We start from the raw sequence: 57,671 nt of genomic DNA, 5'->3' as shown, positions 1-57,671 counted from the left end.
GCTCGGCGATGCCGACGTCGTAGACCCGCTCGGGGAACGCCTTGGCGAACCGGTCGAGGCCGACGGGTTGGAGCATCGCGGCCGTGATGGCGACGATGTCCTCGCGCTCCTTGCCGAGCTTGACCATCTCCTCGCCGAATACCGAGGTCCAGTCGAGGCCGGAGCTCGAGATGGGCAGCCCCGTGTCGGGGTGGATCTTGCCGACGGCGTGGAAGCGGTCCGCCTCGTCCGCCAGGGCGGGCTGGTAGCCGCGGCCCTTCTCGGTGAGGCAGTGCACGATGACGGGGCCGCCGAAGCGCTTCGCGCGGGCGAGGGCGGACTCGAGTGCCTCGATGTCGTGGCCGTCGATGGGGCCGACGTACTTGAGGCCGAGGTCCTCGAACATGCCCTGCGGGGCGATGAAGTCCTTGAGGCCCTTCTTGGCGCCGTGCAGCGTGCCGTAAAGCGGCTTGCCGACGACGGGGGTGCGCTCGAGGAGGTCCTTGCCACGGGCGAGGAAGCGCTCGTAGCCGTCGGTGGTGCGCAGGGTCGCCAGGTGGTTGGCGAGGCCGCCGATGGTCGGCGCGTACGAGCGCTCGTTGTCGTTGACGACGATGACCAGCGGGCGGTCCTTGGCGGCGGCGATGTTGTTCAGCGCCTCCCACGCCATGCCTCCCGTGAGGGCGCCGTCACCGATGACGGCCACGACGTGGTCGTCCTTCTTCAGGACCTCGTTGGCCTTGGCCAGGCCGTCGGCCCAGCCGAGCACGGTGGAGGCGTGCGAATTCTCGATGACATCGTGCTCGGACTCCCCCTGCGAGGGGTAGCCCGACAGTCCGCCCTTCATCTTGAGCCTGGAGAAGTCCTGGCGGCCGGTCAGCAGCTTGTGGACATAGCTCTGGTGCCCTGTGTCCCAGAGGACCTTGTCCTTGGGGGACTCGAAGACACGGTGGAGGGCGATGGTCAGCTCGACCACGCCGAGGTTGGGTCCGAGGTGCCCACCGGTCTTGGAGACGGCGTCCACCAGGAAGGTGCGGATCTCTGCAGCCAGCTGCTCCAACTGCTCCGGGCCGAGCCGGTCCAGGTCGCGCGGTCCCCTGATACGGGAAAGCAGTGCCACCCGTGCCTCCTTGCATTCGAGCTGCATCCGAGCCGATCGACTCTGGCTGATCGACCTTGCCGATTGCCCGAGTCTAATGTTCCGTGCACGCGCTCGGTCATCGGGCGGTCCGTTCTGTGTCACGCCTATGACGTGACACAGCAGTGCCCGGCACCGCCGCGCGGCACCGGGCACTGTGCGGTCGTACTAGGCGCGACCTGCGGTCTTCTGCGTCCTCCGGGTGACGGAGTCGATCACGACCGTCGCCAGCAGGACACCACCGGTGATCATGTACTGGATCGGCGTCGCGATGCCCTCCAGGGCGAGTCCGTACTGGATCGAGACGATGACCATGACGCCCAGCAGGGCGTTCCAGGTGCGGCCCCGGCCACCGAAGAGGCTGGTGCCGCCGATGACGGCCGCGGCGATGACGTTCATCAGCAGGTCGCCGGCGCCGGCGCTCTGGTTCGCCGCCGCGATCTTGGAGGCCCAGAACAGACCGCCGACTGCCGCGAACAGCCCGGCCAGCGCGAAGACCGAGACACGCACAGCGGTGACGTTGATACCGGCGCGGCGCGAGGCCTCGACGCTACCGCCGAGCGCGAAGATCTTGCGGCCGTAGGCGGTCCGGCGGAGCACGAAGTCCGTGACCACGAGGACGGCCAGGAACAGCACCAGCGCCAGGGGCAGGCCCTTGTACTGGTTGAACATGACGGCCGCGGCGAACGCGATGACCGCGAGGATCACCGTGCGCATCACGATGTCGGACAGCGGCCGGGACGGCACGCCGGCCGCGGCACGGCGGCGGTTGTCGAAGAAGGACGACAGGAAGAAGCCGACCACGGCGACGGCGGCGAGCCCGTAGGCGGCCGCGATGTCGGAGAAGTAGTACGTGGTCAGCTGTCCGACGACACCTTCGCCGTCCAGGTTGATCGTGCCGTTCTCGCCGAGCAGCTGCAGCATGAAGCCGAGCCAGAACAGCAGGCCGGCCAGCGTCACGGCGAAGGCCGGGGCGCCGATCTTGGCGAAGAAGAAGCCGTGCAGGGCACCGATGGCGGCGCCGCTGGCCAGGGCGACGACCAGCGCCAGCCATTCGTTCATCCCGTGCGTCACGCTCAGCACGGCGACGATCGCACCGGAGACACCGCTGACGGAACCGACCGACAGGTCGATCTCACCGAGCAGCAGCACGAAGATGATGCCGACGGCCATCATGCCGGTGGCGACCATCGTGACGGCGATGTTGCTCAGGTTCTCCGCCGAGAGGAACTGCGAGTTCATGGTCTGGAAGATCACCGCGATGACGATCAGACCGATGACGACCGGGATGGACCCGAGGTCGCCGGCGTGCACCTTGCGCTTGAACTCGGAGAAGTAGCCCTTGAGCCCCTGCTCGCGCACCAGCAGACGGGGGTCGACCGCGGTCAGCGCGTCATGCGCGGCGTCCGGGTTGACCACCTTCGTGGCCGTGGGGGTCTTTTCCGTGGTCACTTCGTAACCTCCGCGTTGCGCGCCGCACGGCGGGTCACGGCGTTGTCCGTGGCACCGGTGATGGCGGAGATGATCTCTTCCTGCGAGGTCGACTTGACCTCGAAGACACCGTTGTTCCTGCCCAGCCGGAGCACGGCGACCTTGTCGGCGACCGCCTTGACGTCGGCCATGTTGTGGCTGATGAGGACGACGGCGTGGCCGCGCTCCCGCAGCCGCTCCACGAGGTCGAGCACCTGTGCGGTCTGCTCGACGCCGAGGGCGGCGGTGGGCTCATCGAGGATGACCAGCTTGGGCTCGCCGAGCATCGAACGGGCGATGGCCACGGTCTGGCGCTGACCGCCGGAGAGCGAGGCGATCGGGATACGGACGCTGGGGATACGGATCGACAGCGTCTTCAGCAGTTCGAGGGCGCGTCGCTCCATCTCGACCTCATCGAGCACGCCGCGCTTGTGCAGCTCCCGGCCGAGGTAGAGGTTGCCGACGACGTCGATGTTGTCGCACAGCGCGAGGTCCTGGTAGACGGTCGCGATGCCGAGGTTCTGGGCGTCGTGCGGCCGGTTGATCGAGACCCGCTTGCCCTCCCACTCGATGGCGCCTTCATCGATGGGGTGCACACCGGCGATCGTCTTGACCAGCGTGGACTTTCCGGCGCCGTTGTCGCCCACCAGGGCGACCACCTCACCGGCGTGGACCTCAAGCTCTACGTCGGTGAGCGCCTGGACGGCACCGAACCGCTTGGAGACCCCGCGCAACGCCAACACGGGCGTAGCGGACACGTGAACCATCTCCTTCGCCGCCTGACCGGCGGGGATGCCGCGCCGGGGGAAATGCGGCGCGGAGGTTGAGCAGAATGGAAATGCATCGAATGTTCCGACCGGTGCCCCGACCGGCAGCGGGGGCTGATGGCGGGGCGGGGCACCGGAAGGTTTCTGCGGGGCGCGTGCGCCCGGGCAGAGGCCGGAGCACCGGGGGACCGGGCTCCGGCGTGCGGCCTTACTTCAGGCCGAGCTGGTCACACGCGGCCTTGAACTTCGGGGTGCAGATCTCGTTCACCGTGTAGACGCCGTCCTTGACGACGGTGTCCTTGATGTTGTCCTTGGTCAGCGACACCACCGGGACGAGGATCGACGGGATGCCCTTCTGGGAGGGGCTGTCGACCTTCTCCTTGGCGATCGCGTCGAGCGACTCGCCCTTGGCGAGCGCCACGGCCATCTCGGCGGCGGCGGCGGCCTCCGGCGCGTACGGCTTGTAGACGCTCATGAACTGCTCGCCGGCGACGATGCGCTGGACACCGGCAAGCTCGGCGTCCTGACCGGTGACCGGCGGGAGCTTGGTGAAGCCGCCGGACTTGAGGGCGGTGATGATACCGCCCGCCATGCCGTCGTTCGCGGAGTAGACGCCGATGATCTTGTCCTTGCCGAGGGCCGAGATCGCGGCCTCCATGTTGGCGTTGGCGTTCTCCGGCTTCCACTCCTTGGTGTCGTACTCCTTGCCGATGTTCACCTTGCCGTCGAGCTCGGCGTGGGCGCCCTTCTTGAACAGCGCGGCGTTCGGGTCCGTGACGGAGCCGTTCATCATGACGATCTGGCCGTCCTTGGCCTTGTCGCCCAGGGCCCCCACCAGTGCCTTGCCCTGCACCCGGCCGACCTCTTCGTTGTCGAAGGAGGTGTAGGCGTCGATCGGGCCCTCGGCGAGACGGTCGAAGGCGACGACGGGGATACCGGCGTCCTTGGCCTTCTTCACACCGCCGGCGATGGCCTTGGAGTCCACCGCGTCCACGATGAGCGCGTCGACCTTGTTGGTGATCATGGTGTCCACCTGCTGCGTCTGCAGCGTGGCGTCCTGCTTGGCGTTGGCGTAGACGACCTTCGCCTTGCCGTTCGTCAGCTCGCTGATCTTCTTCTCGATGAGCGGCTTGTCGAACTTCTCGTAGCGAGCGGTCTGGTTCTCCGGAAGGAGCAGACCGATCGTGATGTCGTCGCCCTTCTTGGCGCGCGACTCTTCGGCGCTCTCGCCCGAGTCACCGGCCTGGCCACAGGCGGCGAGCGATACGGCCATCGCAGAGGCGGCGACAGCAACGGCGGCACGACGCAGATGTGCGTTCACGATTTAAAACCTCCCTGACGAGGCCGCGTCGCTGCGGCCGAGGTGGCTGGAAGTCAACTCGGCCCCGTGGTCAGCGTCAAGGAGTAAATCCTTAACGAGATGACAACGGTGCCATTCGTTATCTAAGTGAAGGCGGGCGCTCCGACCGGCAACGCACTGTCCAAAAGGGTCGAATCACCCATTTCGCTGAGCACGAGGGCCAGCGCGCCCAGCACTTCGGCACGCCCGCCCAAGGCTCCTGGAGCCACCGAGAGCTGCCTCGCCGCACTGGGAATGGCGTAGCGGGAGACGGACTCACGAATGGGTCCCAGTACCAACTCTCCAGCCTCCGCCAAATCTCCTCCGAGCACCACCCGGCTCGGATTGAGGAGGTTGCAGAGGTTGGCGACACCACTGCCGATGTGGCGGCCCACGTCCGCCACAACCCGACGGCAGCCCGGATCGCCCTCCCGCGCCAGCTGAACGACGCGCTCCATCGTCAGCTCCGCCCCGTGACTCGACTGGAGCAGCGGCAGAACGTACCGGGCCGCCGTGAAGGTCTCCAGGCAGCCGCGGTTGCCGCAACGGCACACCGGGCCCGACTCGTCCAGCGTGATGTGCCCGATCTCGCCGGCGGTACCGCCCGGACCCCTGTAGATCTGGCCGTCTATCACCAGACCCGCGCCGACACCACTCGCCACCTTGATGTATGCGAGGTCCTTCACCCCCCGGCCACTGCCCCACACCATCTCGCCGAGCGCGCCCAGGTTCGCGTCGTTGTCGACGTACACGGGCACACCCAGCCGGGCCGAGAGCTCGTCACTCGGATTGATGCCGGTCCAGCCCGGCAGGATCGCCGTCGAACCCAGCGTGCCCGACTCCACGTCGATGGGGCCCGGCACGCCGAGCCCCACGCCGATCACCTTGCCGGGACCGATCCCGGTGGCCTCCACCAACCGGTTGACCAGCGCCTCGGCCCTGTCGAAGCCCTCCGCGGACGAGGCGTCCACATCGAGCGGCTCCGCTTCCTCCGCCAGCACCTGATGCGCGAGGTTGCCGATCGCCACGCGCAGGTGCGTATGGCCGAAGTCCACGCCGATCACGATGCCGGCGTCGCCGCTGAGGGAGACGCTGCGCGCCCTGCGGCCACCGGCCGACGTCGGCGTCACCTCTACCGTGCCGCCGTCCTTGAGCTCACGGACGATGTTGGAGACGGTGGCCGCGGAGAGGCCGGTGCTCCTCGCGATCTCCGCCTGCGTCAGCGAACCCGCCATGCGTACGGCACGCACGACACGCTCGAGGTTGGCCCGGTGCAGAGATGTCTGCGATCCCGGAGTCTCCATTGACCCATCCACTCCTGCCCCCGGTGGGCGGCGCGACGACCGCCCCCGGCCGGGGCATCCAGGCCCCGGCTTCTCTCCAACTTATGAACTCTAAGCTGACCCTTTTGGGGCTTATCCCGTCAAGACCTTGAGCGGGGTGAAACTCGGATGAGCGCTGCGGAGCACCGGGGAAGCACACAGGGCCCCGCCGCGCTGCAGCAGCGCGGCGGGGCCCTGTACGCAGGGGACGCGCTATTTCAGGGTGCCCGCGGTGAGACCCGACTGGACCTGCCGCTGGAACGAGAGATAGACGACGATCACCGGGAGCATCGCGATCGTCATACCTGCGAAGATCACCGGTAGGTCGCCCTCGTAGCCCTGCTGCTGGTTGAGGAGCACCAGGCCCTGGGTGAGCACCGAGCGGTCCTTGTCAAAGCCGCTCTGCTGCTGCATCAGGGTCATCGGCAGGATGTACTGGTTCCACTGGCCGAGGATGTTGAAGATGCCGACGCTGAGCAGGCCCGGCTTCGCCATGGGGACCATGACCTGGAAGAAGATCCGGGTGTGCGAGGCCCCGTCGATGACCGCGGCCTCGTGGATCGCCGTCGGCAGCGTCCGGAAGAACGCGTGCATGAAGAAGACGGTGAACGGCAGCGAGTAGGCGACGTACACGAGGATCAGGCCCTGGTACGTGTTGAGCATGCCGAGCATGTCGATGAGGAAGTACAGGGGCACGAGCCCCAGGTAGACCGGGAACATGGCGCCGGCCACGAAGAAGTAGTAGAAGAAGCGGTTGCCCGGGAACTCGTAGCGCGCCAGGACGTACGCCGCCATCGCGCCGAGCAGCATGGTCAGCGGGATGGAGAAGACGAGCACGATGAGGGTGTTGGCGAAGTAGTCGCCGATCCCCTTCTCCCAGGCCCGCGAGAAGGCGTCGAAGTTCCAGTTCGACGGCCACGACCAAGCGCTGGAACCGATCTCCGTGTCGGTCTTGAAGGAGCCGAGCAGCAGCCAGATCAGCGGCAGCACGATCATCACTGACCACAGGATGAGGAAGCCGTGCGAGAAGACGTTGAGGACCTTGCCCTCGCTGTCGCCGTTCGCGCCGGCTCCCCCGGGGCGGGCGCCGTTCTTCACTTCGCTCGGACCGGGGACGGCGTCCTTGGCGACGCCGGGGATCAACCGGGTGTTCGACATGGCGTGGTTCCCCGCTCAGTATTCGATGCGCTCGCGGCGGCTGATCCGCAGCGTGACGAGGGACAGGATCAGCGTGAGGACAAGGATCACGACGCCCATCGCGCAGGCGTAGCCGCTCTTCCCGAAGGAGAGGAAGTTACGCATCAGATAGGTCGCCATGACCTCGCTGTTGTGGTCCGGTCCGCCGCCGTAGCTGTTACCCGGGGTCATGACCGAGATCAGGGCGAAGCAGTCCATCGCGAGGATCGCGAGATAGACCCAGGCCGTCTGGACGGTGTCCCACAGCAGGGGCAACGTGACACGGAAGAAGGACTGGGTGCGGCTCGCGCCGTCGAGCAGGGCGGCCTCGTAGATCTCCTTGGGTACCGACTGCATCGCGGCGGAGAAGAGGACCAGGTAGAAGCCGACGCCCCACCACAGGAGCACGAAGGCCACGCACCACAGCACGAGAGCGGGCTCGTTGAGCCATTCGATCGGGTGCGCGGGGTCGGAGATGCCGAGCTTGACGAAGACGCCGTTGATCAGTCCGGCGACGTCACCCCGGTAGATCGCCCGCCAGAGCACGGCGAGGATCGCGATCGACAGAACGTGCGGGACGAAGAAAAGGATCTTGTAGAAACCCGATCCCGCGACGCCGCGGATTCCGCCGGAGCCGCCCCGCCCGCCCACGTTCACCATGTAGGCGAAGAAGAGGGCGAGCAGGATGGTCGCGACGGGGAGGAAGATCAGGAGCAGGATGTTGTGCCACAGGGCCTTCAAGAACACCGAGTCGGAGAACAACGCGGTGTAGTTGTCGAGGCCGACGAAACTCATCTCCTGCGACTGGCCCTGCCAGTTCGTGAAGGAGTATCCGAAGGTCTGCATGTACGGCCAGATCATGAAGATCGCGTACAGCACGACCGGTACGATCAGAAAACCGGTGACGAACCGGTACTTACCCTGTTGCATGGCACCCTGCCCCTGGATTCCCGGCTCGGCTACTGACGCTTGTTGTTCTTGCTAGCCGGGTCCTCGGCCGCCTTGTCGACCGCGGCCTGCGCCCGCTTGAGCCATTCGGCCGGCGTAATGCGCTTGGCCATCAGCTCCGCGGACGCGGTACGGATGGACTCGTCCATCTCGCTGTACCAGTTGGTGTAGAAGTAGTCGAAGCGCTGCTCGACCGGGCATGCGTCGACGGCCTCGACCGCGGACTTGGTGCCCGGGCGGAGCTGGACGCTCTTGTCGACGCCGTCCTGCACGATGGTCAGGGAGTTCGCCTGCTGCGCGAAGCTGGTCGACCACTCCTTCGAACACATCATGCGCAGGAACTCCAGGCCGCCGGCCTTGTTCTTGGCCTTCTCCGGCACGATGAACGGCTCGCCCGCGCCGGCCCGGATCGCCTCGAACGGCAGCTTGCTGTCGGGCAGCAGGGGCATCGGCAGGAACTTCATGTCGAAGTCCTCCGGGGTCTGCTTGAGCTGCTCGTTCTCCAGCCAGGAGCCGGAGGGGATGAAGACGGCCTTGCCCTCGTTCCAGGCGGTCTGCGACTCGATGTGGTCCAGGGAGTTGGTGCCCGGCATGAGCAGGCCCTTCTCCACGATCTCGTAGATCGCCTCGATGGACTGCTTGGCGGCGTCGCTGCCGACGAACGCGTTCTTCTCGAGGTTGTCGATCGCCTTCATGGCCTCCAGACCGCCGGTCTTGGCGATCAGGTCCATGATCATGACGTTGATGTAGTACGGATGCTTGCCCTGGTGGGCGAGACCGCCGATGCCCTTCTTCTTCGCGTCCCGCATGATCTGCAGGAAGGCGTCCCAGGTCTTCGGCACCTCCCACCCGTTGTCCTTGAACATCTTGCCCGAGTACCAGACTCCCCAGACGGTGTAGACGTAGTTCAGGGAGTGCATCTTGCCGCCGATGAAGCCCTTGTCGGCGGTGCCTGGGACGAGGATGTCCTTGATCTTCTTGCTCGGGTCGTCGGGCGCGGGGGCCTCGAGCAGTTCGGTGAGGTCGGCGAGCTGGCCGTTCTTGTGCAGCACGTCCAGCTTGATCTGCTGGGCGCCGGAGTTGTCCACGACGTCCGGCGGGTTGCCCGCGTTGAAGCGGGGCTGGAGCTTGCCCGTGATCTCCTGGGTGCCGAGGTGGCTGATCTTCGGGCCGTACTTGGCCTTGTAGAGCTTCTCCCACTCGATGGCGTACTGGTCGCCGAAGCCGCCCTTGAAGATGACGACGTCGAGCGTGCCGCCCTTGGTGACTCCGAACGGGTTGTCCTTCGTCACCTCACCCTTCTGCTTCTCCTGGTCGTCCCCGCCGCCGCTGCTCGCGCAGGCGGACAGGAAGCTCATCGTGGGTACGGCAATAAGACCGAGTGCGGCGGCCCGCTTGATCAGATTCCGACGGCCAAGGCTCTCACCGTGCGTATTCGAGGTGGAGGTGGATCCCATGCTCAAGTCCTCGCCTTCTCCAGGACTCAGGCGGTGTACCGGTCGCCCGTCCGTCTCGCCTCAGGCGAAGGGCCCCGCCACCGCGGTCAGTTGCTGGGTTTTCCCGAAGGGAAACTCAGTGAAGCTCGGATCGTGCGGCTGACAGCGGGAACGGAGTAGCTGCTGCCGGCGGTCGCGTGCTCCGCACGGTCCGCCGCCCCCGTCCCCCTGGTCCGCTGCCATACGAAACGGCGGTGCGGACGCCGACAGGTATAGTCCACTTCCCGTCGAGTGAGCAAGATCAAATGCAAGGTTGGACGCCCATCTTTCCCGAGTTGAGACCTCGCGGACACATGGGACCCGAAAACACCCTTACGACCGCAGCATTCTTAACGGATCGTCCGATTCCGACCGGCACGCCCCGCCAACACCCTTGACACCGTAGGACACTTACCTCCCTACTGGAGCCTGCGCCTCGCGCCTGACAACGTTGTCCAAACGCGACTTCCTCTGGAGGAAGACCCGGGATGCAGCCCAGAAACAGACCCCGGCCCAGAAAGATCAATCCGGTCACCCTCGTGGTGACCGCTTCCATGCTGGTGTTGACGGCTCCTTCCGCCGCCATCGCCCTGCCCTCGGAGCCCGGGCAATCCACCTCCCTGGGCCGGGAATTCAGATCGTCCTTCGAATCGGACGAAGCCCAGCCGGACTGGCGTAATACCGTTGAAGTGGGCGCCGACGGAAAGAAGCGGTCATCGGGTGTCGACGGCGGCTTCTCCAGCGGAATACCGGGCAATGTCACCGACAAGGTGATCGAGCTGCGGGCCAGCGACGAGAACACCGGCGGCGGCGAGACCAAGGAGAATCTGGTCGACCTGCTGCCGAGCAGCAAGTGGCTGGCGTTCGAGCCGACCGCCTGGATCGAGTTCGACACGGAAGAGCCGGTCAAGGTCTCCACCTACGCCCTGACGTCCGCCAACGACTTCGCCGCGCGCGACCCCAGGGACTGGACGCTGAAGGGGTCCGCCGACGGGGAGACATGGACGGTCCTGGACAGCCGCTCCGGTGAGACGTTCGCCGAGCGCTTCCGGACCAGGACCTTCGACATCGGCGCCCCCTCCGAGGTGACGGCCTACGCCCACTACCGCCTGGAGATCACCAAGAACAACGGCGCGTCCGACATCACCCAGGTGGCGGACGTGCAGTTCTCCAACGGCGACACCAGCGCCCCCGTCCCCGACGACATGCGCAGCCAGGTCGACCGCGGCCCCAGCGGCTCCCCCACCGCGAAAGCCGGCGCCGGCTTCACCGGCAAGCGCGCCCTGAAATACGCCGGCACCCACAAGCCGGAGGGCAGGGCCTACTCGTACAACAAGGTCTTCGACGTCGACGTCGCCGTGCGCCGCGACACCGAGCTGTCGTACAAGGTCTTCCCCGCCATGGCGGAGACGGACCTGAACTACCCCGCCACGAACGTGTCGGTGGATCTCGCCTTCACCGACGGCACCTACCTGAGCGATCTGGGCGCCACGGACTCGCACGGCGGGCTCCTCACGCCCGCGGGCCAGGGCGCCGCGAAACGCTTGTACGTCAACCAGTGGAACGCCGTCGCCTCCGGCATCGGCACCGTCGCGGCCGGCAGGACCGTCGACCGGATCCTGGTGGCCTACGACTCCCCCAAGGGCCCGGCGAAGTTCCAGGGCTGGATCGACGACGTGACCCTCGCGCCCAAGGCGCCGGAGGAGCGGCTCGAGCATCTCTCGGACTACGCCTCCACCACCCGCGGCACCAACTCCAGCGGCTCCTTCTCCCGGGGCAACACCTTCCCCGCCACCGCCGTCCCCCACGGCTTCAACTTCTGGACCCCGGTCACCAACTCGGAGTCGAAGAGCTGGCTGTACGAGTACGCCCGCGGCAACAACGCGGACAACCTGCCCACCGTCCAGGCCTTCAGCACCAGCCACGAGCCCAGCCCCTGGATGGGCGACCGGCAGACCTTCCAGGTGATGCCGTCGGCGGCCGAGGGCGCCCCGGACACCTCGCGCACGGCCAGGGCCCTGCCCTTCCGGCACGAGAAGGAGACCGCCAGGCCGCATTACTACGGTGTCACCTTCGAGAACGGCCTCAAGGCAGAGATGGCGCCGACCGACCACGCGGCGATGATGCGCTTCACCTACCCCGGTGACGACGCGAGCGTCATATTCGACAACGTCACCAAGGAGGGCGGCCTCACCCTCGACGCCGTAAACCGCTCCTTCACCGGCTTCTCGGACGTCAAGAGCGGCCTGTCCACGGGCGCGACCCGGCTGTTCGTGTACGGCGTCTTCGACGCGCCGGTCACCGACTCGGCCTCCGAGGGCGTCACCGGCCGGCTCCGCTTCGACGCCGGCGACGACCGCACCGTCAACCTGCGGATCGCGACCTCGCTGATCAGCGTGGACCAGGCGAAGAAGAACCTCGCCGACGAGATCCCGGCCGGTACCCGGTTCGAGCGGGTGAAGGACCGGGCGCAGGACGCCTGGGACGACATCCTCGGCAAGGTCGAGGTCGAGGGCGCCACCCGCGACCAGCTGGTCACGCTCTACTCCAGCCTGTACCGGCTCTACCTCTACCCGAACTCGGGCTTCGAGAACACAGGCACCAAGAGGCGCCCGCAGTACCGGTACGCGAGCCCGTTCTCGCCGATGACCGGCCCCGACACCCCGACCCGCACCGGCGCGAAGATCGTCGACGGGAAGGTCTACGTCAACAACGGCTTCTGGGACACCTACCGCACGACCTGGCCGGCGTACTCCTTCCTCACCCCGAAGAAGGCGGGCGAGCTGGTCGACGGCTTCGTCCAGCAGTACAAGGACGGCGGCTGGATCTCCCGCTGGTCCTCCCCCGGCTACGCGGACCTGATGACCGGCACCAGCTCCGACGTGGCGTTCGCCGACGCGTACGTCAAGGGTGTCGACTTCGACGCCGAGGCCGCCTACGAGGCGGCGCTGAAGAACGCGACCGTCGTGCCGCCGGCCTCCGGCGTGGGCCGCAAGGGCATGGAGACCTCGCCGTTCCTCGGCTACGCCTCCACCTCCACCCACGAAGGCCTGTCCTGGTCGCTGGAGGGCTACCTCAACGACTACGGCATCGCCGAGATGGGCGAGGCCCTCTACAAGAAGACGAAGAAGGCCCGCTACAAGGAGGAGTCGGAGTACTTCCGGAACCGGGCCCAGGGCTACGTCACCCTCTTCGACTCCGAGGCCGGCTTCTTCCAGGGCCGGAACCTGAAGGGCGACTGGCGGGTGGAGAGCTCCGAGTACGACCCGCGCGTGTGGGGCTACGACTACACGGAGACCAACGGCTGGGGCTACGCCTTCACCGCTCCGCAGGACTCGCGCGGCCTTGCGAACCTGTACGGCGGCCGCTCGGGCCTCGGTGAGAAGCTCGACGCCTACTTCGCCACGCCGGAGACGGCGTCGCCCGAGTTCGTCGGGTCGTACGGTTCCGTCATCCACGAGATGACCGAGGCACGCGATGTGCGGATGGGCATGTACGGCCACTCCAACCAGGTCGCCCACCACGCCACGTACATGTACAACGCGGCCTCCCAGCCGTGGAAGACCCAGGAGAAGGTCCGTGAGGTCCTCTCCCGCCTCTACACCGGCAGCGAGATCGGGCAGGGGTACCACGGTGACGAGGACAACGGCGAGCAGTCGGCCTGGTACCTCTTCTCCGCGCTCGGCTTCTACCCGCTGGTGATGGGATCCGGGGAGTACGCCATCGGTTCGCCGCTGTTCACCAAGGCGACCGTGCACCTGGAGAACGGCCGCGAACTGGTCGTGAAGGCCCCGAAGAACAGCGCCGAGAACATCTATGTGCAGGGCCTGAAGGTCAACGGCAAGAAGTGGAACTCCACGGCCCTGCCGCACGAGGCGATCGCCGAGGGCGGCGAGATCGAGTTCGCGATGGGCCCGAAGCCGTCCGCGTGGGGCACCGGGAAGGACGCGGCGCCCGTCTCCATCACGCAGGACGACGACAAGCCCGCGCCGCGGCACGACGTGATCCCGGCCGGCGGCCCGCTGTTCGACAACACCTCGGCGACCACGTCCGCGTTCACCTCGGTGGACCTCCCGGTGTCGTCCGGGACCCGCGCGGTGCAGTACACGCTCACCTCCGCGGCAAGGGACAAGGCGCCGACGGGCTGGGTGCTGCAGGGTTCGGCCGACGGGCAGTCGTGGACGGATCTCGACAGGCGGTCGGGCGAGTCCTTCGGCTGGGACAGGCAGACCCGCGTCTTCGGGGTGGCCGAACCGGGCTCGTACGAGCACTACCGACTGGTCGCCGACAGCGAGGCGACGCTCGCGGAGGTGGAACTCCTCGAGTGACGAAACGGGGCAAATCATTATGCCCAAGTCGACTCAGATGCAATCGAGTTGACATGTAAAGATCGTGTGCAACGATCCTGTGGAAACAGTGACCTGCCGTGCCTCTTGAGGCGCGGCAGGTCATGACCACTTCGATCGGGGAGCAACTACGTGGCCAAATTCTCTGGCCTCAAGAGCACGGGGCTCGTCTCCCGCGCCACCGTTGCGGCGATTACCGCCGCCCTCGTCGGCACGACCACCAGCGCGGTGGCGGCCGACGGCCCGCAGGACGCCGCAAAGGCGGCGACCGGCATCCAGCAGTCCGCGCCGAAGGACGGGGCCTTCGGTGCCCAGGCCGCGGCCGACGCCCCCGTCAATGCGCTGTACGGCATCGACAGCGGCGGCAACATGTACGGCTACCCGCCGAACGGCTCGGGCGGACTCGAGAGCCGGGAGCTCGTCGGTTACGGCTGGCAGGCCAGCAAGCACATCACCCAGGCCGACCGTGACGCCGACGGCAGCGCCGACGGCATCTGGGACATCACCAACGGTCAGATGCACTGGACCGAGTTCGGCTCGGACCCGGTTCTCCTGGGCAGCGGCTGGGGCATCTACAACAAGATGCTCTCGCCGAGCAACCTCGGCGGCGCCGCGGCCGACGACGTGATCGCGCGGGACAGCTCCGGCGTCCTGTGGATCTACCTCGGCTACGGCGACGGCAAGCTCACCAGCCGCACCAAGGTCGGCACCGGCTGGAACATCTACAACCAGATCACCGGCAAGGGCGACCTGACCGGTGACGGCAGGGCCGACATCGTCGCGCGCGACGGCTCGGGCGTGCTGTGGCTCTACAAGGGAACGGGCAACTACAAGGCGCCCTTCCAGGCCCGCACCAAGATCGGCGCCGGCTGGAACATGTTCAACAACATCGTTTCCGTCGGCGACATCGATCTGGACGGCCTCACCGACCTGATCGCCCGCGACACCACGGGCAAGCTGTACCGCTACTCGGGCACCGGCAACGCCGCTGCCCCGTTCCAGGGGCGCGTCACGATCGGCACCGCCGGGTGGAACACCTACCGCCTGCTGTTCTGATCCGCAGCGACACTCCACAGCACAACCGGGCCGCGCCCCTCTCGGGGGCGCGGCCCGTCCTGCGCTCCGGCTCAGCCGAGCCGGCAGGTGAGGCCCGTGGCCGTGTCGGCCCCCGGTCCCGAGGTCACGTACCCGAAGGTCGTGGACTCCCCGGGGTCGAGACTGCCGTTGTGGCCGGCGTCGTAAAGTCGTCACGGGAGGCGTTGAAGCCCGTGAAGTTGGTGTTGCCGCCACTGCACAGCTGCCCTACGAAGCCACGGGTGCGGCCGGCGCCGTCGGAGCGCAGTACGGAGAACCAGTTGTAGAAGGGTGTGGTGCCGCTCTGCTGGGCGGCCGCGCGGCAGACGGGGTTGACCGGCTTGATCTCGCCGGTGTCGGTCAGCCCGTCCTGCCGGCACAGGAAGGTACGGCTGGCCGGTTTCATGGGTGTGCCGTGTGCCTCGGCATCGCCGCCGGCGGTGACGACGAGTCCGAGGGCGGGGACGGCGGTGAGCAGTGCCAGCAGAGTGGGCAGTACGGCCCGGGGGCGGCTCTGACGTTCGCTGTAAACGCTTCGCGCAACGCCAAGGGCCCGCTCTCCGCCGGTGCGGAGAACGGGCCCTTGGACGGGCGACTAGCCGCGGCTGCAGCTATCCACGAATGAGGTTCCGCAGGACGTACTGCATGATGCCGCCGTTGCGGTAGTAGTCCGCCTCGCCCGGGGTGTCGATGCGGACGACCGCGTCGAACTCCACGCCCGAGTCGGTGGTCACCTTGACCGTGCGCGGCGTGGTGCCGTCGTTCAGCGCGGTGACGCCGGAGATGGAGAAGGTCTCCTCACCGGTCAGGCCGAGGGAGTCGGCGGAGCCGCCCTCCGGGAACTGCAGCGGCAGGACGCCCATGCCGATGAGGTTCGAGCGGTGGATGCGCTCGTACGACTCGGCGATGACGGCCTTGACGCCGAGCAGCGCGGTGCCCTTGGCGGCCCAGTCGCGGGACGAACCGGAGCCGTACTCCTTGCCCGCCAGGATCACCAGCGGGGTGCCGGCGGCCTGGTAGTTCTGCGAGGCGTCGTAGATGAACGACACCGGACCGCCGTCCTGGGTGAAGTCGCGGGTGTAGCCGCCCTCGGTTCCCGGCGCGATCTGGTTGCGCAGACGGATGTTGGCGAACGTGCCGCGGATCATGACCTCGTGGTTGCCGCGGCGCGAGCCGTAGCTGTTGAAGTCACGGCGCTCGACGCCGTGCTCCGTGAGGTACTTGCCGGCCGGGGTGTCGGCCTTGATGGCGCCGGCCGGGGAGATGTGGTCGGTGGTGACCGAGTCGCCCAGCTTCGCCAGCACACGGGCACCGGAGATGTCGGCGACCGGGGTCGTCTCCATCGTCATGCCCTCGAAGTACGGGGGCTTGCGCACGTAGGTGGACTGCGGGTCCCACTCGAAGGTGTTGCCGGTCGGGATCGACAGGGCCTGCCACTGGGCGTCGCCCGCGAAGACGTCGGCGTAGGACTTGTTGAACATGTCCTCGCCGATGGCGTTGGCGACGACTTCGTTGACCTCGGCCTCGGTCGGCCAGATGTCCTTCAGGTAGACCGGCTTGCCGTCCTGGTCGATGCCCAGGGCGTCCTTGGTGATGTCCACCTTCATGGAGCCGGCGAGGGCGTACGCGACGACCAGCGGCGGGGACGCCAGGTAGTTCATCTTGACGTCGGGGTTGATCCGGCCCTCGAAGTTGCGGTTGCCGGAGAGCACCGACGTGACGGCCAGGTCGTGGTCGTTGACGGCCTTGGAGACCTCGTCCGGCAGCGGGCCGGAGTTGCCGATGCAGGTGGTGCAGCCGTAACCGACCAGGTTGAAGCCGACCTTGTCGAGGTAGGGGGTCAGGCCCGCCTTGTCGAAGTAGTCGGTGACGACCTTGGAGCCCGGGGCGAGGGTGGTCTTGACCCACGGCTTGCGGGTCAGGCCCTTCTCGACCGCCTTCTTGGCCACCAGCGCGGCGGCGACCATGACGTACGGGTTCGAGGTGTTGGTGCAGGAGGTGATCGCGGCGACGGTGACGGCGCCGTGGTCGATCTCGTAGGTCGAACCGTCGGGGGCGGTGACGGTGACCGGCTTGGACGGTCCACCGTTCGGCGTGTTCGCCGGGGCGTCGGAGGCCGGGAAGGACTCCTTGCTCGCCTCCATGTCGTCGTCCACGTAGTTGCGCACGTCCTGGGCGAACTGCTGGGCGGCGTCGGCCAGGACGATGCGGTCCTGCGGACGCTTCGGGCCGGCGATGGAGGGGACGACCGTGGAGAGGTCGAGCTCCAGCTTCTCGGAGAAGTCGGGCTCGGCGGCCGGGTCGAGCCAGAGGCCCTGCTCCTTGGCGTACGCCTCGACGAGCGCGACCTGCTGCTCGGAGCGGCCGGTCAGCTTCAGGTAGTTCAGGGTCTCGTCGTCGATCGGGAAGATCGCGGCGGTGGAACCGAACTCCGGCGACATGTTGCCGATGGTGGCGCGGTTGGCCAGCGACGTGGCGGCGACGCCCTCGCCGTAGAACTCGACGAACTTGCCGACGACGCCGTGCTTGCGCAGCATCTCGGTGATCGTGAGCACCAGGTCGGTGGCGGTGGTGCCCGGCTTGAGCTCACCGGTCAGCTTGAAGCCCACGACGCGCGGGATGAGCATGGAGACCGGCTGGCCGAGCATCGCGGCCTCGGCCTCGATGCCGCCGACGCCCCAGCCGAGCACACCGAGGCCGTTGACCATGGTGGTGTGCGAGTCCGTGCCGACGAGGGTGTCGGGGTACGCCTGTCCGTTCCGGACCATGACGGTACGGGCCAGGTGCTCGATGTTCACCTGGTGGACGATGCCGGTGCCGGGCGGGACGACCTTGAACTCGTCGAACGCGGTCTGGCCCCAGCGCAGGAACTGGTAACGCTCCTTGTTGCGGCCGTACTCCAGCTCCACGTTCTGGCCGAAGGCGTCCGCCGTGCCGAACTTGTCGGCGATGACCGAGTGGTCGATGACCAGCTCGGCCGGGGCCAGCGGGTTGATCTTGGCCGGGTCGCCGCCGAGCTCCTTGACGGCCTCACGCATGGTGGCGAGGTCGACGACACAGGGAACACCGGTGAAGTCCTGCATGATCACGCGGGCCGGCGTGAACTGGATCTCCTGGCTGGGCTGCGCCTGGGAGTCCCAGGTGCCGAGCGCCCGGATGTGGTCGGCGGTGATGTTCGCGCCGTCCTCGGTGCGGAGCAGGTTCTCCAGCAGGACCTTGAGGCTGTAGGGAAGGCGCGCGGCGCCCTCGACCTTGTCCAACCTGAAGATCTCGTACGACTCGTCGCCCACCTGCAGCGTGCTGCGGGCGTCGAAGCTGTTCGCCGACACGACAGTCTCCTTCATCAATATGCGCGTACTACCTCAATGCTGCCGCCACGGCTCCTCGCCGATCCGCTAAGGTAAGGCTTAGTTAGGTAACCCTTACCGACTGGCGGCTTGCGGTACGCCTTCGGCAGATATCTCGATGTCGAGATAACTCTAGTACATGACCGCTGCGGGGTCATGCCGGGACACCCCTTGACCGCCCTCGTCCCCGTCGAGGCGTCCGCCGGCGAACCCGGTCGTCCGGCGTTCCGTGGGCGGCACGCGCCGGATGGTGGAACCCGGCGACTCCCTTGACCGTGGAACGTATGAGGCGCGACGCATCGCCGGACATCGCACCCGAGACACCCGCACCGGCCGGGCCGCCTCACACGTCGTCGACAGGGCGGCTGGTCGGTCTGGATGTGGCCAGAGGGCTGGCGATTCTGGGCATGTACTCCGCACACCTCGGGCCGGATCCGTCGGTGGGCGGCGCCGTGGGCTGGGCAATGGAGGCAGCCCGAGGGCGTTCGGCGAGCCTGTTCGCCGTGCTGGCCGGCTTCACGCTGGTCATCCTCACCGGCCGGCCGCGGCCGAGAACCGGGCGGGCAGGGCGACAGGCGGTGGGCAAGGTCCTGATCCGCTCCTTCTTCCTGATCACTCTGGGCTACGTCCTCACCGCCCTCGACACCCATGTCCTGGTGATCCTGTCCTACTACGGCGTCCTCTTCGTCCTCGCCCTTCCGCTGTACCGGCTGAGGGCTGCCTCTCTGGGCGCGATCGCCGCGGCATCGGCACTCGTCCTGCCCCATGTCCTCTATCTGCTGCGGGCGGCGGTCGACGAAGGAAGCTGGGCGGACACGCTCGTCGCCCACGACCCGCTGGCCCGCGCCACAGATTCGGACGGACTCCTCGAACTGTTCGTCACGGGCTCCTACCCCGTCCTGACCTGGCTGCCGCTCATCGTCGCGGGGATGGCGGTGGCCCGACTGGACCTTCGGCGGCCGGGCGTCGTGGGCAGGGTGGGACTGCTCGGTGGCGTGCTGGCCGTCGTCGGGTACGGCGGATCGTGGCTGGCCCTGCACCTTGTTCCGGGGGCCCTGGAGGGGGTGCGGCAAGCCTCGGGCACCGGGACCGCGGCATCGGCCTGGTGGTCCGGCACCGTGGGCGCGGACCCCGCCCCCGGCATGCCGGCATGGCTTGTGGTGGCCTCACCGCACAGCCAGACGACGCTGTCCGTCGTGGCCAACGCCGGCGTGGCCCTGGCGGTGGTGGCCGCCTGCCTCATCGGCACGGGCCGATCGGCGCGTCTGCGGTGGGTCGCCACGCCCGTCAGCGCGGTCGGATCGATCGCGCTGACCGTGTACGTCGGCCACATCGTCGCCATCGAAGTGCTCAGCCCCCGCGATCTGCCGGACTCCGCCTCCTTGCCGGTCCTCCTCTGCTTCGCCGCGGCGGCCATGCTCTTCGCCCTCGTGTGGACCCGCTTCTTCCGGCGCGGGCCTCTGGAGTACCTGATGCACACACTCACGATGCCCGCTCGCCTGATCCCGTGACGCAGGTTCCGGGCGAGCCGGTGTCAAGCGCGCAGGTACGTGAGGACGGCGAGCACCCGGCGGTGCGTCTCGTCCGCCGGCGGCAGGTCGAGTTTGGCCAGGATGGAGCCGATGTGCTTGCCCACGGCCGCCTCGGAGACGACCAGTTGGCGGGCGATCGCGTTGTTGGACTTCCCCTCGGCGACCAGGCCCAGCACCTCCCGCTCGCGCGGTGTCAGACGCTCCAGCGGGTCGCGGCGGCGACGGATCAGCTGACGTACCACCTCCGGGTCGACGACCGTGCCGCCGGAGGCGACCTCCTGAACGGCGGCGTGGAACTCCTCGACCTGGCCCACCCGGTCCTTCAGCAGATAGCCGACACCGGAGCCGTCCCCCGAGTCGAGCAGCTCGGAGGCGTAGGTGCGCTGGACGTACTGGCTGAGCACGAGCACGGGCAGGGACGGGCGCTCGGCCCGCAGCCGCACCGCCGCCTTCATCCCCTCGTCCTGGAAGCCGGGCGGCATCCGGACATCGGTGACGACGACGTCGGGCGTGTGTTCCGCGACCGCGGTCAGCAGTGCGCCGGCGTCGCCGACCGCGGCGACGACCTCGTGTCCGAAGCGGGCCAGCAGGGCGATGAGCCCCTCCCTGAGCAGCACGCTGTCCTCGGCCAGCACTACGCGCAGTGCTCGGTCCTCCACTCGCAAGGGATCTCCACACGCAGCAGGGTCGGTCCACCGGGCGGGCTGGACAAGGAAATTGTGCCATCGAGCACGGACACCCGGTCCGCGAGTCCGGTCAGGCCGCTGCCCCGCCCCGCGTCGGCTCCTCCCCTGCCGTTGTCGCGCACTTCGAGAGCCAGCAGGGCGCCGTCGTGGCGGCCGGTGACCTCGGCGTGGCTCGCCCCGCTGTGTCTGCCGATGTTCGCGAGGGCCTCGCAGACCACGAAGTACGCGGCGGCCTCGACCGCCTCCGGCAGCCGGTCCGGCAGGTCGAGGGTGACGTCCACCGGGACGGCGGACCGGTCGGCGGCGTCGGCGACGGCTGCGCCGAGGCCGTGGTCGGCGAGGACCTTGGGGTGGATGCCGTGGATCAGGTCGCGCAGTTCGGCCAGCGCCCTGCCCGCCTCGTCGTGAGCCTTGGCGAGCTGGTCCGCGAGCGGACCCGGCGGCGCGTCGAGGCGCGCGAGTCCGAGGGTCATGGAGAGAGCCACCAGACGCTGCTGGGCGCCGTCGTGGAGGTCTCGTTCGATCCGGCGCCGCTCCGCCTCGAAGGCGTCCACCAGCCGGACCCTGGAGCGGACCAGTTCGGCGACCCGCTCCTGCCGCTCGGGGTCCGCGGGCACGAGGAGGACCCGGGTCAGCTCGGCGCGCCCGGCGGCGACGGCACCGAGGACGTAGCCGCTCACCGCGAGCATGAACAGCCCCACGGCCGCGGCGACGAACGCCTGCGGCCACGAGGTCGCCAGCCACAGCTTGAGCACCCGCACCTCCTCGCCCCCGCCCACCGTGGCCATCAGCAGCGGTGCACCCAGCAGTCCCAGCGGCACGCCGAGCACCACCACCGCAACCAGCAGGTCCAGCGGCCACAGCACGGTCGCGAGGACCAGCGCGAAGCCCAGCTCCCGCCAGGTCGCCGGCTCACGGAAACGGGTACGCGCCCACACCACCGGCCCTGGCCCGTCCGGCGCCCGGTGGGGGCTGCGGACCGGCCTGCTGTCGACGAGCCGGAGCCTGCGCCGCTCGAGAGCCGCAACCGGCAGCCCGGAGAGCGCCAGCACGACGAGCAGCGGCAGCCCGACGAGAACCGACGCGAGCACCCCGCCGACGACGATGCCCACGAGCAGCACCACGAGCACGGCGAGGCCGACCGGCGCACTGCCGAGCAGATAACCGGCCGCCCGACAGGGCCACGGGGAGAGCAGGTAGCGAGGGTGCGCGAGAGCCTGCCGCACGCTGAGGAGACGCATGCGGATCACCGTAGAAGCCGGGGCCCGGCCGCAGCCATCCGCCCAGGCGGACAACGGAGGTAGGGCCTGCCCTACCTTCCACTTGTCCTGATTCATCGGGCATTTCCACCTTTCCTCTCACTCGCGCGGCCGCCTTCCGGTTGCCGACGACCGGCGAGGGCCTCACCATCGAGACAGACTCTGCGCTTGACAGAGCGTCACCCGGACAGCGGGCCCCGATGCGACGTCATCTCATATGTGAGATAGCCTCACCGACATGTCAGACGACTACCTCGTACGTATCGGCAAGCTCATCCGTGACGCCCGACAGCATCGTGGCTGGACACAGACGCAGCTCGCCGAGGCACTCGGCACCAGCCAGAGCGCGGTGAACCGCATCGAGCGCGGCAATCAGAACATCAGCCTTGAGATGATCGCTCGCATCGGCGAAGCGCTCGACAGTGAGATCGTCTCTCTCGGCTACGCCGGCCCGATGCATCTGCGCGTGGTCGGCGGGCGCCGGCTCTCCGGCTCCATCGACGTCAAGACGAGCAAGAACGCCTGTGTGGCACTGCTCTGTGGTTCGCTGCTGAACAGCGGCCGCACGGTGCTGCGCCGCGTCGCCCGGATCGAAGAGGTCTACCGGCTGCTGGAGGTCCTCAACTCCATCGGGGTACGGAGCCGTTGGATCAACGACGGACACGACCTGGAGATCGTCCCGCCGGCCGGCTTCGACATGGACGCGATGGACGTGGAGGCCGCCCGCCGGACCCGGTCCATCATCATGTTCCTCGGCCCCCTGCTGCACCGTATGGACAACTTCCGCCTGCCGTACGCCGGCGGCTGCGACCTCGGGACGCGGACCATCGAGCCGCACATGATCGCCCTGCGCCGCTTCGGCCTGGACATCACGGCGACGGAGGGCATCTACCACGCGGTGGTCGACCGCTCCGTATCCCCCGGCCGCCCCATCGTGTTGACCGAGCGCGGCGACACCGTGACCGAGAACGCGCTGCTGGCCGCCGCCAGGTACGACGGCGTCACCGTCATCCGCAACGCCTCCTCCAACTACATGGTCCAGGACCTGTGCTTCTTCCTGGAGGCGCTCGGCGTCAAGGTCGAGGGCGTCGGCTCGACGACACTGACGGTGCACGGCGTCCCGAACATCGACGTCGACGTCGACTACTGCCCCTCGGAGGACCCGGTCGAGGCGATGAGCCTGCTGGCCGCCGCCGTCGTCACCGAGTCCGAGCTGACGATCCGCCGGGTGCCGATCGAGTTCCTCGAGATCGAACTCTCGGTGCTCGAGGAGATGGGCCTCGACCACGACCGCACGCCGGAGTACGCCGCGGACAACGGGCGCACCAGGCTGGTGGACCTGACGGTGCGGCCCTCCAAGCTCGAGGCGCCCATCGACAAGGTCCACCCCATGCCGTTCCCCGGCCTGAACATCGACAACGTGCCGTTCTTCGCGGCGATCGCGGCCGTCGCCCAGGGCCAGACCCTGATCCACGACTGGGTCTACGACAACCGGGCCATCTACCTGACGGACCTCAACCGCCTCGGTGGCCGCCTCCAACTCCTCGACCCGCACCGCGTCCTGGTGGAGGGCCCGACCCGCTGGCGCGCCGCCGAGATGATGTGCCCGCCCGCGCTGCGCCCGGCGGTGGTCGTCCTGCTGGCGATGATGGCCGCCGAGGGCACGTCGGTGCTGCGCAACGTCTACGTGATCAACCGCGGCTACGAGGACCTGGCCGAGCGGCTCAACTCCGTGGGCGCGCAGATCGAGATCTTCCGCGACATCTGACCGGCGCGATGTCGTGCCCCTTGGAGGCAAGGGGCACGACACCTCAACATGCCAGCTGACCTGCGAGTACTCACCTTCACAACCCTCCATTGATCACTGTTGTTTTTCAGCACCTTGTGCAACGCACGTGCAAGATGATCTTGAATGGTTGACGGTGCGTCAGAGATGTCTGAGTATCCGTCAGCCTTTACGGAGAGTTGTCGTCGAAGTGGCCTAGCAACGTCCGAGGAGCGGCGGTGACGGTGGCGTCCCACGTCCCCGTCGGCGACCGGCAAGTGCGGTTCGTGTTGATGCAGTCGCCGCCCACGAAGTATCGGCCCATGTTCAATCCGCACCTGTACTCGTTGGTCGCGGCGATCCGTGCGGCTCGGCCGGACGTCGGTGCAGCCGTCCCGGCGCGGCAGCCCGCCAGGCGTCCTGCTGAGGCGGGCCGGACACCTACCCCGACATAGCCACGGCCCCGATCTGCGGGTTCCGGCGCTTGATCCCCTACACCACCTGGCGGGACCATCTCCAAGGTGGACGGTCATCGTCTGCTGACGTTCGAGGCCTCGGGACTTGGCTGCGGCCATGGGCAAGCACCTGAACCAAGCGGGCCTCAGAAGGTGAACACCGGCGATACGGCTATTCCAGGTCCCAAACGGCGCTGAAGAGGGCCAGCTCGAGCACGTCTGGGGCTGCGGGCCAGTCGATCGACGCGGCCGCGAGACGCTCGTTGGCGGCGTACATCCACCGGAGGTAGACGTCGTAACGGTGGGAACTCCAGCCGCTGTCGCGCCAGATCCACTTGGCGATCGCCTCGGACCACTCGTAGCCAACCGCACGTCCAACCTTCGTGGCGTGTCTGCGCAGGACCCCGGCGAGCACGCTGTCGAGGATCAGGGGACGCGGGCCCTTCACGTCTGGCAGCGCCTGGCCCGCGAAGTAGAGGAATTTAGTGAGGAACGCCAGCCCGAGGCCATCGAGAGTGTGCAGCACCTCGTAGGCTGCGACCGCGCCCTCGTCGACGAGCAGGGACACCGCCTCGGTGAGGACGGCCTCAGCGCTGGGCTGGGCGAGCACCTGACGAGTGCGGTACGGGCCGTAGCCCGTAACACCGTAGCCCCACACCTGCGTGGCCACGAACGCCTCTGCCCAGCTCTCGGACTGCTCCGCGGCCCGGACCGCGGCCACGACCTCGGCTCGGCTCACCGAGGCCGAATCGGCCGCCGCCCGGTCGGCGAAGGTGGTGGGCCAGGGCGTTACGGCCATCCAGGTGGATGGCACGTACGGGATGGTGTGAGGGCCACTTCCGTTCGCGTACCGCTGGCCGCGCTCCGGGTCGGCTAGCCACTGCCCCAGTGACTCCACCGCGCTTGTCGGCAGCAGCAATTCGAGCATCGTCTCATCGAGCTTGTCCGCCTGCCTCTGGTCGTACCTCATGGCTGTCGTCGCCCCCCATCTCCTCATGTGACGCGTCATAGTGGCGTGTAGCGGTGACTGAGGCGCCACGCCGACCCTCGACTGCTGGCTTTGCACCGCTTCCCGCTACTGCGGTCACCACGACACCGCATACCATGGGGCAGTTCGGCACCAGCCTGCTATTCCTCTGTCAGGTGTGCGTTCTGCTCTGCCTTGCGCAGTGATATGCCGAGCCTGGAGCGAGTACATGAGGGGGAACGTGGCCGAGATGCCGCCGAGGGCTGTGACGCCGCAGCCGATGCAGATTTCGTCGTGGCAGCAGGCCGAACTCAACGCAGCCCGCTGGATGCGCCACTGGGGCTATACCGATGCCACCGCACGCCCAGGCGGCCCGGACTCCGGCATCGATGTCCGCGCTACTGGCGCACTGGGACAGGTCAAGTACCAGGCCGCCCAGGTCGGACGTCCGGAACTGCAACGCTTCGTGGGAGCGCGCCCGTACGGATCGACCGCACAGCTGATCTTCTTCACCGGCAGCGATTACGCACCCACCGCCGTGGCCTACGCCCAGGAGTGGAACATCGCGCTCTTCAGGTATCACCTGGACGGCGCGATGACGCCGGTCAACGACACGGCACGCCGCATCCACCGTTCCTCCGTGCCCATAACGGCTCGGAACCCTGAGACGGCCGAAGTACAGACGTTCTGGCGGCGGAACTGGCGTGTGGTCGCGGGTGTTTGTCTCCTCATGGCACCGCTGGGCTCGATCGGAGACGAGAAGACCTACACCGGCCCGCTCGCCCTGGACGTCCTGAAGTTCATCGGCATCCTCCTCGCGTGCTGGTCGCTCGGCACGTTCCTGATAGCCGCACGGTTCGGCATCCGCATCTCCCTCCAGATCCGGCCCTTCCGGGCGGCCGTCGTTTCCCGGCCAGGAACAGGCCCGGCGACAACGGTGGGCGGGACTCGTGTGCCACGCCCCACGCACGACCGCGCCACAGCGGCCTCCACAACCCAGCAGAATGGCCTGGTGGCTGAGGCCGCACGTCTACTCCGTACCGGCAGCAAGCAGCACCACGTCGACAAGATCCTTAGAGATCGCGGTGTCGGATTCATGGATCGAGGCCGCATCCTTACCGAAGCCAAGAAGCTCAACAAACGCTCCTGAGGATCGGCCTCACTCCGTTACGAATCCGATTCAGCGCTTCGCCAGCAGGTCATGGACACCGGCACATCAGAGGTCAACGACGATACGACGCAGGCTGGGCTGACCGTCACCTTACGACGAGGGTCACCGTACCTCTTTAGGCCGAGGTCCTCTGCACTACGTCCGCGGTGGGGCGTGCGCCCGTCTCGCAGGGTTACAGCCCTGACCAGGCAGCTACACCTCAATCACTCGCTCTCGCGGATGTAGGTCACCCCGAACGCCTTGACCTGGCGGTATGCCTGGAGCCTGGTAGCCAGGTCGAATGCGTCACCGGTGACGTACTGGAAGATGTCGAGGCCGCGGCCGAGCACGATCTTCCAGCCGGTGTCGGTGACGATCGAACGGTCGTGGATCGTGTTGGTGAACGAGACGTCGAGGTTGATGCCGCCGGCTGCTGCGCCCTGCTTAACCTTGAGCAGGAGCTCAAGCTGCTTGCGGACCTTGTCCTCACCGCCGTTGCTCTCTGAGGTGATGAGTTTGACGTTAACCTCGTCGGCGGCGTCTTTGACGGCTGCGATCCCCTCGATGAGTTCCATGAGGTTGCGGGCCTGGTGGAACTGGCGAATGTAGGGGTCCGTGATCGTAATTTGCCCGGCCCCACGCAGGTAAGGGGCGAGCAGCGTGTCGAACGAGACGCCGCGCTGATTCTCCTGGAACTCACGGTGCCCCTCGAACAGCGGCGCCACCACCTGCGCGTGATCACCCGGAGGCCCATCCTGGACGGCGGGCACCGCCGCGTCCGCCAGCGGCTCGATCGCGCTATCAGCAGCCTCGGAACGCTCGCGGTGGTAGTAGGCCGGGTATTCGTCCTCTTCCAGGGTCGAGACCGCGTGCCAAGCTCCGCTACTGTCCAGGTACCCGAACTTGACGTCAGCCATCGTCGAGTCGATCCGCAGGATCTGGTCCTTGACGCGTTTGCGCCCCTCGATCGCGAACCGCAGGAGCTCCTCGATCTCCTCGGGCGCTGCCTCCCCGTGCGGGTAGAGGATCTTCATCAGCCCGGAGAACGTCTTGTGGATCCCGTCTCGGTCACGCGTCGAGATATCCGACGAGAGCGAGAAGTGCTGCTGGTAGCGGTCCGAGTAGTCTTGGGAGCGCATCGACTTGAGCACTTCGGCGATGTAGTCGACGACGAACCCGTAGCCGTCCGAGAACATCTCCCCGCGGATGGTGTCGACCTCCCACCCAGGGATGTAGTGGTGCAGCCGGTCGAGGTAGGCGGAGTCGTGGTAGCTCTCAGGCAGCTCGTCGAACAGGTCGGAATGCTTGAGCATGTACGGGACGGTATGCGAGGTGTTGCCTACAAAAACCATCGACGCCTCAGCGCCGAGCGTCTCAACGCCACGTGAGAACGACTTGTTCGCCATGTAGTTCTTCATGATGTCGACGAGCGCCCTGTCGGTGCGCTTCTTCTTGCCGGCGAACTCATCGAACGCGACAACATCCCAGTAGCCGACCAGGCCGATGCGCCCGTTGGCGTTGTTGACGAACAGCTTCGGCACGGTGACCTCACCACCCGAGATGAGCATGCCGTGGGGCGAGAACTCTGAGAAGATGTGGGACTTGCCGGTGCCCTTGGGGCCAAGCTCGACGAGGTTGTAGTTACGTTCGACGAACGGGATGAGCCGCACGAGCTGGATGAGCTTGGCCCTCCTCCCGAACAACTCGGGATTGAACCCGATGGACTGCACGAGCAGGTCGATCCACTCGTCGGTGGTGAACTCGCGCCGAGCTGCCAGGTAGCCCTCTACGTCGAAGTTCGACAACTGGATGGGCTTGATCGACCCGAGAATCCACGGCACGACCCGCGGGTCGGCACTGTGGAAGTACTCGATGTCGCAGATGCACCAGACTCCTCCGACGAGCAGCTTCGGATGCGCCTTGATCGTGGTCGGCTCGACGAGCACGCCCTTGATACCGAGGTTAGCGAACTCGGCCTCGTAGACGTCGTCCTTCTCGTTGAGCGTAGCCGTGACCTTGTCGATGATCCGGTGCCGCCCGCGCTCGCGGATCGTGGATTTCACCAGCTCGGACTGGTTCCGGTGCACGTAGTGGTCGGCCAGGATCTTGCGCACCGTGTGGATGCCTGCCTGGATGGTGGCCTCGTCATCAGAGGCCGCGTACTGCCCGAGCAGGTACTCCAGCACGTAGGACGGCACGATGGCGTTGCCCTTGACCGCCTTGACCAAGTCCTTGCGCACGACGGCGCCCGGGAAGAGTCGGTTGATCTTGCGGTCCAGCTCACTCTGCACCGGAGCAGCACCGGCTCGCGCGTCCGGGCCAACCGGTGCCTCCTGGCTGACCTCGCTCACTTCGCTCATGGCCGTACCCTCCCTAGAAGTCGAAGTCCGAGGCGAACGAGCGCTTGAGCATGTACATCGCCTTGCCGTAGACGCGCCACTGGTTCGTATTGGGGATCAGTTCTTCCAGGCGGAACTCGACCACCCTATTGTTGTACTCGTTCGCATCTTGGCTGAGCAGCATGACGGCGCTCTGATACCGGTCACGCTTGTCAGCCGACTTCTGGTCGAACACCAGCGGGGCATGGTTCGAGATGAGGGTCTCGCCGAAGTACAGGCCGGCTCGCACAGCGCGAGGCTGGACCTTCTCGCTGACCGGCTCGGTCTGGAAGAGCTTGACGACCAACTGGCCGGTGGTGATCTTGTCCGACTCAGGCAGGATTTCGACGTTGACCAGCCGAGTGTCGCTCTTGCGCTTCTTATTGATGGCGAGCACCGGCACGACAATCTCCTGAAGGGTCGCCCCGCCGTGGACGAACCTCGCGCCGGAGCCTTTGAGTCGCAGTCGGTGGATCGACTTGGGGATCTGCACCTCGTAGTCGCTGTCGAGTCCGAGTTGCCCCGAGTCGAACGTCTTGAACGCCGGGTCCGTCTTCAGCCCGGTTCCCAGCACGTAGCGGCGCGCCTGCACGGCGATGTTGTCGCCCTGCGGTGCGACGGATAGGTAGCCCGCCTCGTCGAGCGCGGAGTCCTGGAAGAGGAAGCCGTGGTCAGCGGTCACAAAGATGTTGGTGGCGTCGGCGCCCGCGAGGCGCTTGACCAGGTCGACAAGCTCCTCCAACGTCTTCTCGGAAGCCTCGAAAACCTGCCGCTCGGTGCCGTGCTTGTCGCCGGTCGCGTCGATGCGGTTGTGGTAGACGTACATCACCTGGTGCTGCCGGTACAGCTCGCGAATCTCGTCGCGGGTCATGCCCAGCAGGTCTTCGGCGGGGACTGCCGTGCCCCGCACGCTGGCAAGGATCTTACTGCGGTTGTCAGTGCCTGAGGACGGCTGGCCGTCCACATCGACGCGATCGCCGATGCCGGAATGTCCGATCGTGGTGTGTGGCAAGAGTGCAGCCATCCCGAGCTGGGTGTAGCTCGGCAGCACGCCCAGAACGGCATCGAGGGTCGCGTCGAAACGGTCCTCCTGACGAATACGCGAACCCAACTCGTCAGCAATCTCGTAGCGCAGAGCGTCGGAAATGATTACGACAGCCTTACGCCGGCCGTCCCTTGTGATGGGCCTGACATGGTCAGCAAAGAACGAGGTCTGCGGCCGGAGCACAGCGGAACGCCACTGGCAGACGCCATCGACATGCTGTTGCCAAGCAGCGCCCAGTGTGTATAGGAACTTGTTCGTATAGAACGACTCGACCTGTGCTCGCAGGCCCTCCAGGGGCCCGGCGAACTCGGCGGTGCGGGCCGCGTGGGTGAACTGGCGGTAGAGCTGGTCGATGCGGAACCACTCACCTCGGTACCGTTCCAAGCCCTCGTCGAAGGACTGCATCGACAGACTGAGCCCGCTGAGCGCGGTCAGCAGGTCGGAGGCGCTGCCAATCGCGGCGTACAGCTTGCGGTACCCATCGATCCAGATGCTGCTCTGGCGGCTGCGGATGGCCTCAGTGATCTCGCGGGCCGCAACGGTGCGGTCGGCTACGGCACGCGCGAGATCACTGATGATCTTGCGGTCGACTTCCTCAAACAGGTCATTGCCCAGCAGGTCTTGGAAGCCTGCGTCCTCGATCGTGCTCGCGTAGTCCAGGTCGCGAGCCACGCGTTTCGCGAGCGTGGTCATCGTCTTCTGGCTACGGACGTCGTAGCGCAGGCTTCCGAAGTCGAGCTGGATGTTCCGTAGCCCCCCAGGGTGTTCAGACTTGAACCCCGCGATAGCTTGGCGGAACATCCACAGCACGAAGTCGTCGATGCTCGGGCTCTGCGACGTGTACCCGTAGATCCTGCCGACGCCCTGCCAATGGAAATCGTCGAGACCGTAGTCGACCAAGGTGCGGTACTTGGCGTCGGTACCAGCAGCGTTCTCGATGAGCAGGGTACGGGTGATCTCCAGCAGACTGTGCTCGCACTGCCCGAGCAGCACCGCCGCCATCTTGGCGCGCAACTTGTCAGCGTCGTCATCGGCATTGAGCAGCGCCTTAAGGCTCTGGACCCGTTTGACGGCCCGGAAGAACTTCTCGTGTACCCGCACGACGTCGCCGATGCCGTCGGCGGCAAGCCCGAGTTCCTGCTGCACCAGTGAGGTCCGATCCGCGGTGAACACCCCGTAGGCCAGCTCCAGATCGAGCAACCAGTTGCCGATCCCCGCCGGCACGGCACCCGAACGGTAGACGAGGAACTTCGCGTCGGGCTCCACGTGCAGCAGCCGGTGCTTGATCACGTACTCGTCGTTGGCGACACGCACGATCTCGACGCCCTCCAAGCCGAGCGCGTCGAGGTCAGCGGCATACTCGCCCTCAGGGTCATGCCAGAACACCACCCGGTTCGTCTCGAAACGATGCTTCAGGTGGGACCGGACGGCGGATGTCTCAGTCATTGCTTGCCTCAAGACCGGGAATCTTCTTCAGGGCGGCACCGAGCTTCGGGTAGTTGGCCTTCACACCGTCATCGAGGTCGATCTGCACCTGCTGGGTCGCCAGCGGGTACAGCACGTCGTGCTCGTACTCGTCAAGCTCAAGCAAAACCTTGCGCAGGCGGTCGACCTCCTTCTGTGCGGCAGCCTTCTCCCGCAGCGTGCCTGTTCCTACGGCAAGGCGCTCGTGGTGCTGGCGGCTGGCCTCCAGCTTCGCCTTGAACTCCCGCAGGTACTCGTTCAGCACGGTCGAGGCAGTGGACGGCGTGTAGCGGTGCATGTAGATGAGGGCGTTGAACGACCCCTTGGGGCTAGAGAACAGCCAGTAGATCGGGCGCTTCTTGTACCGCTGCACGTGCCCCTTGTAGAAGGACTTCACGAAGTAGTCGCGCAGGCCCTTGACGCCGAGAGAATCGGTAACAAACCGCAGGTTCTCCTCGAAATGCTGCTCACCGAACGCTACCCGCAAGAACTGGCGGAATCGCGCGACAATGTCGTCCTCGAACCAATCGCCATCGATGATCGGGATGACGTTGTCCTTGTCGGGCAGGAATGACGGGCTCGGTACCTTGGCGAAGTAGTCCTGAAGCGTGTCGCCATGATTCGCGAGGATGAGTCCCGGCTTATCGATACTGTAGCGACCGAACATGCAGCCAACGGCGTAGGAGACAAGCTCCTCGACCATACGCGCGGCCAGCATGGTGCTGCGCACAGTGGCATCTCGGACGTGCCCAAATGCCCAGTGGGCGTTACTGTTCAGAGTGATGTCCGTGAGCCCGACAGCGGGATCCACCAAAGTCGCTAGCCCAAGCGACTCCGCGAACAATGAGTTGTTCTGCTGTTCGAGTTCTGCCAAACGAGCGGAACGCTCGTCGAACTTATCCATGACTCGATCGAGAATCTTGGCTAGTGATAGTCCACTACCCCTCTCCTCTACCAAGCTATTCACTGAAAACTCGCGCGAGACCTCTGCCTCGTTCCAGTCTGCACGAGCAATTGACAGTGCTTCTCGAGCTTTTTCTTCAATTCTTGCGGTAGGAAGCGTCGCAGGCCACGGAAGGCTCGATACGTTCCCGGGCTGGAAGTTCAGCGTCGGGTTGAGCGCGTGGAGGAGGAAATCAGCAACATTTGACGAGAGGTAGGCAAGCAGTACCAGAACGGAGACTGAACTATGCGATGGGAAGATGTTCGTGGACGGGTCGTTGAAGATATACCCCGCCGGATGGTAGCGCCCTGAGAACCGACCCGACGAAATTTTCGACCAGGTGACGCCTTCGCGAAAGATGTCATCCAAGTTGAAGTTGTGGGCAAGGATCCGCGATCCGGTCCGGTCCAGCCGTGTCTGCAACTGACGTCCATCATGTTGCCAGTCCACAACTGCCGTAATATTTCCGTACCATTTGCGGTACTCACCACCCTTTGAGATCGGGAACCATCGAAGCCCAGACTCTGCAGCCTGGCCACGCGTCACAACTGTTCCGATGCCTTCGGCGGATACCTCAAACCATTGGCGGAGGTATGAGTCATTATCTCCCGTGATGAGTCCGATACGGGTGTAGGCGACAGAGGCAAGGTTTATTCCGCTAGCGAAGGCGGGGGCAATCTTATCGGCCACCCAGTAGGCAATCACTGCGCCAGGCAATGCGGCCAGGTCGGCGTTCCTCACTCGGTAGAGGCTATTCAAGTTCGCCCCTGCTGCGACCTGGCGCAGCTCGTTCGCCTTATCGGACTCTGTCGTGCCCCCGATAAGCCGCACATAGGCCCCATGGGCCGACTCGTGCAGTGAATCAACTCCGATGACGAACGCTGTGGTAGATACGACTTGGCCGCCAATACTGTCAAATGCGTTGGCCCCAAGATGAGCCATCGAAGAGAGCTGATGACTATCGGCGATCCACTTTCTGAGCTTTTCGAATGATGCCAGGAACATCCATGACTGCATCGTAATCATGGCTACTCGTCCATTCGAAACGGACAAGTCAATGTTGCGTTCGATGAAAGTGGCGAATAGGTCGGACTTTGATCGAGGGAACTCGGCCTTCACGAACTCACTCAGACGCGCATCCATGTTCCCAGCACCCATGTAGGGCGGGTTCGCGACGACGACATGGTAACGGGGCAACAGGCACTCCGCCTGACGAATGACGTTATGCGCGCGTTCCCAAAGCTCGCTGCTGATGATGTCACTGTCGTCCGGCCGGCTTGTGTCGAGGTGTTCTCTGAGCGGCTCGATCAGTTCCTCACGCGGGCGGATGAGCGATCCGAAGGTGTCGGCCTGCTGGAACTGATTCCAGAACGATTCCTCGGCGGCGCGGTCGCCACCGCGGGTGACGAGGATGTCCAGCTCATCCCGTGTGAACGAGATGGGTTCGAGCACGCAGATGTTCGGCTCGACCTGCTTGCTGAAGAACGTTCGCTGGCGAGCGCGGGCCTTCATCGTGAGCGCGAACGCGGCAAGCGCACCTGCACGGGGGTCGATCTCGGTGCCGCAGAGGTTGTTGGCGAGAATCAGCCCAGGGATGTCGGACGGTGCATAGCCCTCCTCCTCGTAGATGGCGTAGAGGAGGTCGAACGCGTAGGTGAGCATGTGGCCGGAGCCGCATGCGGGGTCGATGATCTTCAGTTCCTCGGGGCTGGCGACCTTGAGGTAGTCGGTTTCCTCGTCGGCCGGAGCGATGTAGTACTTCATCTGGTCGGCGATCCGCGAGGTGGGCCGGTTGGCCAGCCAGAGTCGTCCGAGGGAGTTCTCGACGAGGTAGCGGACGATCCAGTGTGGGGTGAAGAGCTGGGTGGCAGCGGGGATCTCGGCAGCGCCGGCCTTCCTGTGCTTCTTGAATCCGGCGAAGACCTCGTCCTTGCGCTCGGAAATGTAGAACTGGTACAGCCAACCGATTACCTCGACGTCTTGGCAGACGTCTTCGGTGAGCACGGTGACGGCCCGAGCCAACACGGAGTCGTCTGCGAGCAGGTTCGCGGGGATGAGCAACTCGGTGTAGTCGCCTTCGCGCTCAAACATGAACGGCATCGAGCGATTCCAGTGACGGCAGTACTCCGCGAGCAGCAGCGAATACGCCTCACCATGTGGGTCGTCGCTTCGGCGCGTGCCATTGAGCAGGCTTGTCACAGTCTCGGCCGTGCGCTTGTTGCTGACGACCGTGCTGTCGATGTTCCCGCGCTTGGCTTCGGCGAGGATCTCCGGCTGGCCGGCCTCGCGTCCTCGCTCGGGAGACACGATGTTGACGCCGGTGTAGCCCTTCGCGTCCATGAACCGCAGGGCGATGATGCGGTTGAACCAGGTGTAGGCGACCTTTTCCGCTACGGCAGCGCGGCCCCTGTCCCCGCCGCCGGCCGCGTGGACGGCCTTCTCCAGTGCAGCGACGGCGCCACGCTGCTCGACGCTCTCGGGCGAGGCAGGGGCGAGGACGACCGCGATGCGAGCCGCCACCTCACGGATGAGTGCGGTGCGGGCCCAGGTAGCGAAAGACTTGAGCGGAGCGGTTTCCATCAGAGTGCAATTCGCTTTCCGTCGTTGAGCGTGGACAGCAGGGCGCTACGGAGCGCGTCGAGGTACCGATCGACGTCCTCGGTGGTCTCCAGCACGCCGTGGACACCCGGCACCGTTATGGTCTTGACCGAGACGGTCTGCTTGACCGGCGCGGGAACGGGATCGTCGGTACCGCCAGTGGGGCGGGCGGAAGAGACGAGCTGATCGAGCAGCGCAGGATAGGTCTTCTCCTCGAAGCTGTTCCCCTGCTCGCGGATGAGCGCGATCTGCCTCTCGCTGCCGAGTCGGTCGATGATCTGGTCGATCGTGCGAACGACCCTCTCCTTTGCATCCTCCGTGGCGTCCTCGTAGTAGGCACTGCCGAGCACCTCGGTCTTGCGTCCCTCAATGGCCTCAATCACCGTGGCACGGTTGGTCGCGAGTGCTTCGTCGACCTGCTTGCCGAGCGCCTCTGCGGCTCGCTTGAGCTGGATCATGCGGTTGCCGCGGAACGCGTTGGGGTCTTCGAGTAGCTGCTTCACCTCGGCGTCGCTTCCAGTGGGAAGGTAGCCGAGGTTGTTAGTGCTCGCCGTGAGCTGAGCGACGGCTTCGTCGTAGATGGCGCGCTGGCCTCCGTTGAGGAACGACTGGATCGGGTCGATCACAGATTCCTTAACGTCAAGCAGTTCGTCACCGAGACCGAAATCGGTCAGGTACCACTCGTCGGGCTTGCCAACGACCTGTTCAAGCAGTGCGATCGGGGCGGCCAGCTGCTCCACGAACGGGTACTTCGACCCGTTCACACACGCCTTCAGCTCGTCGAGCTTGCCGCGCAGCTTGTCGCTGCCGTGCCGGGCAAGCTCAAGCGGGTCCTTCGGCGCGGTTGCCTCGTCGAAGAAGTCGGTGCAGAACTTGCGGAGCGTCGCGACCTTACGCTCGTCGAAGACCTTCTGGAGAGCCACCACCGCGTGCGAGTGCTTCTGCGTGTTACGCAGCACCGTCGCGACTTCGGTGCGCTTCAGAGCGTTCCCATCGACAGTGATCGTGAGTTTCGAGTTACCGACAAGCCACGCAATGACGACCTCGATCGAGGCAAGGTCCCAGCCGTAGGGTTTTGCCTGGAACGCACTCACAATCGTCTTGACGGTCGCCTGCTCGCCGAGCCGGTCTCGTTGCAGAACGAACGAGAACACTTCGTCGCCCGGGGTAGCGAGCATTGACAGCGACGGGTCGTCGAACATGCCCGACTGGTCGGGGTTGGCGAACGTGGCGACCTGCTGCTCGCTGTAAGTCGCCCCGCCGAGCAAACGGAGCTGGGTGTAGGTACGGCTGACGAGGTCTTGGAACCCATCGGTCACACGAGCAATGGCGTCCTGCGATGCGGAGGTCACGTCGGCGGCGTTGATTACGAGGTCTGCCTTGCCGACGGCCCGGCGGATGCGCTCGACGATTTCCTTCTCGCGCTCGACGTTCTGTGTCGCCTTGGAACGAAGGATCTGGTCCTCGATCGCCGAGAGCGATGTCGTCTGCTTGCGCTTGGTGTACTTCTCGGTCTTGATGAGCAGCCGCAGGTCGGACAGGGCACGCTCGTCGGGTTCCAGGATGACGCGCAACTCGTCTTTGCCGGCGCTGTGCATCCGGGTCTCTTCGGGGCCGAACGGGTACTCCGGGGTGATGAAGTGAACTGTCAGCTCGCGCTGCTGTCCATACACCTGGTCATCGAGCTTGTAGCCGAACGCGAAGTCCTGTCCATTCTTGGCGTACCGAAGCTTGTTGGTGCGGATGACATCGCTCGTGAGCACCTTGAACAGGCGACCGCTGACCTCGGAAGCGTCGATGTCGACGTTCTTGATCTCTTCCTCGATGACCTGTTCTTCGTTGGTCAGGTACACGTAGACGTTGCCGTTGCGCTGCACGTATGTCTGGGTCTCCAGCAGCGTCAGGGCCTCCTGTACCTGCTTGGACAGGGCGGGCAGGTCAAGGCCGAACTGGTCGTAGACCAGTACGGTCAGGTTGCGCGGGGTCGCGTGGAAGCCCTCGACGTACTTGACCAGGAACAGCGCCTTGAGTAGGCGCACAGCAAGCTCGTCGTCGAGGTTTCGCTCGGCGACATCGATCGAGCGCTGCGCGGCGGACTTCAGCGAGGCACGGATGCCCGCAAACATGTGGTCAAAGGTCGCGAGTCTGCCGACCTCGACATCGCCGACGTCCTTGGCGACCTGCTGCACGACGCCGAGCATGGAACGCTCACCGACCGAGCTGTTGCGGCCCTCGAACACGTTGTGGTCCGAGATGCCTTCTATCGCCGCCTGGAAGAGCGGGAACTGGTAGCTGACGAATGGGTACGTGCCGGCAAAGTGCGCCTCGTCGGTGTAATTGCGGTAGGTCTTCGCACCGTCAACGAAGTCGAACAGCGTCTTGAAGTTCGCGTGCTGCTCAGCGTAGATCTTCGCGAGGGCGGACTCGCCCGCCTCGTTCTTCTCCAGAAGACGCTTGCGGATGACCTCCTCAACATCGGCGCTGGTGAGCTTCACTCGAGTCCTGAATCGCGCCTGGATCTTGGAGAAGTCGTTGCCCTGCTGCTTGGTGCGGTCACCGACGACCTTGTCCATGTCCTCCTGGGAAGTGACGAACACCCACGCCCGCCCCTGGCACTTGGTGTTCAGCGACTCGGCGATCGTCTGGAGGTTCAGCATCAGGTGCGTGTTGGACCCGATGAACTGGCCGACCTCGTCCACGAAGAAGTTCAGCCGGAAGCCCTCGTCCTGCTTGTCGACCCACGCCTTGACCTCGTTGGCGAAGTCCTCGATCGACACCGAGTACTCGGTGCGGTACTTCGTCAGGATGTTGGTCGGCGTCCCTTCGGACTGGCCGCTGACTTCGGCGTACGCCTTGGCCACATTGGCCTCTTCGAGGACACCCTCCTCGCGGCCATGTGTCCAGTCGCGTCCCGCGATCTGTGCGTACGCGGCCTTGAAATCCTCGTACTGGCCGCGGTTGTCCAGGTCCCGCTCGAATCGCGCCACGTGGCCCTGGTTGCCGTAGTAGCCGCAGCTCTCGTCGAAGACCTTGACGAACACCTTCAACAGCGCGTCGCCCTGGTCCTTCGTGATGAGCGTCGCCTTCTGATCGATGTTGAACAGCAGGCTCTTGGCCGGGATGCGGTCGGCCTTGGTCAACAAGGCCGGGAGGAACGCCCCCTGCGCTTTGGACCGGAAGCTCTCGGACACGCGCTCGCGCGGGAAGTCCTGCCCGTCTACGTCGCCGAGCAGGTGAGCGAGCATCTTGAGCAAGTGGGACTTGCCGGAGCCGAAGAAGCCTGAGATCCATACACCGTTCGCGTTGGTGTAGTTCGTGTACGCCTCAAGCAGGAGTTCGAGGCCCTTGGCCGCCTCGTTAGTCAGGACGTACTCGTCGACCTCAGTGCCCAGGTGCGCGGTGTCGTCAGCCTTGATGACGCCCTCGATCGGACGCTGGACATCCTTGGCGAAGATCGCATTCAGCTTCATCGAGTCAAGCCTCCTGTTCCAAGATGTTCTTGGCTCGGTAGTACTGGTCGTCTTTGAGTCGCCCGAACAGCACGAGCGACGATCCCAGCGTGTCGGACTGCTCGTAGCGGCCAGGGAAGAACAAGAGCATCGGCTTACCCGTGACAACGCTCTGCAAGTTGTTCAGCACGTTGTGCGAGCGGATATACGGGAAGACTTCGCCGATACCGGTGAGGAAGAAGATGTCGAAATCGCCCTCGTCGAGCTTGGCGCGGATCGCAGGCGAGATGTGGTCTTGCGGGTCGAGCATCCCCTGGAGCAGCTCACGGAAGTCGGCTTTGTCCTGTTCCGGTTCGAGGGCGAGCAGGCGATCCCAGACTCCGCGCTTTTTGAGCATCTCCACCGACAGGTCGTAGAGATTGATCTCGCGGACCTCGATTCCCTTGTTGGCCAGTCGGTTCTTGATGCGCTTCTTGACCCCCGCAACCACGAGGGCGTCCTCGGGGTCGTAGGGGTAGATGAAGAACGGCACCTCGTTGCTCAGGCCCTCCATCTGGAGGAACCGCTTACCGCTGAGCACCTGAAACAGGTGCTCCTCCTGCTTGGACAGCTCGGTCGGCTTCACCGTTCGGCCCTCCCTGTAGCGTGATCATTAGTCGGGAAGAACCGCAGGTCGCTCGGGCTCCCCGTGCACAAGGCGCTAGCGACCCGCCGCGATAGCACGGCCTTCAGCAGGTGTCCGCGGTCAGAGAGCAGACCAGCCTCCTTCAGCATCCGAAACACGTTCGAGCGCAGCCTGCGCCGTGTCGAGTCCTTGACTTCAGCCAGCTCCGTATGCCATAGGGCCTTGCCGCGCACGAAGCTGTCGTAGTCCTCGTATGTGAGCGTCGATGCCAGCAGGAGGAACCGCTCGCGTACCACCTCCTCGGCGAACTCACCGATCAGGTCATAGCGACGGCAAGCAGCCGCCCACAGCAAGTGTCCGCGCTCAGTGGCCGTCGCATCGATGAGCAGCTCGATCTCACCGTCGGTGAGCACGGATAGTCGCTGGGTGACCTCGCGGGCGAAGCGTCGCCCGGACGCGACCGTGCGAGCCTGCAGCAGGTTGTCCTGCTCGATCACCGCACGCACCTTCGACCAGTCGTGCTCGCGCAGGTACATCGGCGCGACAATGACAGCCTCGCGCATGAGGAGGGCACCGCTGGTGAACGAGAGCGCATAGCGCGACGCAGGGGCGGTCCCTTCCGACACGGGTCACCTCTTTTCGGAAATCAGGCAAGTCGTCCAGGATACGGCGCCCCACCGACACCTCCCTCGTGCCAGTGGGCGAACCGCCAGGTCAGCCCGGACCTGCGTGATCGCTCGATGACGCGGCACCCCCGCTGCGTACCCATTCATCGATTTCACTGGCCTGGAACTTCCAGAGGCGGCCAAGCTTGTGGGCTGGCATGCCCTTCTCGGCGATCCACCCGTACACCGTGTCCTTCGTGATGCCGAGATGGGCGGCGATGTCGTCGGCGGACAGCCACGGTTCAGTCACGGTGGAACCTCCAGTCGACATTCAGTGTGAGCACATCGGGCATGCCTACCCTACCGGTGCCAGCGGAGGTTCATACCCGGTTTAGCCGGGTGTAGCCGGACCATGCCGCGCTACTCGGCGCCTCTCCCGGTCCAGTACCGGTCACGATGGGGTATGGAAGCTTCACTCCCGGTTGGCGATGATACCGACCCGGCACTCACCTGAAGGAAGTAGCGAGAGGGGCTCGGCAACCGGTGAGGTGTCTGCGCAGTTCAATGCTGATCACGAAGACCGCTTGCGAGCTGGGCTTATCCGCCGCTGGCCCGGGCTACAGGGCGTTCCTGTGATCCGCCTTCCTATCGTGCGAGCCCGCTCCGAACGAACGGCTCGCGCCTGTCCGGAGCCAAGGGCTCGAGGGTCCGCTGCTCGTGGGCCTTGGGGTGAGTCCAAGCCCGGCCCTGGCCTCCTCTTCCCTTGAGGTCCGTCGGCCAGCCAAAGGGCACGGACGCGGCCCGCCACCCGGGCTACACAGAGCGACGGCAGGTACGACTCCTCTGCATGGTCCGGGCCGCGACTGCGGGGAAGAGGTGACGGGGCTACTCGTCCTCGCTGTTCGTCTCGCCGTCGAGGTCCTCGGGCGTGATAGTGCGTCGGTACCGCGGGTGATCCTTGTCCATCTGGAGAGCCGCGTGGAGGGGGATCGGGTAGCGGGTGCGGTGCTTCCAGGCTAGGGCCTGGTGGCAGAGCCTGGCGGTCACCATCATCAGTTCTCGGCGGTGCTCTGTGTTCACGGCGATCGGGAAGATCTCGGTTGCGGTCATGGCGTAGTAGTTCGCCTTGATCTCGTTCTTCCCCTTGTTCCACGGCAGTGCGCCATAGCGGGTCTTCTTCGAGCCCTGCCTGCCGGCGCCGTTGCCGTCGAACTGGTGGGTGGTGTTGACCAACAGCCAGGTGCACTGCTTGCCAAGATCCAGATCGGGGTCGATCCGGAAGACCTGCGTGGTGCGTTCCTTGGTCTTGATCTCGCTGTCGTCCTCGTCAGTGATAGTCACCTGCACCGGACGGGGGACCTCCTCATCGGTGGTGTTGAGCCGGATCACGGCGATCGGCCGGTACTTCGGGGCGATCGTGGAGCCCGGGAGCCAGGTGGTGTTGGGCTCGGGTGGCTGGCCCTGGGTCCTGTTGTTCAGGCCCTTCCACAGCCGCCGACAGGCGACACCGTCCACCGTGACCGTGTACGGGATGCCACCCAGGTAGTCGGCGAGGTCTTCCAGCGCCTGGTCGATGACCTTGGCGGTGCTGGAGTAGCCGGCGAAGTTATCCATGAACTCCGTCATCTTCCCTGCCGGGTAGTCGGCGGCGTGGAAGGCGGCTTCGGCCAGGTGGTATGGCCTCCAGGTGCGGTCGGTGTAGGACCATCCGTGGAGCGTCCACGCACCGTCCGGCACTGTGGGGGGCTTGAGGACGCTCGCGGAGACGGAGATCCTGGCGTCCCTCTCGCCCGGGCGGCGTGACTGCCTGCGGACATGAACGCCGCAGTGCGCTACGCCGTCGGCTGGGAGCTCACCGATGGGCTTGGTCAGAACACGGGAAATCCGGCGGTCGATGAACCCAAGGTTGCGGTAGAGATCCATGAAACAGGACAGGCTCTGGTGGTCCATGCCAGTGGACTTGTCGATGCCGGTCTGGACGGCCCTGTCGATGTACTGGACGACCAGGTCCATTTTGGCCAGGACGCGGTGAGTCTGGTGCTTGGCGTCTTCGCTGTCCTTCGGCCTCTGTGGGGAGCCCTTCTTCCCGTCGCCGTACTCGGTTTCCGCCCACACACCGACGATCTCCCCCGACGCCGCCTTCAAGGAGAGCAGGTCGGCCGTGTGCGCGGACCGGCCGGCCGCAGGCCCGTGCTGGAGGAATTCGGGAACGTGGTGGAAGACGACGCTGACCTGGGTGCCGTGCAACGTGACGCTCTTGCCTTCGGCGGGGTTGACGCTGGCGGGGTCGAGTCCGTAGGCGCGGGCGAGTGCGTTGATCATCCGCTGACGAATCTCGTCGGTCGCCCACAGGCACACGATGCGCAGGTGCTGGAGACCCATGGCGTCCAGGGAGCGGGTGATGTCCAGCGGCTCCATGAGGACTTCGTCCTTCTTGGCCTGCTTGAAGTTGCCGCCTTCGAAGAAGCCGTACAGCGGCTGGCAGTTGTCGCCGAGGGTGGTCTGGATGTGGTCGTACAGCCCCCGGTAATAGTCCATGCCGACACCCGAGCCGACGGGGAAGTAGAAGTTCTTGGCCATGATGGGCCGCACGACGCCCAGTGGCTGCGGGGCGGGCCTGTCCTCACCGTTCTCCCGGGCTTGCTGGCGGGCCAGCCTGTCGGCCTGGATCTGCCGGTCGACCTCGTGGAGGACGGATCGGCCCATGCCGAGCCGCGAGAGAGCTTGGAGGGCGAGCCTGTTGACGTTGCGCAGGCGCCCCCGGCCGTCGAGTTCGACCTCGACCAGAGGCCTGCCTGCGCCATCTTGCTCGGCGAGGACGGTGCGGGCGAAGTCCATGGAGCTGCTGATACGAGTCGCCGAGGCGGAGACGAGGATCAGGGGGTCCTTCACGTTGGGCTCGGTCTTCATCCGCAGCCGGATCCGCGGCAGGGCGAACCGGGTTCCGGACTCGTCCGGCCACGGGTCGTCCCATGCGACGAGGCCACCGGCCGTGTCGGGGCGGAGCCGGACGGACAAGCCATCGATCTCCCAAGGTTCGGCCGCGACACGGCGGGCAAGGTCCCAGGCGACAGTCTCGTACACCCAGTTGGGGGCGTCTGGCTGCCTGCTCGGCGAGGGCCGCAGGTAGTCGGCCAACGCGCGCTGCTCCTGGGGGGTGGAGGCGAACTTCTCCGCGATGCTGACCGGCTGGTTCAGGTCGATGTCATCGATGTCTTCGCCTGTCGCCAGCCCGTACAGCAGGGTGAAGACGTCGCGGACCGTGTCGTCGTCGATGGGGTCCCTGCTGGCCAGGACAGCATGTTTGGCATCGAGCCAGACGTACCCGCCAGTGAGGGCGCGAAGTGCCGTCGTGGCGACGGAGTGTGGGGCCTGGACCTCGTCCCGCCCAGCCCGTCGACGGTAGGCGTTGTCGAAGATGTTCCACAGCTTGACGCCGGCCGGGCCGCAGTCGCGGACGTGGACTGAGGCGTCCGAGAGGAGGCTGCGCGTGACGCGGACGGCGAGGAGATCGAGACGCTGGGTCGCCTTGGGTGGGCGGGAGGACATGTGGACGGGTTCTCCTTCGGAGGTCATGCGGCCGGGTCGATTCCGGCGTAGGCGAGGAAGGCGGCGAGGGCTTCGCGGTAGATGTCGCTCATGCGGCGGCGTTCGTCCTCGTCCCAGTTGTCGTGCATCCGCTTGAGGATGCTGGCGAGGTCGGCCTGCCACGAGTCGCGGTGGAATGCGTAGTCCACGAGGTGCAGGGTCATGTCCGTTCCGCCGCGCCGTGCTCGTCCGGCGAGCTGGATCATGTCCACGACCATGCCTGCGACGATCTCCTCCTGAAGGACCTTGTGGGTCGACCCGAAGCCCGGCGCGGAGCGCATGATCAGGCTGAGGCGTCTCCACGCCTCAGTGCGTGCTGCTGTGAGAGCGGCGACAGGGTCGTCACTGGGCTCCTTCGGCAGGCTGTTGAGGCCAGCGGCGTTGACCGAGGCGTACATCTCCGGAGGATCGCTCAAGAGCGCCAAGGGGCGGGTGCACAGGTAGACGGGGGTGATCGCCGACTTGGTGCCGATGACGATGTTCAGGCCGCGGGCGATGCGTGCCATGGGGACGACGAGGATCTTTCCCTTGGTTGGGAAGGTCTCGAACTCCTCGGGTGTCAGCTCGACGATGCCGGCGGGCAGCGGCGGCAGATCGCTGCGGCGTTCCTTGTCTGGTGGGATGGCGACGCACAGGCCGCCGCTGTAGTTGCCGGAGTTGAAGATGCCCAGCGCGATGTAGCGGCAGTGCAGGTAGGAGTTGACCACCACGGCGGCGTGGGCGCGGTCCTTGTCCTCCTTCTCCAAGCGTTCGAGCTCGGGGTGGAGGCGGGTGTCGTACAGGCTCTCGCCGAGCGCTTTGAGGGCGGCGGCCTTGAGGTTCTGGGGGAGACCGGAGATCTGAATGGGGTTGTTGAGGGAGTCGGTGATGGTGTGTTTCTTCGCGCGGATGCTGTCCGGCGCGGCGTCGGTCATCCACCACTTCACGGTGCTGTGGATGTGCTCGCGGACGGCTTGGGGAAAGTACGCGGTCGCGGACAGGCCCATGACGGGCCGCTCCACGCCCGCGAGAGCGAGGGAGACGATGCTTCCCAGCTGGGCGGTGTAGGTGTGTGGGTCTCCGGTGATGCTCTGGGAGGTGAGCTCGCCGGTCTTGGCCGGGTCGTCCAGGCCGGTGACGCGGTAGCCGAACAGGGCGCGGCCGAGCATGCCGAACGGGAGGATGTTGGCTCCGATGCCTCGTTCGAGGCGTTCGGCGAGGGAGCGGGCCGAGGCCAGACCGCTGGAGCGAAGCTGGGCCGTCTTGCCCGTGAGGTCGTTGAGGGTGTCGTCCAGCTCGGACAGCCAGGTTCGGACGATGAGCAGTTCGATGGCCTCGGCGCGGTCGTGCTCGTTCTTGACGATGCCGCTGAGGATGTCGCCCAGGCGGTGCTGCGCGTGGGTGAGCAGATCGGTACCGCGGTGGCCGAGAAGGTCACCGAGGACGCCGCGGATCTCCTGGAAGTGGTCTTCCAGTTCCACGGTGCTGAACGGCTCGGCGAGCGGGTCCTGGCCAGGTTTGGGCGGCCTGAGCGCGTTGAGTTTGTCGAACAGCTCTTGCGGGATCTCCTGTTCGCTTGTGATGCCTGATTCGGGGAACAGCAGGTGGATCAGGCGGCGGTCCCGGCCCCCGGAGATGTGCCATCCGGTGCTGTTCATACCCGCCCGGTCACCGACGGGGCCGCCGTCGCCCTCGTAGTGCCGCAGGTGGAGTTGGCCTTCGCAGACGGCGGCCAGCAGGAACTCGGTGAGGTATCGGGCGTAGGTGACCGGCGGAACGAGTTCTTTGACCGTGGCGGGCGGCTGTTTGCCCAGCTCGTCGTGGAGCTGCTGGAGCGGGATCTTCTTGTCGAGGCGGGAGTCCAGGACCAGCTCACTGGAGCACTTCCCGATGGCCGTGGACTGGAACTGGTCGATCTCGTCGATGAGGGTGGCATGGCACCGGCGCAGCAGGAACTCGGCCACGCTAAGGCCGTCGGTGGGCCGACCGTCGAGGTCGATGCCGATGGGCATCCGGCCCATCATGAAGTTGTGGTGGTTGGTTACCACAACGGAGGCGGTGCAGGCGTTGTGGTGCTGCTGGTACTTCCCGCAGACCGGCACGAACGGGCAGCGTCGGGTTCCCATGGCTGGGGGCAGCGGGTAGAGGCTCATGCAGGATTCCGAGCCAGCCGGGTAAGGGTGCGTGGACTCGGTGAAGCGGTTCAGCGAGCAGCCGTAGGAGAGCTGGCTGATCTTCCACCGGATCTTGGCCGGCTGCTCGGCGATCGAGCCCTCGATGCGGGAGGCGACCTTCATGGCCCGCTCGTGCAGTCCGTAGGGAGACATCAGGGGCGTGCACGTCTCGTGGTGGCCAAGGTATGCGAGGTCCTGGCTGATGTCCCAAGCTGCCGCGAGTGTCGCCTCGACGGTGGGCAGGACGATCGCGAGGGTCAGCCTGTTGATGGCGAGCCACGAAGCCATGACGCGGACGAGGACGCTCTTCCCGGTACCGGTGGGGGCGTTGAAGACCTCGGTGGCACCGGCGCAGAGGCGGATCATCTCCTTCGGAGAGATCGTGTCCGTGGTGTTGAGCTGGCCGAAGAGCGCCTTGAGTACCTGGTGCAGGTGCCGGCCTTCGGGCTTGAGTCGCTGATCCAGCTGTCGGGCGAGGTCGAGAAGGCCGCTGGTTGGGATCTCGACGTTCGGTGTGTGGGCGGCGGTATACACCTGCGGCGGGCTCTGGCACGGGTCAGTTTCGGAGCTGCCCGCGAACGTGGGGAGAACGGCGCGGCCCTGGATCTCCCCGATGCCCCCGGCGTAGAGCTTGCGGGTCATCCACATCCCGGCTCCGGCGGGCGGCGCAGGCTTGGAGCGGGGGTGATCCTTGTGGACCCGTTCCAGGGTGCGGTCCACATAGCCCAGGAGAGCGCCTCCGACCCGGGGCGAGGCCGCTTCCGTCACGGCCGGTTCACCGACTGGAACGAACTGGGGGGCCTGCCCGGCGGGAGGCGTGGCCAGTCGTTTGCGGGCGGCCTGCGCGAAGGCCGGAGCGCTGGCGAACTCACCCGGAGCGTTGACGAGAACGTCCGCGAGGCGTTGCTTCTCCTCGTGCGGGAGGCTCGCCCAGGCCGACCACTTGTCGTACTGGCCGGACAGGAGGAACGCGGCGTGTCTGAACCTCGCGGTGGGCTGCCCGTGCTCGTCGGGCGGACCGGGGAAATAGTGGGCGGCGAGGGCCAGCGCGCAGAAGACCGCCGCGTCGTCCTTGCGGAGCTTGCTCGTCAGGCCCATCGGAGTCCCGCCCTCCTGCAGATCTTCTCGCCCACGTCACCCGCGGTGGCGACGTTCAGGCCGAACTCCTCGCACACCCCGCGCAGCAGAGGAAGAGAGGCTTCACGGTGGTCGGGGACGACAATCCACTCCGCTCCACCCGCGTCGCCGCCGTCAGCCTGGATCTTCTTCGCCAGCAGCTTCTCCGAGGTGAAGTCCTTGATGTCGAGCAGGAAGGACTCCGTCTCGTCGTCGCGGTGCCACACATCCACGTGCAGGTCATAGGCATCCTGGTAGGGCCACACGGTGACCGCGCCGGGACAATCTGCCCCAACGCCCAGGGCACCAGGGCTCATGTAGGGCTCCGGGGCGGCGGCGAAACCGCGTGAGCGCAGCGCGTCATACAAGGCGATCTCGACGAGACCAGGAACGGTGGTGTAACGCCACGGTCCACGCGTCAGCGCGAGATACCCGGCGGCCGGCAACGGCTGCGGCACGGGCCCTCGCAGGTCGGGGGCCAGGACGGACGCCACTCCAGCGGGGGCGGGGGGCGGGGCGCCCGGGATCAGCGACGGCGGCTTCCCGGCATCGGGGATCTTGAAAGTGTAGGAGGCTCCCATCAGCTCCGCGTGCGGTCGGTAGAAGCAGCGGACCCTGCCAGTGACCGTCTTGCGGGAACGGTGTTGGGTGACCTTCATCGGCCAGCGGCACACGGGGCAGGCGAACCACCACTGCTCGTAGAGCGCGGCGAAGCTGATGGGTCGGTAGAACTGACCGACGACGCTGGGGAGGTTCAGCCGCCGCACCTCCATCTCGGTCCCGGCTGGCAGACGAGACAGGTCGGAACGTCCCTTGACGTATGCCTCTTGGGTGCCTCGCTTCCGTAACCCCTCATAGACGGTGACCTGATCCATCTCCTGTTCGAGTTCCGCGAGGGAGGTGGACCGCCCGTCCCGGGTCGCCTTGAGGACGGCTCGCGCGACCTCCCTCTGTTCATGGTCCAGATCGAACAGGTCCTCTTCGAACAGGCCGTCGCCATTGATGAGTTGGATGCCGGTCATCTCCTCCGGCGGCACCCCGTCAGGGAGGAGGAGGGCGAGTTCGCCAGTCAGCATCTGCAGGAAGGTGTCAAAGGGGAGCGGCTGGCCGGGTCCACGGGCGGCGAGGACCTCCCCGTGGCCCTCCATCAGAGTGCGCAGGCGGCCTTCGGGAGCCTGCTCGGTGTTCGTGAAGGCTTCGGCCGACATGGCCGCCGCCCGCATCACCATCTGCCGGATTACGTCATGACTGATCGGCTCGGTCATGGAAGTGAACATCACGCTCGGCAACATAGACCAGGGGTCTGACAATCGAGCGGCGATCGGGGTTGTTACAGCGAATCCGGGACGTTGACCTGGACATTTGGATACGCAGTCTGATACGCGGCGCGGTACGCGTTGATGTGTCGCCTTCCAGCCTCGGTGACCCGCCACCGGTACTCCAGGACGAACGTCCCTCGCCCCTTCTCGGTACGAACGGCGAAACAATCGATGTAACCCCGACTCGGTTTACCGTTGGGGCGGTAGTCGGTACCGAGGTAGTACTTGGCCTTGCCTCCCATCACGTCCTCCGGCAGCCCGTCCGAACCGGCGGCGGCGACCCTGACCAGGTTGCCCCACAGCCACTCCGACAACAGATACTTGGGACGGCGCCGCGCAGGGGCGATGCCTAGTCCGGCACGGGCACATGCCCGGCCCGCACGGGTCAGTTCCACCAGGATGCGGGTAACGAGACCGACCTCCGGAACGTCGATCCGGTCCTCAGTGATCTTCAGAAGTCCTCTGCGGGCAAGAGCGTGCAAGGTGGCTCCGGTTCCGGCGTCGAGGCAGCCCTCGTCTCGGAGGCGTCTCTGAATTGCGGTGTACTCCGCGAATGGAAGCTCGGCTTTGATCGAAAACGGCAGCTTGCGCCACGCGGAGGCCGACCCTGGGTCCTGATAGGTGGACCGAGCCGCCCTGGCTCGGCGCTCCGCTTCCTGGTCCTCACGAAAGCAGGCGAGCAGGTAGCTACGCTGACGGCTATTCAGACCATCCCACATCTCGTCGGCCTTCTTCCGCAGGGTGGATCGCATGCAGAGCCATCGTCCGGCGACCACCCAGTAGCTGGCAGCACTCAGGCGATGTTCCTGTGTCCCAGAGCCATGCCAAACTCCCCCCCGCCGCCTTTCGGGCCGCGCGGGGGCGGCGTAGCAGCATGCCAGTCAGGCTACGGCAGCCCAGTGACAGCCGGTCACGTCCGCTGGAGTGGTGTATCGACGGCCACTCGGTGATCTCGTTTTGAGGCTATGCGGTGAGTTCGGTGGGCAGGACGGTGTCGTCGGATTCTGACTCGATCGGGTGGAGGCGGGCCTTGGCCAACAGCTCGCGGCCCATGTAGCGGCGAGCCTCGGTCCACTCGTCGTTCTGCTCGGCCAGGACCGCGCCGACGAGCCGGAGGACGGCGGTGCGGTCAGGGAAGATGCCGACCACGTCGGTGCGGCGGCGGATCTCCTTGTTCAGCCGCTCCTGCGGATTGTTCGACCAGATCTGCCGCCAGATCTCACGCGGGAAGGCGGTGAAGGCCAGCAGGTCGTGCTGGGCGGTGTCCAAGTGGGCTGCGGCCTTGGGGAACTTGGCCTCCAGCGCGTCTAGGACATGCCGCATCTGGGCCTTCACGGCGTCGGTGTCGGGCTGTTCGAAGACGGTCCGCAGCAGGGTCGCCACCCAGGGCTGGGCCGACTTGGGGACCTGGCTCAGCAGGTTTCTGGCGTAGTGGGTCCGGCACCGCTGCCACGACGAGCCGGGCAGGACGGCGCCAACGGCGTCGACGAGGCCGGCGTGCGCGTCGGAGATGACGAGCTGGACGCCGGTCAGGCCGCGGGCGATGAGCGAGCGCAGGAAAGCGAGCCAGCCGGCACCGTCCTCCGCCGTGGCGACGTCGATGCCGAGGATCTCGCGGTGCCCGTCCGCATTGACGCCGACGGCGATCAGCGCGTGGACGTTGATGATGCGGCCGCCTTCCCGGACCTTCTGGGTCAGTGCGTCGACCCAGACGAAGGCATACGGCCCGGCGTCCAGCGGCCGGTTGCGGAACGCGGCGACCTGCTCGTCCAGGTGCTTGGCCATCGCGGAGACCTGGGACTTCGACAGCTGGGTGACGCCCAGGGACTCGGCGAGCTTCTCGACCCGCCGAGTGGAGACCCCGAGCAGGTAGGCGGTGGCGACCACCGAGATGAGGGCCTGCTCGGCCCGACGACGACGTTCCAGGAGCCAGTGCGGGAAGTAACTGCCCTGCCGCAGCTTGGGGATGGCCAGTTCGACGGTGCCGGCCCTGGTGTCCCACTCACGCGGGCGATAGCCGTTGCGGTGGTTGACGCGTTCGTCGCTGACCTGCCCGTATTCGGCGTTGCAGAGGGCGTCGGCCTCGGCGGACATGAGCGCGTCGGCGAACGTCTTGATCATCGCGCGCAGCAGATCGGGACTCGCCGCGGCGAGGTTGTCCTCGGCGAGGGCGTGCAGGGGCAGACTGTCGGGTGCGGTCATCGTGCTGATCTCCTTCGAGCTTCGACATCTCGAAGATCAGCCGGTGGCCGTTCATCTATGCGGGCACCATCCCGATGCCGGAGCAAACCCCCGGATCAGGTCGAACCCGTACACCACTTCCCAGGACGCAACCGTGACAGCCCTCGGGCATCGGGTCCCGCGAGACGTTGCTCAAGCGGGTGAATCAAGGACGGATCGGCTCCGACGTCCTACCAGGGGACGCTGGCGGGGTCAGCCACCGGTTCCGTGCCTGCAGGAATAGATCGCTTCCCTGACGGATTCTCCTGTAGTTGATTCGCGCGCAATAGGGAGACCGCTGGTGAGCGACCTGAAGCTGTTTCGGCTCGACGCCGCCGGCCGGGACGTCGAGCTACACGGTTCGACGGTGGCGTTGGAGGTCGAGCTGCAGCGCCGGATTGAGGCCGGCATGGAGGCCATGCTTGGCATCCGCTTCCTCGCGTCCGAGTACCCGACCGGGCCGTGGCACCGAGGGCGGATCGACACTCTGGGGTTGGACGAGAACGGCAGCCCGGTGGTGATCGAGTTCAAGAAGGGCTCGGACAGCGGGGTGATGTCGCAGGCCGTCTCGTACCTGTCCTGGCTGGAGTCGGCGCAGCACGAGTTCGAGGCGCTCGTGCGGAAGGTGCTGGGCGCGGAGGCCGCCGAGGCGATCGACTGGCCTCGTCCGCGGATGGTCTGCATCGCGGCCGGCTTCTCCCACCACGACCGCGTGGCCGTGCAGCGGTTGCCCGAGCGGATCGACCTTGTGCGCGACCGCGTCTTCGAGGGTGGCCTGCTGAGCCTGCTGCTCGTCGACTCCTCGCCCGGCTCACCGACCGTCGCTTCGTCTCGGCGGAACCGGGAGCGGGGCGCGGCGGTCGACAGCGCGCCGGCGGCACTGGTGGCTCCTTCGCCGACGAGTGTCGGCCTCGTTCCCGAGTGTCTTCGGGACCTGTACACGGAGCTGGACGAGGCGCTCACGGCATGGGGCGAGGTGGAGGTGGCGTCCCTGCGGCACTACATCGCCTACCGGCGGTTGGTGAACGTGGCGTCGGTGATCTTCCGTCCGAAGCACGAGGCGATCCTGGTGTACCTCAGACTCGACCCGGACACGGTCGAGTTGGAGGAGGGCTTCACCCGGGACATGCGCGGTATCGGACACCTCGGGACCGGCGACCTGGAGGTCCGCGTCGTCTCGGCAGCCGACTTGGAGAAGGCGGCGCCGCTGATCCGGCGAGCGTTCGAGGCGGCCTGACGTAACAGGAGGGGCGGCTGGTGCATCGGTTAGTCGATGCACCAGCCGCCCCTCTGGCGTCTGCGGGCCGCCGACCCTGGCCTCTCTTCGCTCTCACACTCATGCCTCCGGTCCGGCCAGCTCGAAGTCGTCCTTCGTCAGTTCGGCCCGCAGCCGCTCCTCGGCGACGTCCGCGTAGTGCGCCGACAGCTCGACGCCCACGAAGCGGCGTCCCTCGCGCAGGGCCGCGACCCCGGTGGAGCCGCTGCCGGTGAACGGGTCGAGGACGGTGCCGCCCTCGGGGCAGACCTGGACGAGCTGCTGCATGACCTCGACCGGCTTTTGGGTGATGTGAACCCGGCCCTTGCGGGGCTGGGAGGCGATGTAGTGCCCCGGCAGGTAGAGATCGCGGGTGTTGTCGAGGGAGCCCTTGACGCCCCAGATGATGAACTCCGAGTCCTGCTTCGGCCCGCCCTTGCGGGGCCGGCTGGACGGCTTGATCCACGGAATCGTGCCGCTCCAGGTCCATCCCGCCATCTGCAGGGCGTCGGAGGTGGTCGGCTCCTGGCGCCAGTCGGTGAAGACCATCGCGACCGCGTGCTCGGTCGAGGCCCGGTACGCCTCAGTGAGAAGTTCGGTGAGCCAGGAGCGGTAGGAGCGCTGGTCGCGGTTCTCGCCCGGGAAGTTGGCGAGGTCGTGCGCCGAGTTGCTCGTGACGTACTTGGCACGTGCGGTACGGCCGGTTCGGTCCGAGCTGGTGCGGCCCCCGGAGTTGTACGGCGGATCGGTGATCACCGCCTGGACGCTCTCGTCCGGGAGGGACTTCAGGACGGTTAGGGCGTCGCCTCGGTGCAGCGTGTAGCTCATGGGGAGGGCCTCTCTTCGGGCGCGGCGGAGTCTGGACCTGCTCCGGGCAGCGCTCAACGGCGAACATCCGGTGCGAGGTTGCAGCGGAGGTTAACGGCGAATTCCGGCCGCGCCCAACGAGGTGGCTCCCTGCTTCGGGCCCCTGGATGGCAGTCGTTTGGCGCGGCCGGAATCCCGGTCTACTGTCTCGCCGTGCCACCGGGAAGGAGCGCTGCTCCACCCCCGTTGAGCTGTGCTTATCCGTGCCGTCTCGTCCAATCGAGCAGCGTCGGACGCATGTTGCCCATCTGCCCGCGAGCGCCGTGAGGAGGCCCCTGTGCACCGCCTGAGATTACAAGCGCGGCTGGCTGCCGCGCGTGACCTGAAACCGGCGTCCGGGAGCTACCAACTCCTCTGACGCGGGCACGCCGAGAGGCGGATGCACATCGGCGCGGTGCCGACGGCTTTGCACGAGAAGTCGGCACCGCGCCTCCTACGAACACCGAGGAGCCGCTGCGATGCAGCATGCCCTGACACACCCGCGCCCCGACCCACCTCCGTCGCCTGGTCCGCACCGCCGTCGTGCTGAACGGCGGCGGCCGTGAAGAAGACGACGGGAGCCCTCGTCGGTCTGTGCGCCACCGGACCACTCCTGCTGGCACTGCCGATCCTTGGCATCGGTGCTGGGACTGCCTCGGCCTCGTGCTCGACCGACGGTGCACAGGGTGTGGACGCCTCCGCCGTCGCCAAGCAGGTGAAGGCCATCCTGGACGGCGGCGACAAGGGCTCGGTCTCCGTGCCGGGCCTGGACGCGCCTGCCGATCAGGTGCCCAACGCCAAGACGATCCAGGCCACGGGCGTCGCGATGAACATCCCCGCCCGAGGGCAGGTCGTCGCCCTGGCGACCGCGCTGCAGGAGAGCGGCCTGCGGAACCTGACCTACGGCGACCGCGATTCGCTGGGTCTCTTCCAGCAGCGGCCGTCTATGGGCTGGGGCGCGGCCAGCCAGATCCTCGACCCGGTGCACGCCTCGACGAAGTTCTACGAGGGGCTCAAGAAGGTCTCCGGCTGGCAGTCCCTCTCTGTCACTCAGGCCGCCCAGGCGGTACAGAAGTCGGGCTTCCCGGAGGCGTACGCCAAATGGGAGCCGCTGGCCACCGCCCTGCAGAAGGCCATCGAGCCCCTGCTGCAGAAGGCCGACGGCGCATCGCCGAGCCCGTCGCCGTCCGGCTCTGCCGACACAGGCAGCCCCTCTCCCGATTCCGCGGGGGGTTGTTCGGCGGACGGCGACGGGACGGACTTCGGCACCATCCCGGCGGGCGCACTGCCGGACGAGTACAAGATTCCCGCCTCCGCGCCGCCGAAGGTACAGACGGCGATCCGGTGGGCGCTCGGCCAGCTCGGCACCCCGTATCAGTGGGGCGGCACGTGCACCGACTCCCACGGCAAAAACCCGATGGGCCGCTGCGACTGCTCCTCCCTGATGCAGGGCGCGTACAAGGCCGCCGGGGTCACCCTGACGCGGACCACGTACACGCAGGTCAAGGACGGCAAGGCCGTCTCGGTCGATGCCCTCAAGCCTGGCGACCTCCTCTTCACCGAGGGGACGGCCGCCGTTCCGGAACACGTCGGGATGGCGATCGGGCAGGGCCTGATCGTCCACGCCCCGCACACCGGTGACGTCGTACGGATCACCACCGTCGCGTCCTGGAAATCGCGGATTCTCGCGGCCCGCCGAGTCGTCTGACCGGCGCTCCTCCCCCTCCTCACCTCCCCCCTCGCACCGCTGGTTCGCCCCACCGGGCTTTGGCGTGCGCCCATTCGAACTGGAATTCCCATGTATCTCGCTGAACAGGTCATACAGCTCGCCTACGACCCCGGAATCAAGCCCAACGAGGGCGGGCTCCCTGGCCTCAACGTCCTCAAGCAGGTGATGGGCTCGATCAACTTGTTCGGACTCATTGCCGTGGTCGGAGCCCTCGCCGTCAGTGCGGGCGTGTGGGCCTGGGGTCACCACTCCGGTGGTCACCAGGCCGAGGCGAACGGGAAGAAGGGCGTGCTGGTAAGCGCGGGCGCGGCCCTTCTTCTCGGTGCGGCCAACGGCGTGGTGGCGTTCTTCTCGACGCTCGGGACGCAGGTCCACTGATGGCTCAGCACTCCACCCACCCCGGCGGCGCATCTCGCGTGCGCCGCCGGGCGGTGCTCGGCACTGCCGTCCTGGCGGTGCTCGTCGCCCTCGCCGGCCTGGCCGCCTACCTCACCCGCGAGGGCCGAAGCCCCTCCGATACTGCTTCCCCACCGCCGAGTTCGCCCACGGCGTCCTCGACGCCCGCGGCACCGTCCGGGCCGCACACCCGGCCCCGCGCTCTGCCCGTTCCGCCGAAGACCCACGACCCGATCACGTACGGGAAGGCCGCCGCAGCAGCTTTGTGGTCGTACGACACCCGCGCGTACTCGCAGCCCGAGCTGCGCAAGGCGCTGCGCGGCTGGCTGACCACGGAGTCGAAGTACGCCGATCCGGCCTCCGTCGACCATGTGGTCCCCTCGGCCGTGCTGTGGAAGGAGATGGCGGCCAACAAGCAGGTCGCCACCGCCAAGATCAACGAGGGGCACTTCCCGCATGCCTTCACCCAGGCCCTCCAGGACGACCCCGGGGCGATCACCCAGGCGTACGTCTACGCCGTCACGGTCTCCGGCAAGCAGTCGATTCGCTGGAAGGGCTCGGCTGCCGGCGGCGCGGAGAGCCGGTCCACCACCCTCGCGGTCCAGTGCCGGCCCAACCACTCCTGCGCCCTGGTCGGCGTCATGCCGTCCGTCGCGCCCTGACCCTCGCCCCAGAACGGAGGTACGACCCATGGGAGTCTGCGACTTCCCGCTGATGGACAAGGTGTGCGGCGCTGTCGACTTCGCCACCAACCCCGCCGGCACCGTCACCGACGGTCTCGGCGCGTGGATCGCGAAGTCGGCGGGCGAGCTGGCGTCCAGCGCGGCCGACCTGGCCGCCAAGGCCGTCAACAAGACGACGGCCATCGACCTCAACGCCGGGTGGTTCCGCGACAACTACGAGCTGCTGCTGCCCATCGGCCTCGCCCTGACCGTCGGCATCTTCTGCATCCAGCTCATGACCGCGGCCTGGCGCCGAGACGAACGTGCCCTCGCCAAGGCGGCGTTCGGCACCATGACCGGAGTCCTCTTCAGCTTCTCCGCCATCGCTTTCACGACCGTCGCCATCACCGTGGTGGACGCGCTGTCCGACGGCCTCTTCAAAGCCGCCAACACCTCGATCGACGACGCGATCCGTCGTGTGATCAAGGTTGATCAGATGGGGGCCATGTACGGCCTCGGCTGGGGTGTGCCCGCGCTGGTGGCCTTCGGGTGCGCGATCGGTGCCTTCCTCTACTGGGGCGTGATGGTGGCCCGCAAGGTCGGCGTCCTGATCATGGTCGCGCTCGCGGTGTTCGCCGGGGCGGGCGGCGGCTGGGAAGTCGCCAAACGGTGGCGGCGCGGCTGGATCGAGGCCACCGGCACCCTGATCGTCTCCAAGCTGTTGATGACCGTGGTTTTCCTGATCGGCGTCTCCGCCATGGGCAAGACCGACGCCAGCGACGGAATGGCGGCCCTGTCCGACGCGATGGCCGGCATCGTCGTGATGGTCTTGGTGTTGCTCTGCCCCTACGCGACGTACAAGTTCGTCCACTGGGCCAGCGACGGCGGCGGCCACGACGACATGCACCGCACCGGTGTCGCCGGCATGGCGGTCGCCACAGGAGCCGCAAAGACCGCAGGCAGCCTCGCGCTGCGGGCCGGTACCGGCGCCCCCGCTCCGCAGGGTCCGAACCAGGTCCCGGGCGCGGGCACCGATGGCGTCGCCTCCGGCATCAACCCCTCCGGCGGCAACCTCAGCAAGGAGGGCATCGACGCCGGGCCGCCCAAGCAGCAGACCCGCTTCCGGTACGGCGAAGACCCGGACGCGAGCGGCGACAAGGGCCGGGCTCTGATCCAGCGCCCCGGGATCCCGCCACTGATCACACGTCCTGGCGAAAACGAACCGGAAGGGTCCGAATCGACTGCCCAAGGCGTTGCGGGCGGCTCCGGTCACCTCGCAGCCGCATCGGCTCCGGGTGGCGACATGACCTCCATGCCGCCAGCCGACCCCGGACCTTCGGCCTCGGGCACTCCGGCGCCCGCGTCCGGACCGTCGGCCACCGGCTCCGCGACGCCGACGAACTGGGTGTATTCCACCCAGCCGCCGTCGGGTTCCTGACCCACATCCCCGGGGGTGGGCCGCACTCCACGGCCCGCCCCCGCCTCCCACCAGCAGGAAGGTTTTCGCCATGACGTCCAGAAGAGCGCCGCGCGCCCCGTCCTCCGCCCGCTCCCACCGTCTGGAACCACCATGTCCGGCAAGCACCAGTCCTCCACGCCCACCGTGAAGTTTCCCCACCGCAGCAGGCGCGGCGTCCTGCTCGGCCTGACCGTCCCGCAGTTGGCCGTCGCCGGAGTCACCGGCCTTCTCCTTCTCGCGGTGATCCTCGCCCGCGGTGTGGTCGGCGCCCTCCAGCTCATCCCGCTGTGGGCGGTCATCGCCCTGCTCGTCTTCGTCCGCCACCGAGGCCGTGCTCTGGCGGACTGGGCCCCGATCGTCGTCCGGTACGCGCTGCGCCGGATGCGAGGCCAGCTCGTCTGGCTCACCCGGCCCTCCCGCCGGCCGACCCGCGAGGGACTGCTCCACCTTCCCGGCACCGCTGCCAGCCTGCGCGTGACCACTGCTCCCGACGGCAAGTACGGCGCCGTCCACAACCCGCACACCGGGACGCTGACCGCGGTGGTCAAGGTCTCCTCCCGCGCCTACGCCCTGCTCGACCCCGGCACCCAGCAGGCCAACGTCGGCGGCTGGGGACGCGCGCTGGCAGCTCTCGCCCGTACCGGGCAGATCGCCCGCATCCAGGTGATCGAGCGCACCATCCCCGACTCCGGCGACGCGCTGCGCCGCTACTGGGAAGAGCACGGTCGCCCCGACACCCCGATGGCCGGCGCGATCTACAACGAGCTGATCCAGAGCGCCGGTCCCGCAGCCGCCCCGCACGAGGCGTACGTCGCGGTGTCCCTGGACACCAAGGCGGCCCGTCGGCTGATCAACCAGGCTGGCGGCGGTCTCACCGGCGCCTTCAGCGTCCTCGCCCAGCTCACCTCCACGTTCGACCAGGCGGCGCGGACCGCCGGTCTCACCCCGACGGGCTGGCTCACCGCCCGCGAGATCGCCGCCGTGGTGCGCACCTCCTACGACCCGAAGGCGCTGGCGACACTCGACCGCTGGTCCACGGCCGGTCGCCCCGAGGCCGAGCCCGCCGCCGCCGGCCCCGTCGTGGTCGTCGAGAAGGCGGACCACATCGCCACCGACTCCGCCGTGCACGCCACCTACTGGGTGGAGAACTGGCCGCGCACCGAGACCAGCGCCGGCTTCCTGCACCAGCTCCTGTTCACCGGCGGCGTCCGGCGCACGCTGTCGCTCTCCTACGAGCCGAAGAACCTCGACGCCGCCCTGCGCGACGTGCAGCGCAAGAAGTCCAGCGTGATCGCCGACGCCGCCGAACGGGCCCGGCGCGGCCAGGTCGACTCCGAGGCGGACTCGATCGAGTACCAGGACATCAAGTCCCGCGAACGCCAGCTCATCGCCGGGCACGCGGATGTCGCCCTGACCGGTCTGCTGACCGTCTCGGCCGACACCGAGGACGAGCTGCGCACCGCCTGCGCCGTCGTGGAGACCGCCGCTGTCGGCGCCCAGCTCGATCTCCGGCCGCTGACCTGGCAGCAGGCCGAGGCGTTCACCGCCGCCGCCCTGCCGCTCGCGCTCGCTGCCTGACCCTTCCCTTCGAAAGAGCACCCTCATGTCCCGCACCGCCAGCCCGAC

General features: G+C 66.6%; 37 protein-coding genes and 1 pseudogene (2 of these 38 cut by a window edge). 12 read left to right on the top strand and 26 right to left on the bottom strand.

Going from position 1 to position 57,671, the window contains the following annotated elements:
* The 8 genes from dxs to ngcE form a co-directional block, all read right to left on the bottom strand.
* A protein-coding gene (gene dxs, locus MDN94_RS18985) for a 1-deoxy-D-xylulose-5-phosphate synthase (protein ID WP_482726923.1) crosses the window boundary here: on the bottom strand, positions 1–1,099 show its 5' portion. It extends 815 nt beyond the left edge of the window; only the first 1,099 of its 1,914 coding nucleotides appear in the window; the start codon lies at positions 1,097–1,099; the stop codon falls past the left edge of the window.
* A 186-nt stretch (positions 1,100–1,285) separates the two neighbouring features.
* A complete protein-coding gene (locus MDN94_RS18980) occupies positions 1,286–2,569 on the bottom strand; it encodes a sugar ABC transporter permease (RefSeq protein WP_482726922.1) in 1,284 nt (427 codons plus the stop codon).
* Positions 2,566–3,354 (bottom strand): ATP-binding cassette domain-containing protein, encoded by a 789-nt coding sequence (locus tag MDN94_RS18975; protein WP_482726921.1) that lies wholly within the window; start codon positions 3,352–3,354, stop codon positions 2,566–2,568. Before MDN94_RS18975 ends, MDN94_RS18980 begins: the two co-directional genes overlap by 4 nt.
* A 208-nt stretch (positions 3,355–3,562) precedes the next feature.
* The gene (locus MDN94_RS18970) at positions 3,563–4,675 is read right to left on the bottom strand and encodes a substrate-binding domain-containing protein (protein ID WP_482726920.1); all 1,113 of its coding nucleotides are present in this window, start codon (positions 4,673–4,675) and stop codon (positions 3,563–3,565) included.
* Positions 4,676–4,797: 122 nt separating this feature from the next.
* Positions 4,798–5,997, bottom strand: coding sequence for an ROK family transcriptional regulator (locus tag MDN94_RS18965; RefSeq protein WP_482726919.1), 1,200 nt, complete (start codon positions 5,995–5,997; stop codon positions 4,798–4,800).
* 231 nt (positions 5,998–6,228) lie between these two features.
* The gene (locus MDN94_RS18960) at positions 6,229–7,173 is read right to left on the bottom strand and encodes a carbohydrate ABC transporter permease (RefSeq protein WP_482726918.1); all 945 of its coding nucleotides are present in this window, start codon (positions 7,171–7,173) and stop codon (positions 6,229–6,231) included.
* Between the two features lie 15 nt (positions 7,174–7,188).
* Positions 7,189–8,121: a carbohydrate ABC transporter permease gene (locus MDN94_RS18955; RefSeq protein WP_482726917.1), complete on the bottom strand. Its 933-nt coding sequence runs from the start codon at positions 8,119–8,121 to the stop codon at positions 7,189–7,191.
* 29 nt (positions 8,122–8,150) lie between these two features.
* Entirely contained in the window at positions 8,151–9,596 is a 1,446-nt protein-coding gene (gene ngcE / locus MDN94_RS18950) for an N-acetylglucosamine/diacetylchitobiose ABC transporter substrate-binding protein (protein WP_482726916.1), read from the bottom strand.
* 572 nt (positions 9,597–10,168) lie between these two features.
* Here ngcE and MDN94_RS18945 point away from each other — a divergent pair.
* Together MDN94_RS18945 and MDN94_RS18940 are read left to right on the top strand one after the other, a co-directional pair.
* Positions 10,169–13,942 carry a GH92 family glycosyl hydrolase gene (locus MDN94_RS18945; protein WP_482727112.1) on the top strand — a complete coding sequence of 1,258 codons (3,774 nt, stop codon included), beginning with the start codon at positions 10,169–10,171 and terminating at the stop codon, positions 13,940–13,942.
* 150 nt (positions 13,943–14,092) lie between these two features.
* Entirely contained in the window at positions 14,093–15,016 is a 924-nt protein-coding gene (locus MDN94_RS18940; RefSeq protein WP_482726915.1) for an FG-GAP repeat domain-containing protein, read from the top strand.
* Positions 15,017–15,170: 154 nt separating this feature from the next.
* Here MDN94_RS18940 and MDN94_RS18935 read toward each other — a convergent pair.
* A pseudogene (locus MDN94_RS18935) lies at positions 15,171–15,530 on the bottom strand (lytic polysaccharide monooxygenase); the annotation flags it as partial.
* Positions 15,531–15,645: 115 nt separating this feature from the next.
* On the bottom strand, positions 15,646–18,363 hold the full coding sequence (acnA, locus tag MDN94_RS18930) for an aconitate hydratase AcnA (protein ID WP_482726914.1): 2,718 nt from the start codon (positions 18,361–18,363) through the stop codon (positions 15,646–15,648).
* A gap of 302 nt (positions 18,364–18,665) precedes the next feature.
* Here acnA and MDN94_RS18925 point away from each other — a divergent pair, with 302 nt between their 5' ends.
* Positions 18,666–19,892 carry a DUF418 domain-containing protein gene (locus tag MDN94_RS18925; protein WP_482726913.1) on the top strand — a complete coding sequence of 409 codons (1,227 nt, stop codon included), beginning with the start codon at positions 18,666–18,668 and terminating at the stop codon, positions 19,890–19,892.
* A 23-nt stretch (positions 19,893–19,915) separates the two neighbouring features.
* Here the strand turns inward: MDN94_RS18925 and MDN94_RS18920 are convergent, their stop codons facing one another.
* Positions 19,916–20,548, bottom strand: coding sequence for a response regulator (locus MDN94_RS18920; RefSeq protein WP_482727111.1), 633 nt, complete (start codon positions 20,546–20,548; stop codon positions 19,916–19,918).
* Positions 20,548–21,840 carry a sensor histidine kinase gene (locus MDN94_RS18915; protein WP_482726912.1) on the bottom strand — a complete coding sequence of 431 codons (1,293 nt, stop codon included), beginning with the start codon at positions 21,838–21,840 and terminating at the stop codon, positions 20,548–20,550. The genes MDN94_RS18920 and MDN94_RS18915 overlap by 1 nt, the downstream gene beginning before the upstream one ends.
* Positions 21,841–22,096: 256 nt before the next feature.
* On the opposite strand from MDN94_RS18915, the gene MDN94_RS18910 reads away from it, so the two are divergent.
* Complete coding sequence (locus tag MDN94_RS18910; RefSeq protein WP_482726911.1) at positions 22,097–23,626, top strand: helix-turn-helix domain-containing protein; 1,530 nt, start codon at positions 22,097–22,099, stop codon at positions 23,624–23,626.
* A 624-nt stretch (positions 23,627–24,250) separates the two neighbouring features.
* Here the strand turns inward: MDN94_RS18910 and MDN94_RS18905 are convergent.
* Entirely contained in the window at positions 24,251–25,048 is a 798-nt protein-coding gene (locus MDN94_RS18905) for an 8-oxoguanine DNA glycosylase OGG fold protein (protein WP_482726910.1), read from the bottom strand.
* Positions 25,049–25,274: 226 nt separating this feature from the next.
* Here MDN94_RS18905 and MDN94_RS18900 point away from each other — a divergent pair, with 226 nt between their 5' ends.
* Positions 25,275–26,195 carry a restriction endonuclease gene (locus tag MDN94_RS18900; RefSeq protein WP_482726909.1) on the top strand — a complete coding sequence of 307 codons (921 nt, stop codon included), beginning with the start codon at positions 25,275–25,277 and terminating at the stop codon, positions 26,193–26,195.
* A 224-nt stretch (positions 26,196–26,419) separates the two neighbouring features.
* On the opposite strand, the gene brxL is transcribed toward MDN94_RS18900, so the two are convergent.
* The 12 genes from brxL to MDN94_RS18840 form a co-directional block, all read right to left on the bottom strand.
* The gene (brxL, locus tag MDN94_RS18895) at positions 26,420–28,555 is read right to left on the bottom strand and encodes a BREX system Lon protease-like protein BrxL (RefSeq protein ID WP_482726908.1); all 2,136 of its coding nucleotides are present in this window, start codon (positions 28,553–28,555) and stop codon (positions 26,420–26,422) included.
* A 13-nt stretch (positions 28,556–28,568) separates the two neighbouring features.
* Positions 28,569–31,064 (bottom strand): BREX-1 system phosphatase PglZ type A, encoded by a 2,496-nt coding sequence (gene pglZ / locus MDN94_RS18890; RefSeq protein WP_482726907.1) that lies wholly within the window; start codon positions 31,062–31,064, stop codon positions 28,569–28,571.
* Entirely contained in the window at positions 31,057–34,605 is a 3,549-nt protein-coding gene (gene pglX, locus MDN94_RS18885) for a BREX-1 system adenine-specific DNA-methyltransferase PglX (protein ID WP_482726906.1), read from the bottom strand. Before pglX ends, pglZ begins: the two co-directional genes overlap by 8 nt.
* Positions 34,605–38,093: a BREX system P-loop protein BrxC gene (brxC, locus tag MDN94_RS18880; protein WP_482726905.1), complete on the bottom strand. Its 3,489-nt coding sequence runs from the start codon at positions 38,091–38,093 to the stop codon at positions 34,605–34,607. Before brxC ends, pglX begins: the two co-directional genes overlap by 1 nt.
* A 4-nt stretch (positions 38,094–38,097) precedes the next feature.
* Positions 38,098–38,697, bottom strand: a complete 600-nt coding sequence (locus tag MDN94_RS18875) for a DUF1788 domain-containing protein (protein WP_388210037.1) — start codon at positions 38,695–38,697, stop codon at positions 38,098–38,100.
* Entirely contained in the window at positions 38,694–39,323 is a 630-nt protein-coding gene (locus MDN94_RS18870; protein WP_482726904.1) for a DUF1819 family protein, read from the bottom strand. Before MDN94_RS18870 ends, MDN94_RS18875 begins: the two co-directional genes overlap by 4 nt.
* Before the next feature lie 88 nt (positions 39,324–39,411).
* The gene (locus MDN94_RS18865) at positions 39,412–39,612 is read right to left on the bottom strand and encodes a helix-turn-helix domain-containing protein (RefSeq protein WP_062022144.1); all 201 of its coding nucleotides are present in this window, start codon (positions 39,610–39,612) and stop codon (positions 39,412–39,414) included.
* Positions 39,613–40,187: 575 nt separating this feature from the next.
* Positions 40,188–42,851 (bottom strand): RNaseH domain-containing protein, encoded by a 2,664-nt coding sequence (locus tag MDN94_RS18860; protein ID WP_482726903.1) that lies wholly within the window; start codon positions 42,849–42,851, stop codon positions 40,188–40,190.
* Positions 42,852–42,874: 23 nt separating this feature from the next.
* Positions 42,875–46,141: a hypothetical protein gene (locus MDN94_RS18855; RefSeq protein ID WP_482726902.1), complete on the bottom strand. Its 3,267-nt coding sequence runs from the start codon at positions 46,139–46,141 to the stop codon at positions 42,875–42,877.
* On the bottom strand, positions 46,132–47,424 hold the full coding sequence (locus MDN94_RS18850) for a restriction endonuclease-related protein (protein WP_482726901.1): 1,293 nt from the start codon (positions 47,422–47,424) through the stop codon (positions 46,132–46,134). Before MDN94_RS18850 ends, MDN94_RS18855 begins: the two co-directional genes overlap by 10 nt.
* Positions 47,425–47,489: 65 nt before the next feature.
* Positions 47,490–48,230 (bottom strand): hypothetical protein, encoded by a 741-nt coding sequence (locus MDN94_RS18845; RefSeq protein ID WP_482726900.1) that lies wholly within the window; start codon positions 48,228–48,230, stop codon positions 47,490–47,492.
* A gap of 211 nt (positions 48,231–48,441) precedes the next feature.
* Positions 48,442–49,680 carry an IS256 family transposase gene (locus MDN94_RS18840; RefSeq protein ID WP_482725288.1) on the bottom strand — a complete coding sequence of 413 codons (1,239 nt, stop codon included), beginning with the start codon at positions 49,678–49,680 and terminating at the stop codon, positions 48,442–48,444.
* A gap of 319 nt (positions 49,681–49,999) precedes the next feature.
* Here MDN94_RS18840 and MDN94_RS18835 point away from each other — a divergent pair, with 319 nt between their 5' ends.
* On the top strand, positions 50,000–50,935 hold the full coding sequence (locus MDN94_RS18835) for a DUF5655 domain-containing protein (protein WP_482726899.1): 936 nt from the start codon (positions 50,000–50,002) through the stop codon (positions 50,933–50,935).
* A 99-nt stretch (positions 50,936–51,034) separates the two neighbouring features.
* On the opposite strand, the gene MDN94_RS18830 is transcribed toward MDN94_RS18835, so the two are convergent.
* On the bottom strand, positions 51,035–51,781 hold the full coding sequence (locus MDN94_RS18830; protein WP_047471334.1) for a DNA-methyltransferase: 747 nt from the start codon (positions 51,779–51,781) through the stop codon (positions 51,035–51,037).
* Between the two features lie 580 nt (positions 51,782–52,361).
* On the opposite strand from MDN94_RS18830, the gene MDN94_RS18825 reads away from it, so the two are divergent.
* From MDN94_RS18825 to MDN94_RS18800, 6 genes are all read left to right on the top strand, one after another.
* Complete coding sequence (locus MDN94_RS18825) at positions 52,362–53,507, top strand: C40 family peptidase (RefSeq protein WP_482726898.1); 1,146 nt, start codon at positions 52,362–52,364, stop codon at positions 53,505–53,507.
* A gap of 90 nt (positions 53,508–53,597) precedes the next feature.
* On the top strand, positions 53,598–53,906 hold the full coding sequence (locus tag MDN94_RS18820) for a DUF6112 family protein (RefSeq protein WP_011029048.1): 309 nt from the start codon (positions 53,598–53,600) through the stop codon (positions 53,904–53,906).
* Positions 53,906–54,586, top strand: a complete 681-nt coding sequence (locus MDN94_RS18815; protein WP_482726897.1) for a hypothetical protein — start codon at positions 53,906–53,908, stop codon at positions 54,584–54,586. The genes MDN94_RS18820 and MDN94_RS18815 overlap by 1 nt, the downstream gene beginning before the upstream one ends.
* A 28-nt stretch (positions 54,587–54,614) precedes the next feature.
* The gene (locus MDN94_RS18810) at positions 54,615–56,024 is read left to right on the top strand and encodes an SCO6881 family protein (RefSeq protein WP_482726896.1); all 1,410 of its coding nucleotides are present in this window, start codon (positions 54,615–54,617) and stop codon (positions 56,022–56,024) included.
* Between the two features lie 132 nt (positions 56,025–56,156).
* Entirely contained in the window at positions 56,157–57,623 is a 1,467-nt protein-coding gene (locus MDN94_RS18805; protein WP_482726895.1) for an SCO6880 family protein, read from the top strand.
* 25 nt (positions 57,624–57,648) lie between these two features.
* Positions 57,649–57,671: the beginning of a DUF6238 family protein gene (locus MDN94_RS18800; RefSeq protein WP_482726894.1), read on the top strand. 427 nt of this gene lie beyond the right edge of the window; only the first 23 of its 450 coding nucleotides appear in the window; the start codon lies at positions 57,649–57,651; its stop codon lies beyond the right edge, outside the window.

It is taken from the genome of Streptomyces sp. WAC00040 (assembly GCF_056835925.1).
Note: the sequence above shows the minus strand (reverse complement) of the source record. Positions and strands in the feature narration are given on the sequence as shown.

What these genes read in the sequence shown, in the direction of transcription:
- MDN94_RS18975 (WP_482726921.1), bottom strand. Translation starts at nt 3,354, where the DNA reads ATGGTTCACGTGTCCGCTACGCCCGTGTTGGCGTTGCGCGGGGTCTCC.
- MDN94_RS18965 (WP_482726919.1), bottom strand. Translation starts at nt 5,997, where the DNA reads ATGGAGACTCCGGGATCGCAGACATCTCTGCACCGGGCCAACCTCGAG.
- MDN94_RS18960 (WP_482726918.1), bottom strand. Translation starts at nt 7,173, where the DNA reads ATGTCGAACACCCGGTTGATCCCCGGCGTCGCCAAGGACGCCGTCCCC.
- MDN94_RS18955 (WP_482726917.1), bottom strand. Translation starts at nt 8,121, where the DNA reads ATGCAACAGGGTAAGTACCGGTTCGTCACCGGTTTTCTGATCGTACCG.
- ngcE (WP_482726916.1), bottom strand. Translation starts at nt 9,596, where the DNA reads ATGGGATCCACCTCCACCTCGAATACGCACGGTGAGAGCCTTGGCCGT.
- MDN94_RS18945 (WP_482727112.1), top strand. Translation starts at nt 10,169, where the DNA reads ATGCTGGTGTTGACGGCTCCTTCCGCCGCCATCGCCCTGCCCTCGGAG.
- MDN94_RS18925 (WP_482726913.1), top strand. Translation starts at nt 18,666, where the DNA reads ATGAGGCGCGACGCATCGCCGGACATCGCACCCGAGACACCCGCACCG.
- MDN94_RS18915 (WP_482726912.1), bottom strand. Translation starts at nt 21,840, where the DNA reads ATGCGTCTCCTCAGCGTGCGGCAGGCTCTCGCGCACCCTCGCTACCTG.
- MDN94_RS18910 (WP_482726911.1), top strand. Translation starts at nt 22,097, where the DNA reads ATGTCAGACGACTACCTCGTACGTATCGGCAAGCTCATCCGTGACGCC.
- MDN94_RS18905 (WP_482726910.1), bottom strand. Translation starts at nt 25,048, where the DNA reads ATGAGGTACGACCAGAGGCAGGCGGACAAGCTCGATGAGACGATGCTC.
- MDN94_RS18900 (WP_482726909.1), top strand. Translation starts at nt 25,275, where the DNA reads ATGAGGGGGAACGTGGCCGAGATGCCGCCGAGGGCTGTGACGCCGCAG.
- brxL (WP_482726908.1), bottom strand. Translation starts at nt 28,555, where the DNA reads ATGAGCGAAGTGAGCGAGGTCAGCCAGGAGGCACCGGTTGGCCCGGAC.
- pglZ (WP_482726907.1), bottom strand. Translation starts at nt 31,064, where the DNA reads ATGACTGAGACATCCGCCGTCCGGTCCCACCTGAAGCATCGTTTCGAG.
- pglX (WP_482726906.1), bottom strand. Translation starts at nt 34,605, where the DNA reads ATGGAAACCGCTCCGCTCAAGTCTTTCGCTACCTGGGCCCGCACCGCA.
- brxC (WP_482726905.1), bottom strand. Translation starts at nt 38,093, where the DNA reads ATGAAGCTGAATGCGATCTTCGCCAAGGATGTCCAGCGTCCGATCGAG.
- MDN94_RS18860 (WP_482726903.1), bottom strand. Translation starts at nt 42,851, where the DNA reads ATGTCCTCCCGCCCACCCAAGGCGACCCAGCGTCTCGATCTCCTCGCC.
- MDN94_RS18855 (WP_482726902.1), bottom strand. Translation starts at nt 46,141, where the DNA reads ATGGGCCTGACGAGCAAGCTCCGCAAGGACGACGCGGCGGTCTTCTGC.
- MDN94_RS18850 (WP_482726901.1), bottom strand. Translation starts at nt 47,424, where the DNA reads ATGACCGAGCCGATCAGTCATGACGTAATCCGGCAGATGGTGATGCGG.
- MDN94_RS18845 (WP_482726900.1), bottom strand. Translation starts at nt 48,230, where the DNA reads ATGCGATCCACCCTGCGGAAGAAGGCCGACGAGATGTGGGATGGTCTG.
- MDN94_RS18840 (WP_482725288.1), bottom strand. Translation starts at nt 49,680, where the DNA reads ATGACCGCACCCGACAGTCTGCCCCTGCACGCCCTCGCCGAGGACAAC.
- MDN94_RS18830 (WP_047471334.1), bottom strand. Translation starts at nt 51,781, where the DNA reads ATGAGCTACACGCTGCACCGAGGCGACGCCCTAACCGTCCTGAAGTCC.
- MDN94_RS18820 (WP_011029048.1), top strand. Translation starts at nt 53,598, where the DNA reads ATGTATCTCGCTGAACAGGTCATACAGCTCGCCTACGACCCCGGAATC.
- MDN94_RS18815 (WP_482726897.1), top strand. Translation starts at nt 53,906, where the DNA reads ATGGCTCAGCACTCCACCCACCCCGGCGGCGCATCTCGCGTGCGCCGC.
- MDN94_RS18810 (WP_482726896.1), top strand. Translation starts at nt 54,615, where the DNA reads ATGGGAGTCTGCGACTTCCCGCTGATGGACAAGGTGTGCGGCGCTGTC.
- MDN94_RS18805 (WP_482726895.1), top strand. Translation starts at nt 56,157, where the DNA reads ATGTCCGGCAAGCACCAGTCCTCCACGCCCACCGTGAAGTTTCCCCAC.